We start from the raw sequence: 57,671 nt of genomic DNA on the forward strand, positions 1-57,671 counted from the left end.
GCGGCCGTCTCGGTGGCGACTGCCGCCTTACGGGTGCGGCGGGGCTTGGCCTCGGTGGCCTCGGCCGTGTCGACGGCCGCTTCGGCGGCGACTGCCGTCTTGCGGGTACGACGCGGCTTGACGGCCTCCGTCTCCGTCTCGGCGGCCGTTTCCGGAGCCGCGGCCGCAGTCTTGCGGGTGCGGCGCGGCTTGGCCTCGGCGGACTCGGCCGTGTCCACCGCCGTCTCGGCGGCGGCGGCGGTCTTGCGGGTGCGGCGCGGCTTGGCCTCGGCCTCGGCGGACTCGGCCGTGTCCACCGCCGTCTCGGCGGCAGCGGCGGTCTTGCGGGTGCGGCGCGGCTTCGGCTCCTCGGCGTCGACGACGACCTCGGGCTCCGGCGTGGTCACAACCGCCTCGACCGGCTCGGCGGTCTTGCGGGTGCGGCGGCGAACCGGTGTCACCGGAGCCTCGGCGGCCTCCTGCGGAGCCTCCGTGACCTCGGCGGCCTCGGCCGGCGTCACCGCGGCCTCGGCGGACTTGCGGGTCCGGCGGCGACGCGGCTTCTCCGGAGCGACCGGCTCCGCCAGGGCCTCGACGGCCTCGACGGTCTCGATGACCGCCTCCGGTGTCACGATCTCCGGGGTGGCGGCCGCGGCTGCCACCGGCTCAGGCGATGCCCCGCCGCGCGTACGGCGTCGACGGCGCGGGGTGCGGGTGCCCGCGGGCTCCGACGCCGTGACGGACTCGGCGGCGGGGGCGGGGGACACGGACTCGGCGGTCGGCGCCGTGGACGTCGTACCGGACGCCGTATCCGTCGCCGTACCGCCGCGGGTGCGACGGCGGCGGCGCGGGGTGCGGGCCTGGCGCTCGCGCTCCTCGGAGCGGGCCCCGGCCCCGCCACGGTCACCGCGGTCACCGCGGTCGCCCCGGCCACCGCGACCGCGTCCACCGCGGCCGCCGGTCTCGCCCAGGTCCTCCAGCTCCTCCGCGTCGAGCCCGGCGCGGGTGCGCTCCGAACGCGGCAGGACACCCTTGGTGCCGACCGGGATCTTGAGCTCCTCGAAGAAGTGCGGTGAGGTCGAGTAGGTCTCCACCGGCTCGGGGAAGCCCAGCTCCAGCGCCTTGTTGATGAGCTGCCAGCGCGGGATGTCGTCCCAGTCGACGAAGGTGATCGCCGTACCCTTCGCGCCCGCGCGGCCCGTACGGCCGATGCGGTGCAGGTACGTCTTCTCGTCCTCGGGGGACTGGTAGTTGATGACGTGGGTGACGCCCTCGACGTCGATGCCGCGCGCGGCGACGTCGGTGCAGACGAGGACGTCCACCTTGCCGTTGCGGAAGGCGCGCAGCGCCTGCTCGCGGGCGCCCTGACCGAGGTCGCCGTGGACCGCACCGGAGGCGAACCCGCGGTGCTGGAGCTGCTCGGCGATGTCGGCGGCCGTGCGCTTGGTCCGGCAGAAGATCATCGCCAGTCCGCGGCCGTCGGCCTGCAGTATGCGGGCGATCATCTCCGGCTTGTCCATGGAGTGCGCGCGGTAGACGAACTGCTTGGTGTTCGCGACGGTCGCGCCCGTGTCGTCCGGGGCGGTGGCGCGGATGTGGGTGGGCTGGCTCATGTACCGGCGCGCGAGGCCGATGACCGCGCCCGGCATGGTCGCCGAGAACAGCATGGTCTGGCGCTTGGCCGGAAGCATGTTGATGATCTTCTCGACGTCGGGCAGGAAGCCCAGGTCGAGCATCTCGTCGGCCTCGTCGAGGACGAGCGACTTGATGTGCTTCAGGTTCAGCTTCTTCTGGCCCGCGAGGTCCAGGAGCCGGCCCGGGGTGCCGACGACCACGTCGACGCCCTTCTTCAGGGCCTCGACCTGCGGTTCGTAGGCCCGGCCGCCGTAGATCGCCAGGACGCGCACGTTACGTACCTTGCCGGCCGTCAGCAGGTCGTTGGTGACCTGGGTGCACAGCTCGCGCGTGGGAACGACGACGAGCGCCTGCGGGGCGTCGGTGAGGGCCTCGGGGGCGGCGCGGCCGGCCTCCACGTCGGCGGGGACGGTCACGCGCTCCAGGAGCGGCAGACCGAAGCCGAGGGTCTTGCCGGTGCCGGTCTTGGCCTGGCCGATGACGTCGGTGCCGGACAGGGCGACCGGGAGTGTCATCTCCTGGATGGGGAAGGGGTTGATGATGCCGACGGCTTCCAGGGCCTCGGCGGTCTCGGGAAGGATCCCGAGTTCTCGAAACGTCGTAGTCAGGGTGCTGCCTCTTCTGTGTGTCGCGGTCCGAGGCGAGCGCGGGGGTCTTTGACGGACCGTGCCGGGGGACGTCGGCTGCCTTACGGGCGGGCCGTTGGGCACGCCGTATGACACGGGACCTCTGCCGACGCTCTAGCGCTCGTACCGCTGAGGTGTCCCTCCGGTCGTCGTACGCGATGTGCCGTACGCGCCGGGAGGGCTGTCGGGTCGGAGCCGATCGGGCCACCGACCGGGCATCCTCATACGTGCGGCCTGTCGAGGCACGTCCGAATACGACGGCGTACCAGCAGGCGCATTACCACCATACCCCGGAATCGTGCACATGCGATGGCCGATTTGGTCACGTCGTGGTAGTCACAGTGGTTGACCAGGGGCTTCCCGAAGACTTCTCCGGGTCTTCTCGGGGCTTCTCGGGGCTTCCCCGGGGGGTTCCCTGGGGCTTCCCCGAGGCGGCGAGCGGGCTATTGTGCGCTTCATGACGAGCTCTGACAAGCCTGAGACCGCCTCCGCCGAACCGACCGGTGTCGCCGCCCAGGACTGGGCGCGGGCAGCCGCCGACCCGCAGTACCGCGCCGCGGTAGTCGACCTGCTCGGCGCGCTCGCGTACGGCGAGCTGGCGGCGTTCGAGCGTCTCGCGGAGGACGCCAAGCTGGCGCCGTCGCTGGTGGACAAGGCCGAGCTGGCGAAGATGGCGTCGGCCGAGTTCCACCACTTCGAGCGGCTGCGGAACCGGTTGACGGAGATCGGCGAGGACGCGACGAAGGCGATGGAGCCATTCGTCGCGGCCCTCGACGGTTTCCATCGGCAGACGGCGCCGTCAGACTGGCTGGAGGGCCTGGTCAAGGCGTACGTCGGCGACTCGATCGCCAGTGACTTCTACCGGGAGGTCGCGGCACGGCTGGACGCCGACACGCGCGAGCTGGTCCTGGCCGTACTCGCCGACACGGGGCATGCCGGGTTCGCCGTGGACAGGGTGCGGGCGGCCATCGACGCCGATCCTCGTATGGGGGGCCGGCTGGCGCTGTGGGCTCGGCGGCTCATGGGGGAGGCGCTGTCGCAGTCCCAGCGGGTGGTGGCCGACCGGGACGCCCTGTCGACCATGCTGGTGGGCGGGGTGGCCGACGGGTTCGATCTGGCCGAGGTGGGGCGGATGTTCTCGCGGATCACCGAGGCGCACACGAAGCGGATGGCGGCCCTGGGGCTGGCCGCTTAACGCCCTGGGCGGGGCTGTTCGCCCGCGGGCGCGCCGGGCTACGCCGGGATCGATCGTCGGCGCAGATGGCGGCCCGCCGGGCGGAGCAGCAGCGAGAGGGAGGCCGCCGAGACGATCGCGGCGCCCAGCAGGCTCACGAGGACCGTACCCGGGCCCAGCGCGCTGTGGGTGACGAAGTCGCCGAAGAGGGCTCCCGCGACGCCCGTGGAGAACACCAGGGGGCGGGCCGGAAGACGATGGGAGAGACGGCTGGCAGCGGCCCATGACAGGGCCAGGCCGAGCAGTGCGGATCCAAGGGCTTCCAGCAGCATCACGAGGGGTCCCTCCCACGCCTGGCGGGTGCTTCGCGGTCGTAGGCCGTCATACCCGTGACCTGCGGAATGCAATCCTCCTCTGTGGGTGACTTGTGGACCGGATATGGAGAGCGGACACGACGGAGGGGCCCGGCGGACGGGTGTCCGCCAGGCCCCTCCGTGCTGCTGTGGCTAGACCGCGGTGAAGCCCACTTTGCGCACCGTCGGCTCGCCGAGCTCGATGTACGCGAGGCGGTCCGTCGGGACCAGCACCTTGCGGCCGCGCTCGTCCTCCAGGGACAGCACCTGCGACTTACCGGCCAGCGCGTCGGCGACGAGGCGCTCGACCTCCTCGGCGTTGAGACCGCTCTCCAGCACGATCTCGCGGGGCGCGTGCTGCACGCCGATCTTGACCTCCACGGCTATGTCCCTCCGACGGTCAGTGAAGTGCGCGACCTTCCGCGCCGTACGCAGCACACATTAGCCCGGTGAGGGGACGTACACGCTGCGGGCGTGCACGCCAGGAGCGAACACCGAACGGGAATGCGGTGCCGGCGCGTCCTGACCCCCTCAGTGTGGGTCGGTGCCGTGCAGCGGGAAGCCGGCGATGCCCCGCCAGGCCAGCGAGGCCAGCAGCTGCACCGCCTGGTCGCGCGGGACGCTGCGGTCGCTGTGCAGCCAGGAGCGCGCCACCACCTGGGCGAGGCCGCCGAGGCCGGAGGCCAGCAGCATCGACTCGGCGCGCGAGAGACCGGTGTCCTCGGCGATCACGTCGCAGATCGCCTCGGCGCACTCGTTGGTGACCTTGTCGACGCGCTCGCGCACCGCGGGCTCGTTCGTCAGGTCGGACTCGAAGACCAGACGAAAGGCGCCGCCGTCGTCCTCGACGTACGCGAAGTACGCGTCCATGGTGGCCCGGACGCGCTGCTTGTTGTCCGTCGTCGCCGCGAGCGCGCCCCGTACCGCCTGGATGAGGGCGTCACAGTGCTGGTCCAGCAGAGCCAGATAGAGGTCGAGCTTGCCCGGGAAGTGCTGGTAGAGCACCGGCTTGCTGACGCCGGCGCGTTCGGCGATGTCGTCCATCGCGGCCGCGTGGTACCCCTGCGCGACGAAAACTTCCTGGGCGGCGCCCAGCAACTGGTTCCGACGGGCACGGCGCGGCAGGCGAGTGCCCCGCGGGCGCGCCGCCTCTGTCTGCTCGATGGCTGTCACGCCGCCTCCCAAAATCGTCCACATGCGGATTGCGCCGCCCGGCCATCGTACTTTTCGGTAACCGTGCTGTGCGCGGTGCGAGCGCAGAATTTCACGTACCGGACGGCGGCGAAAGCCGCACCGGGAAATGCGGACAGGCCAGGTGGACCCGTCGAGCCCCCCGTGGTCAGCGGTAGTCGTCCTCGTCGAGGGAGACCACGCGCGCCTGTTCGATGAGATCGGCCTCGTTCGCGCGGTCCTTGTCCACATCGGTGAGCGGGTCGTCCTGGGACGGTGCGATGTCCGTGTGCTGCTCGGCTGCGTCGGCTTCCGGGGCCTCGACGTCGATCTCCGGGGCGTCCTCCGCCTCCGGCTCCAGATCGTCGAGCACGTCGGGGTGGGTGGGGTCATAGGCCATGGTGGGCTCCCTTCCTTCGAATGTCCCTGGCAGAAGCAGGGGGTCATAAACGGGTGCCCTCTTTATGAGCGTAGGAGACACCGGATGCGGACGCTATGTCATCGACGGCCGTTCACCCGGGATGCCGCCGACGGCCGCCCACTCGGTCTCGTCGACTGCTCGTCGGCGGCCGATCGGCCGATCGGCGGTCCGGCCGCCGCTCAGCCGGGTGGCTCTGTGACGGCGAACACACGAATCACTGTGTGATCGTCTCGTAACATTGGCCCATGTCTTCGACCGAGCTGCCCTCAGTGCCGCCCACCAGCGTGCTGCCGAAGGCGGCGGCCGTCAGAGTCGCGGAGGGCGAGCGGCTGCGGTCGGTAGGGCTGCCCGGTGTCACTCTTTCGATCCGGTCCAGGCCCCCCACGCGCGCGGGCCTGCCGTCCGCGTTGTACGTCCACGGGCTCGGCGGCTCCTCGCAGAACTGGTCGGACCTGATGCAGCGGCTCGAAGATGTCGTGGACGGCGAGGCGGTCGACCTGCCGGGCTTCGGCGACTCACCGCCGCCGGACGACGGCGACTACTCGGTCACCGGGCACGCGCGCGCGATCATCCGCTATCTCGACGCGGTGGGCCGCGGTCCGGTCCACCTCTTCGGCAACTCGCTCGGCGGCGCGGTCAGCACGCGCGTCGCCGCCGTCCGTCCCGACCTCGTCCGCACGCTCACGCTCGTCTCGCCGGCCCTGCCCGAACTGCGCGTGCAGCGCACGGCCATGCCGACGGTGCTGCTCGGTCTGCCCGGCGTCGCCGGACTGCTCACCCGCACGACCGGCAGGTGGACCGCCGAACAACGCGTACGGGGTGTACTGGCCCTCTGCTACGGCGATCCCGGCCAGGTCACCCCCGAGGCGTTCGAGTACGCGGTGGAGGAGCTCGAACGGCGGCTGCGGCTGCCGTACTTCTGGGACGCGATGGCGCGGTCCGCGCGCGGGATCGTCAACGCGTACACGTTGGGCGGGCAGCACGGGCTCTGGCGCCAGGCGGAGCGCGTCCTGGCCCCGACCCTGCTGATCTACGGCGGCCGCGACCAGCTCGTCGGCTACCGCATGGCACAGAGGGCCGCGCGCACCTTCCGCCACTCCCGGCTGCTGTCCATGCCCGACGCCGGGCATGTGGCGATGATGGAGTACCCGGAGGCGGTGGCCGGGGCGTTCCGTGAACTCCTCGCGGACGCCGAGGGGTTGGGCGGCGGTACGGTCGCGCCGGGCGTGGGGAGCTGAGGGGCGGGTGGGACGCCACAGTCGCCGCGGCCAGGCCCCCAAAGCCGACGCCGGGGATATATCGGGCATAGGTGCGGGTCGGAAGAGAGACCCCAAGGGCGAGCGCGGGGGCGCCGGATCGATACCGCGCCCGGCCAACGGCACGCCTGCGGGCGGCGCGCCGCGTCTGCCCGACGGTACGGGTGCGGGTGCGGTGCCGCGTCGGCAGGGTGGTGCGCCGGGGGGTGGGGTGCCGCGTCTGCAGGACGGCACGCCAGTGGGTGGGGTGCCGCGGTTCGCGGGCGGTACGGCTGCCCGTGGTGTCCCGCGCCCCGCGGACGGCACGCCGGCTCAAGGGGTCCCGCGTCTTCCGGACGGTACGCCCGTGCGTGGGGTGACTCGCTTTCCGGACGGTACGCCCGCGCAGGGGGCGCCTCATTTCCCGGACGGTACGCCCGCGCGCGAGGTGCCTCGCCTCCCCGACGGTACGCCCGCGCAAGGGGCGCCTCGTTTCCCGGACGGTACCCCCGCCCACGGCGTGCCCCGGTTCCCTGACGGTACTCCCGCGCAGGGGGCACCTCGGTTCCCGGACGGTACGCCCGCTCATGGCGTGCCCCGGTTGCCTGACGGTACGCCCGCCCACGGCGTGCCCCGGTTCCCTGACGGCACTCCGGCTCACGGTGTTCCCCGCTTCCCGGACGGGACCCCCGCCCACGGCGTCCCGCGGGCCCGTGGTGGTCATCCCCAGCAGCGGGAGGCGGGCGGTGGCTGGGGTGAGGTGGGCGGGCAGGCGGGTGCCGCCGCCTCGGGGGCGGCCGGGCCGTCGATACCGCGGCAGCGGCGGAGCGGGCCCGGTGGGCCCCGGCAGGACTACCTCGACGCTTTCGGCGAGGACGCCGACGTCTTCACGCCTCGCCCTGGCGTCGGCATCGGCGCCCAGCGCGCGGAAACGTATCCGCCCGGCTCCGACCCGCACACGTCCCCGCTCGCCCCCGGTCGGTCCACATCCCCGCTCGCCTCCGAGCCGTACGGCGACGGCGACGATGGCGATGACGACGCGCCGCCCACCGGTGAACCCGCGCAGCCCAAGGGTGGCAAGGGTCGGGCCCTCGCCGGCGTTGCGGCCGCCGCTGTCACCACCGTGCTCGCGGTAATCGTCGCCGGCCAGGTCGCCGACGGCGGTGACAGCGCTGTACGGTCCCAGTCGGCCGCCGGCGACGCACGGGCCACCGACGGTCCCGCCTCGCGCGGCAACGGCCGTACGACACCGTCCGCCTCCGTCACCGCCCCGCCGAGCGTGGCGACGCTCTCGTACGAGCAGGCGATGGACAAGAAGTACCCGCTCGGCGCCAAACTGGCCGGGTCCGGGAAGTTCGACGCCGTGCCCGGGATCGCCAAGGGGTCCGGCAAGGGGCAGAAGTACACCTACCGCGTCGACGTGGAGCAGGGACTCGGGCTGGATGGCGAGCTGTTCGCCGCGGCCGTGCAGAAGACGCTCAACGACGACCGCAGTTGGGCCCACAACGGCGCGCGCACCTTCGAGCGCATCTACTCCGGCAAGCCGGACTTCGTGATCACGCTCGCCAGCCCCGGAACCACCGCCAAGTGGTGCGCCAAGTCCGGTCTCGACACGACCGAGGACAACGTGTCGTGCGACTCGGCCGCCACCGAACGCGTGATGATCAACGCGTACAGGTGGGCGCAGGGCAGCAAGACATACGGAGACAAGATCCACGCCTACCGACAGATGCTGATCAACCACGAGGTCGGCCACCGGCTCGGCTACGGCCACGTGACCTGCGACAAGGACGGCGAGCTGGCGCCGGTCATGCAGCAGCAGACCAAGTTCCTCGACCACGACGGCATCCACTGTCTGCCCAACCCTTGGCCGTTTCCCAGGAGTTGACAGGTGGCGCATACATCACATTGACATGGGCAGAAAGTTCATACATATTTCTGGGCATGTCGACCCTTCACGTCTCCGCGCGCGCCGCCATCGAGCTGGCGCTCATCGGCGTGACCGCGCTCTGCGTGGCCGACATTCACTGTCGCTGACGCTCGCCCCTGGGCGTTCGCGTCGCGATCTCTCTCCGTCGCCGTGACTCGGTCACGGCTCTTTCGACGACCTGACGCCCGGGCAGACGTCTGTTCACTTTCGTCTCACTCCTCGTCAACCTGTCTCACTAGCCGAGACATGCCTTCCGAGAGGTCGTCATTCCGATGCGTCAACCGTCCGCCATAGCGCGCCGTATGGCCGTGGCATCCGTCAGCCTGGTCGTGGCAGCGGGCGCCGCCGCCTGCGGGCCGAAGGACAACGATGCCAACGGCTCCGGTGGCGACTCCACGCCGCACAAGGGCGGCACGCTCACGGTCCTGAACTCCCAGCCCCAGTCGGACTTCGACCCCGCTCGCCTCTACACCTCCGGCGGCGGAAACGTGCCCTCCCTGGTCTTCCGTACGCTCACCACCCGCAACCGCGCGAACGGCGCCGCCGGCGCCAAGGTCGTCCCCGACCTGGCGACCGACACCGGGCGCCCCAGCGAGAACGCGACCGTGTGGACATACACCTTGAAGAAGGGCCTCAAGTACGAGGACGGGACCGCGATCACGTCCGCCGACATCAAGTACGGCATCGAGCGCTCCTTCGCTCCCGAACTCTCCGGCGGCGCGCCCTACCTGCGGGACTGGCTGGTGGGCGCGGCCGACTACCAGGGGCCGTACAAGGACAAGAAGGGGCTCTCGGCGATCGAGACGCCGGACAGCCGCACGATCGTCTTCCATCTGAACAAGCCCGAGGGCGAGTTCCCGTACCTGGCCACGCAGACGCAGTTCACGCCTGTCCCGAAGGCCAAGGACACGGGCACCAAGTACGAGGAGCACCCGATCTCGTCCGGCCCCTACAAGGTCGTGAAGAACGAGAACGACGGTGAGCACCTGGTGCTGGAGCGCAACACGTACTGGTCCTCGGCCGTCGACGACCAGCGCAAGGCCTACCCGGACACCGTCGACGTGCGTTCCGGGCTCGACTCCTCCGTGATCAACCAGCGGCTGTCGGCGTCCCAGGGCGCGGACGCTGCCGCCGCGACGACGGACACCAACCTGGGTCCGGCCGAACTCGCCAAGGTGACCGGCGACAAGGACCTGGCCGCGCGGGTCGGCACCGGCCACTTCGGCTACACGAACTACGTCGCGTTCAACCCGACGGTCAAGCCGTTCGACAACGCCAAGGTGCGACAGGCGATCTCGTACGCCATCGACCGGTCGTCCGTGATCAACGCGGCAGGCGGCAGCGCGCTCGCCGAGGCCGCGACCACCTTCCTGCCGAACCAGAAGTCCTTCGGCTACACGCCGTACGACCTGTTCCCGTCGGGCGAGACCGGCAACGCGGCCAAGGCCAAGGAGGTGCTGAAGGAGGCCGGTTACCCGAACGGGCTCACCGTGACCCTGACCCACTCCAACAGCAAGGACTTCGAGACCAGCCCTGAGATCGCGACCGCTGTCCAGGACGCGCTCAAGAAGGCCGGCATCACGGTCAAGCTTCAGGGCCTGGAGGAGAACGACTACAAGGACAAGATCCACAGCGTCAAGACGGAGCCGGGCTTCTTCCTCGCCCACTGGGGTGCCGACTGGCCGTCCGGCGGTCCCTTCCTCGCCCCGATCTTCGACGGCCGGCAGATCGTCAAGGATGGAGCGAACTTCAACACGGGTCTGCTCAACGATGCTTCGGTCAATGCCGAGATTGACGCGATCAACAAGTTGACCGATCTTGACGCGGCCGCCAAGCGGTGGGGCGCACTGGACAAGAAGATCGCCGGGCAGGCGCTGACCGTGCCGCTGTTCCACCCCGTCTACAAGCGACTGGTCGGCAAGGACATCAGGAACGTCGTGATCAGCGACTGGACCGGTGTCCTGGACATCTCCCAGGTCGCGGTGAAGTAGCGCCGTGAGCGAGGCACTTGTCGCCGCCGAGGTCCCTGAGGCGCTCGCCTCGGGGACCTCGGGGGCCCGTCAGTTCTGGCGGCGGCTGCGCACCCGGCGCGCCGCCCTCGTCGCGGCGGCCGTCGTCGCGCTGCTCGTCCTGGTCGCGCTCGCGGCGCCCCTGCTCACCGCGATCGAGGGTCAGGACCCGACCACCTACCACCCGTCCCTGGTCGACTCCGCGCGCGGAGGCGTGCCGGTCGGCTCCTTCGGAGGCATCGGCGCCGGCCACTGGCTGGGCGTGGAGCCGCAGACCGGGCGGGATCTCTTCGCCCGTCTGGTGTACGGCGCCCGGGTCTCCCTGGGTGTCGCGCTGGCGGCGACCGTGATCCAGGTCCTCCTCGGGCTCCTCGTCGGGATGGCGGCCGCGCTCGGCAGTGGATGGGTTGATCAACTGTTGAGCCGGTTCACCGACATCTTCGTCGCGATGCCCTTGATGGTCATGTCACTGGCGCTGCTCGCGATCGTCCCGCAGAGTTTCCCGCGGCCCGTCCTGGTCACCCTCGTCATCGGGTTCATCGCCTGGGGCAACATCGCGAAGATCGTGCGTGCCCAGACGCTCACCCTGAAGGGGCTCGACTACGTCGCCGCCGCGCGGCTCAGCGGTTGGGGCACCTGGCGCGTCGCCCGTCGTGAGCTCCTGCCCGGGCTGGCCGCGCCGGTCATCACGTACGCATCCATCTTGATCCCGGTCAACATCAGTACCGAGGCGGCCCTGTCGTTCCTCGGTGTCGGCGTGAAGCCGCCGACGCCGTCCTGGGGGCAGATGCTCAGCGCCGCCGACGTCTGGTACCAGGCGGCCCCGCAGTACCTGCTGCTCCCGGCCGGCGCGCTCTTCGTGACCGTCCTCGCGCTGACCGTCCTCGGCGACGGCGTCCGCATCGCCCTCGACCCGCGCGCCGCGTCCCGGCTGAGCATCGGCACGGGGCGCAAGCGGGAGGCCAGGGCCACCGGGTCCGCCGGGTCCGTGACGCCCACCGCGTCCACCGTGTCCGCCGCGTCCACCGTGTCCGCCGGGGCCGTGACGCCCACCGGGTCCGTCGGCTCCGGCACGTCCACCGGGTCCGCTGGGGCCGCGACGTCCGCCGGGCCCGCCGGCTCCGGCACGTCTACCGCGGCCGTCGGCTCCGGCACGTCCGCCGGGTCCGGCGGCTCCGCCGTGTCCACCGGGTCCGCTGGGGCCGTGACGTCCGCCGGGTCCGCCGGCTCCGCCGTGTCCACCGGGTCCGCTGGGGCCGTGACGTCCGCCGGGCCCGCCGACTCCGGCACGTCCACCGCGTCCGCCGACTCCGGCACGTCCACCGCGTCCGCCGACTCCGGCACGTCCACCGGGTCCGTCGAGGAGGGGTCCGCATGAGCGGCTTCGGTGGGTTCCTGGTCCGCCGCGCCATCGGCATCGTCGTGACCCTGCTGGCCATCTCGGTCATCGTCTACGTCGTCTTCTACGCCACCCCCGGCAACGTCGCCCAGATCACCTGCGGCCCGCGCTGCTCCCCGGAGCAGGTGCACCAGGTGGCCCAGCAACTACGGCTCGACGATCCCCTGTACGTGCGCTACTGGCACTTCCTGGAGGGCCTGCTCGTCGGCCAGGACTACTCGACCGGCACCTCCGTGGAGCACTGCTCGGCGCCCTGCCTCGGGCTCTCCTACCAGACCGACCAGCAGGTGCTGAGCATCATCCTCACCAAGCTCCCGGTCAGCCTCTCGCTCGTCCTCGGCGCGATGGTGCTCTGGCTCGTCCTGGGCGTCGGCACCGGCGTGCTCTCCGCCTGGCGGCGCGGCCGGTTCACCGAACGCGTCCTGACCACCCTCACGCTGGCCGGCTGGGCCACCCCGGTCTTCGTCATCGGCCTCGTGCTGATGATCGTCGTCTGCGGCGAACTGCAACTGCTGCCCTTCCCGCAGTACGTCGACTTCACCGACGATCCCGAACAATGGGCGTGGAACCTGCTGCTGCCGTGGCTGTCCCTGGCTCTCGTCGAGGCCGCCTCCTTCGCCCGGCTGACCCGGTCGTCGATGCTGGAGACGCTGGCCGAGGACCACATCCGCACCTTCCGCGCGTACGGCGTCGGGGAGCGGGCGATCGTCGGCCGGCACGCCCTGCGTGGGGCGTTCGCGCCGGTCATCGCGCTGAACGCCAACAACGTCGGCTCGGCCGTCGGCGGCGCGGTGCTCACCGAGACGCTGTTCGGACTGCCCGGCATCGGCCAGGAGCTCGTCCACGCCGTCAACGTGGTCGACCTGCCCGTCGTCGTCGGAATGGTCCTGGTCATCGGCTTCTTTGTGGTCATCGCCAACGCCGTCGCGGACGTGCTCTACGCGGTGGCCGACCGACGGGTGGTACTGACGTGAGTCTCGTCCAAGTCACGGATCTGACCGTGGAGTTCGGCGACCTGCGGGCCGTGGACGGGCTCTCCTTCGGCCTGGCGGCGGGCGCCGCCCTGGCGCTGGTCGGCGAGTCCGGTTCCGGCAAGTCCACCGTCGCCTCGGCCCTGCTCGGGCTGCATCGCGGCACGGGCGCACGGGTCGGCGGCACGATCGAGGTCGCCGGCACCGACGTACAGGCGGCTTCCGACGAGGAACTGCGGCGGCTGCGCGGCGCGAAGGCGGCGATGGTCTTCCAGGACCCGCTGTCGTCCCTCGACCCGTACTACGCGGTCGGCGACCAGATCGCCGAGGTGTACCGCGTGCACACGCGCGTGTCGCGACGTGCCGCACGCGCGCGTGCCGTGGAGGTTCTGGACCGGGTGGGCATCCCTGACGCCCCGCGCCGTTCCCGGTCCCGCCCGCACGAGTTCAGCGGGGGCATGCGGCAGCGCGCGCTGATCGCCATGGCGCTCGCCCGCGAGCCCGACCTGCTGATCGCCGACGAGCCCACCACGGCCCTCGACGTGACCGTCCAGGCCCAGATCCTGGACCTGCTGCACACCCTGCGCGCGGAGACCGGCATGGGGCTGCTGCTTGTCACCCACGACGTGGGCGTCGCCGCCGAGAGCGTCGACCGGGTGCTCGTCATGCGGCACGGGCGCGTGGTCGAGCAGGGCCCGGTCGCCGGTGTGCTCGGGGCGCCCGCGCAGCCGTACACGCGCGAACTGCTCTGGGCCGTCCCGCGCGTGGACGCGGTGCGCGCGCCCTCACAGGCGTCGGAGGAGGTCGTGCTGGAGGCGTCAGGGCTGCGGCGCGAATTCGGCCGCGGCAGGAGGGCGTTCGCGGCCGTGGACGATGTCTCGCTGACCGTCCGTCGGGGCGAGACCCTCGGCATCGTCGGCGAGAGCGGCAGCGGCAAGACGACGCTCGGCCGGATGCTGGTCGGGCTGCTGGAGCCGACGGCGGGGGAGGTCCGTTACGAGGGGCACGCGCGCGTGGGCGTGCGGCCGGCCGTCCAGATGGTGTTCCAGGATCCGGTGTCGTCCCTCAACCCCCGGCGCACTGTGGGGGAATCGGTAGCCGATCCGCTCCGCGCGCGTGGAGAGCGTGACGGGAGGCGCATCCGGGGGCGCGTGATCGAACTTCTGGAGCGCGTGGGGCTCGAAGGGGCGCATTACGAGCGCTATCCGCACGAGTTCAGCGGTGGTCAGCGCCAGCGCGTGGGCATCGCGCGGGCGCTCGCGGCCGACCCGCGCGTGATCGTCTGCGACGAGCCGGTCTCCGCGCTGGACGTCACCACCCAGGCCCAGGTGGTCGCCCTGCTGGGCGAACTCCAGCGCGAACTCGACCTCGCGCTCGTCTTCGTCGCCCACGACCTCGCCGTGGTCCGCCAGGTCAGTGACCGGGTCGCGGTGATGCGGCGCGGCCGGATCGTCGAGACCGGGCCCGCCGACGAGGTCTACGACAACCCACAGGACCCGTACACCCGGCAGCTTCTGGCCGCCGTACCCGCCCTCGACCCGGAGGCCGCGGCCCGGCGACGGGCGGCCCGGCGGGAACTGGCGTCGGCGTGACGTTTCTCCTGGTCCTGGGGCTGTCCTGATGTGACGTTTCGCTGTCGACTGATCTCATAGCGCGACCGAACGCGACCCGCACGGGAAAGTTACGACCGTTCACCCCTTTTGGTGGCGCGATGGACAACCGTCCGTCGCGCCACCGCCTTGTCCGCATACGTTCGTCCCGCTGCGAGCCATCGAGGCAACGGTGGCTCCCCATACGGGAGATCGATCGGGGGTGCACACGTGCGCATCGGACTGCTTACGGAGGGTGGCTATCCGTATGTGAGCGGTGACGCCAGACTCTGGTGCGACCGGCTCGTGCGCGGGCTCGGGCAGCACGAGTTCGACCTCTACGCGCTCAGCCGCAGCAGGCGCCAGGAGGACGAGGGCTGGCTGCCACTGCCGCCACACGTCAGCCGGGTACGGACCGCACCCCTGTGGACCGCCGAGGAGGACGGGGTCGGGTACGGCCGGCGTGCACGCCGGCGCTTCGCCGAGTGCTATGGGGAACTGGCGGGGGTGCTGTGCGCCGGTCCGGGCATCGCCGGCTCCGCCGGTCCGGGCGGCCTGGACGGCTCAGGCGGTGCGGACGGCTCCGCTGCCGACCCCGGCCATCTGGCGGACCGTTTCGGCGGCGCGCTCTACGGACTCGCTGAACTCGCCCGTGACGAGGGCGGACTGGTCGGCGCGCTCCGCTCCGACACCGCCGTGCGCACACTGGAGCATGCCTGCCGCGCACCCGGCGCGCTCGGTACGGCGCGCGACGCGCGCGTGCCGGATCTCCTGGCCGTCGCCGCGCACCTCGAACGCACCCTGCGCCCCCTCTCACTCGACTGGTACGGCGACGACGGCCTCGGCGCAGCCGACCTCTGCCACGCCACCGCCGGCGGCCCGGCCGCCCTGCCGGGCCTGCTCGCCCGCCACTTCTCCGACGTGCCGCTGCTGGTCACCGAGTACGGCGTGCAACTGCGCTCGCACTACCTCGCCTCCGGCCCCGACGCGGCCACCCCGGCCGTGCGCGCCCTGCTCGCAGCCTTCCACGGCCGGCTCGCCGCCGAGGTCTACGCCCGCGCCGCGATCATCACCCCCGGCAACGCGCACGCCCGCCGCTGGCAGGAGCGCTGCGGCGCCGACCGCGCCCGCATCCGTACCGTCCACCCGGGCATGGAGGCCTCCCGCTTCGCCGAGGTCGGCGAGGCGCCGGACCGGGCCGACCCGGACACGCTCGTGTGGGTCGGCCGCATAGAGCCGTCCAAGGATCTGGTGTCGCTGCTGCACGCCTTCGCGGAGGTCCGCAAGGAGGAGCCCAAGGCGCGGCTACGGGTGGTGGGCGCACCGGCGGGAGCGGAGGGCGAGGCCTACCTGGGCCACTGCAAGGCACTCGCCGCCCAGCTCTTCCCGGACGAGGCCGAGGGGGTGCACGCCGTCGGCGACAACCCGGTCGCCTTCGAGGAGATCGGCGGCCCGGAGGCACCGACCCTCACCGACGCCTACGCCTCCGGGGCCGTCGTCGTCCTCTCCAGCGTCGTCGAGGGTTTCCCGGTCGGCCTGGTCGAAGCGATGTTCTGCGCCCGCGCGACCGTCTCCACCGACGTCGGCGCCGTGGTGGAGGTCATCGGCGGCACCGGTCTCGTCGTACCCCCGCGCAATCCGCGGGCGCTCGCGGAGGCGTGCGTGGCGCTGCTGCGCGACCCCGAGCGCCGTGAGCGCCTCGGAGCTGCCGCGCGCGCCCGGGCGCTCGAACTGTTCACCGTCGAGCAGAACATCGCGGCATTTCACGGCATTTACCTGGAGATCGTCTCGCACTGTCCGGTGCGTCGGGTCGTCCTCGACGAGGCCGGCGAGCCCCTGCCGTTCGCCGCTCCGGCCGAGGCCCATGTCCCCGGCCGCTGGACCGGCCCCACGGCCCGCGTCGTGGACCGGGACGGCCCCGGCTGGGCCCTGGGCGCCCCACTGCGGCCGACCCCGGTACGGGCCATCCCGCTCGCGGCCACGGAGGGCGTCCTGTGAACCGCGACGAGGACGGCACCGTGAACGGCGGTCTGGGCGAGCTGGACCGGCCCGGGCGCCCCGGCGGCGCCGACGCCTGGGACACGCGGTCGGAGGAATGGCTCCCGGGCGTGGCCGGGGGCGGCTCGGAGGAAGCACTGTCCGGGAGCGGGTCGCCGAGGCCGGTTGCGATGTCCGGCGGGGGCTTCACGGGCGGCATGGCGACCGCCAAGGACACCGCGGGCAGCCGCAGATCCACCCCACGTCGGGGCGGCGCCGACCCCGTGAAAGCGCTGATGCACCGCCACCGCGCGCTCTGCGAGCGTGCCGTCGACCCGCTGGAGATCGCGGCCGGCCTGGAAGCACACGGCGTCACCGACCGGACCGCCGCCCGCTTCCGGCACCGTGACGTCTTCTCACTCGCCGAGGAGCTCTACGCGCGCGTGCCCCGCGACGGCGACCGGCGCCCGCGCCCGGAACCGGCGCCCGCGTCCCGCGTGCGCGCCGACTGGGCGCTGCTCACGCTGCTGCCGGGCGCGGTCGGCGTGGGGGTGGTGACCGGCGTACGGCTCACCGAGGGCCGCCCGCGTCTCCTGGTGGCGGCCGCCGGCGTGCTCGCCCTCGCCCTGGCCGCAGGTCTGACCCTGCGCCGTGGCCCCCTGGCCGTGCCCGCGCGCACCCTCGCCCGGCACACCATGACCGGCACGCGCGTGTGGACCTGCTGGCTCCTCGCCTACGCCCTCCTCGGCAACGGCCTCCTGCGTGCCGTCCTGGACGGCGGCCCCGACGGCCTCCCGACCGGCGCCGCGCACGGCCCCTGGCCGGTGACCACCGCGCCCGTACTCGCCCTCGCCGTGTCCTGCGCCCCGGCGGCCTGGAGCGCCCACCTCTTCACGGCGGGCGCCCGCCGCAGACTCACGGGCAGCCGTGGCCTGGAGGAGTTCACCGGGGCCGTACAGCCGCTGCTGCTCGGCACGTTCGCCCTCTACCTGGGTGTCCTGACCGCCCTGCTCGCCCTGTGCGGCGCGGCCCTGGGCGAACCCGCCGGCTACCCGGAGGCCATCACCCTCGGCGCCCTCCTCCTGCTCGCCCGCCTCCTCGCCGTCCACAACATCCCGCAGGGCCCCGCCCTCGCCCTCGCCGCCGCCACCGAAGCGGCCGCCGTGGGCCTGGTCCTCGCCGGCCGGCTGCCCGGCTGCGCCTTCCTGGCGGCCCCCGTCGACGCCCTGGCCGACGCGTGGGGCGCGGGCGGCGTCCCCGCGCTCGTCTGCGGCGCCGCCGCCCTGGCGCTGCTGCTCCAGGCGACCCGCACCCTCACCCGGGCCTCGGCCCACGCGCCGACGGGAGACCCGGAGTGAGCAGAGCCGCCGTTCTCTTCGTCTGCCTCGCCGTGCCGTCCCGGCGGCAGGCATCCGGCACCCCGCCGGAGGCAACCGCATCACCCCTTGAAGGAGACCACCAGATGACCACCTCCCGACCCGGACCCGGAGCGTCCGGAACCACCGGAGTCGCCGGAGCGCACACCCCGGGAGCCAAGCGATGAGGGTTCTGCTGATCGGAGCCAACGGATACCTCGGCCGCTTCGTCGCCGACCGGCTGCTCGCCGACCCGGCCGTCCAGCTCACCGCGCTCGGCCGCGGTGACGACGCCGACGTCCGCTTCGACCTCGCCACCGGCAGCCCCGGCGCGCTCACCCGCTTCCTCGACGCGGTCCACCCGGGCGTCATCGTGAACTGCGCCGGCGCCACCCGCGGCGGTGCCAGGGAACTCACCCGGCACAACACCGTCGCCGTCGCCACCGTCTGCGAGGCCCTGCGCCGCAGCGGCTGCGGCGCCCGCCTGGTGCAGATCGGCTGCAGCTCCGAGTACGGCCCGAGCCAGCCCGGCTCCTCCACGGCCGAGGACGCCGTACCGCGCCCCGGCGGCCCGTACGGCGTCAGCAAGCTCGCCGCCACCGAACTGGTCCTCGGGTCGGGCCTGGACGCGGTCGTCCTGCGCGTCTTCTCGCCCGCCGGGCCCGGCACCCCGGCCGGTTCCCCGCTCGGCCGCCTCGCCGAAGCCATGCGCCGCGCCATGCAGTCCGGCGACGGCGAACTCAAACTCGGCGGCCTCGGCGCCCAACGCGACTTCATCGACGTACGCGATGTCGCCCGCGCCGTCCACGCGGCCTCGCTCTCCGCCGCCCAGGGCGTCATCAACATCGGCTCCGGCCGCGCCATCCGTCTGCGCGACGCCGCCGGAGTCCTCGCCCGGGTCGCCGGATACGGCGGCGCCCTGCACGAACTCGACGGCCCGCCCGGCCCGCTGCGCGGCCCCATCGGCCACCCCCGCCTGGACCCCGACCACGCGGCCCCGGTCGCGTACCCGTACCCGGACGGCTGCGGCAGCTGGCAGCAGGCCGACGTGCGCTGCGCCCGCGACCGCCTCGGCTGGCGACCCCGTATCAACCTCGAAGAGTCCCTCGCGGACATCTGGATGGAGGCGGCATGCCGCATCTGACCAGTACCAGGGCGGGCGCCGCGACCACCGGCGTCCGCACCGCCTTCGGCATCCCCGGCTACGCCCACCCCCTCCTCGCCCCGGCGCAGTGGGCCGAACTCACCCGCCCGGGCACCCCTCTGCACTGGGTCGTCCTCAATGTGGCGAACGGCCCCGGCAGCCGCCCCGACCCGCACTGCCTGGAGTCGGCCGGCCGGCTCCGCAACGCGGGCGTCCGTGTCCTCGGCCACCTGGACACCACCTACGGCGCCCGCCCCCAGGGCGACCTGATCTCCGATGCCCACCGCTACTGCGACTGGTATCGCGTCGACGGCTTCGTGCTGAACCGCTGTCCCAGCGAGCGCAGCGCGCTCCCCGGGATCCGCCGCGCCGTCGCCGCGCTCCGCACCATCGGCGACGACCCCCACATCGTCCTCGGCCACGGCACCCACCCCCACCCGGGCTACGCCGAGAACGCCGACCAACTGGTGACCTTCGCCGGCCCATGGAGCGACTACCGCTGGTCCCATGTCGCCGAGTGGACCGCGGACTACCCGCCGGACCGCTTCTGCCACTTCGTGCACAGCGTGCCCCGCGGCCACCTCGACGAGGCACTGCGCATAGCCCGCTGGCAGGGCGCCGCCACCATCTACTTCACCGACCGCACAGATCACGGCGGCCGCGTGGACCCCTGGGAGAACATGCCCGGCTACTGGGACGAGATCGTCTCGCGGGTCGGGACGGGTGTCTCGGAATGATGACGGCCGTGGCAGTGTTACAGGGAGAACAACTGTAGTGATTGACCGATCAACGGAGTCCCCGTGTCGCTGCCACCCCTGGTCGAGCCAGCCTCTGAGCTCACCGTAGACGAGGTCCGCAGGTACTCCCGCCACCTGATCATCCCCGACGTCGGGATGGACGGGCAGAAGCGGCTGAAGAACGCCAAGGTGCTCTGTGTGGGCGCCGGCGGCCTGGGTTCGCCGGCGCTGATGTACCTCGCCGCGGCCGGTGTCGGCACCCTCGGCATCGTGGAGTTCGACGAGGTCGACGAGTCGAACCTGCAGCGCCAGATCATCCACAGCCAGGCCGACATCGGCCGCTCCAAGGCCGAGTCCGCCCGTGACACCGTCAAGGGCATCAACCCGTACGTGAACGTGATCCTTCACGAAGAGCGGCTCGAGGCCGAGAACGTGATGGACATCTTCAGCCAGTACGACCTGATCGTCGACGGCACGGACAACTTCGCGACCCGCTACCTGGTGAACGACGCCTGCGTGCTGCTCAACAAGCCGTACGTCTGGGGCTCGATCTACCGCTTCGACGGCCAGGCCTCGGTCTTCTGGTCCGAGTACGGCCCCTGCTACCGCTGCCTCTACCCGGAGCCCCCGCCGCCGGGCATGGTCCCCTCCTGCGCCGAGGGCGGCGTGCTGGGCGTGCTGTGCGCGTCCATCGGCTCCATCCAGGTCACCGAGGCCATCAAGGTCCTCACCGGCACCGGTGAGCCGCTCGTCGGCCGCCTGATGATCTACGACGCCCTGGAGATGCAGTACCGCCAGGTCAAGGTCCGCAAGGACCCGAACTGCGCGGTCTGCGGCGAGAACCCGACCGTCACCGAGCTCATCGACTACGAGGCCTTCTGTGGCGTCGTCTCCGAGGAGGCCCAGCAGGCGGCCGCCGGCTCGACGATCACTCCCAAGCAGCTCAAGGAGTGGATCGACGACGGCGAGAACATCGAGATCATCGACGTCCGGGAGCCGAACGAGTACGAGATCGTCTCCATCCCGGGCGCCAAGCTGATCCCGAAGAACGAGTTCCTTCTCGGTACCGCCCTGGAGGGCCTGCCCCAGGACAAGAAGATCGTCCTGCACTGCAAGACGGGTGTCCGCAGTGCGGAAGTCCTCGCGGTCCTGAAGTCCGCGGGCTTCGCGGACGCCGTCCACGTCGGCGGCGGCGTGATCGGCTGGGTCAACCAGATCGAGCCGGAGAAGCCGGTCTACTGAGGTCGGTCTCCGCGGTGGGCGGGGGCTTCGGGTGCGGCAGGCGCCCGGAGCCCCCGCCTCTGTCATGAGCAGACCTTGCCGTCCTTCGGGACCGAGCCGTTCAGCAGATAGGCGTTCACCGTCGAGTCCACGCAGTCGCTCCCGCTGCCGTAGGCGACGTGGCCCTCGCCCTTCCAGGTCAGCTCGATGCCGACACCCTTGCCCAGCTCGTCCGCCATCTTCCGGGCGCCCTCGTACGGGGTCGCCGGGTCGCCGGTGTTGCCGACCAGCAGGATCGGTGCCGCGCCCGGGGCGCTCACCTCGGGGGTGTCGTACTCCCCGGCCACCGGCCAGTCGTGGCACCAGCCGGCCGTGTCCCAGCCCAGGAAGTCGCCGAAGACGGGCGAGATCTTCTCGAACTCGGGCAGCAGTTCCTTCGTCCGGGCGGGCGTGGGCCGCTGCTTTTCGTCCAGGCACGATATGACCCGCTGGGAGTGGGTGGTCGTGCCGTAGTGCCCGGAGGGGTCACGTTCGTTGTACTGGTCCGCGAGCGACAGCAGCTCCGAGCCGTCGCCGTCCTCGGCCGCCTGGAGCGCGCTGGTCAGCGTGGGCCAGCTGTCCTTGCTGTACAGCGGCAGGACGATACCGGTGACCGCGAGGGTCTGGGTCAGCTTCCGCCCGGAGGACGTCGGGAGCGGCTTTGCGTCGAGCTTCTTCAGCAGGTCCACGATCTTCTGCGAACCCTGCTCCGGGTCCTGCCCGGTGGACTTGAGGTAGTCGTCCAGAGCCCGTTGGAAGCCCTGGGCCTGGTTCTTCGCGTGTCCGACCGAGTCCGCGGTAGGGTCGACCACCGCGTCCAGGATCAGCCGTCCCACCTTCTTCGGGAACAAGTGGGCGTACACGCCGCCCAGTTCGGTGCCGTACGAGATTCCGAAATAGTGCATCTTCGTATCACCGAGAACCTGGCGCATCAGGTCCATGTCCCGGGCCGTGTCGGTCGTCGAGACATGCGCGATCAGCTCGCCGACCGCCGTCTCGCAGCCCTTGCCGACGGCGGCGGCGTCTTGGAAGTACGCCTGCTCCTCCGCCGTCGTGTCCGGCGTGGCGTCGATCGACTCGGCGGACTGGATGTCCTTGTCGCCGCGACACCGGATCCCCTCACTGGCGCCCACCCCGCGCGGATCCCAGCTCACCAGGTCGTACCGCTCGCGCAGCGTGGAGACGGTGGTGGCATAGTACGGCATCATCGAGACGCCCGAAGCGCCCGGGCCGCCGAAGTTGAACAACAGCGAACCGATCCGCTTGCCCGAACCCCGGCTCGCCTTCGCCCGGATCAGCGCCAGCGCTATGGTCTTCCCGTCCGGCTTCGCCCAGTCCAGCGGCACCTTGAGCGTCGCGCACCGCCACTCCCCACCGGGCGCGACGGAGTCCGAAGTGGCTTGGCAGCGGCCCCAGTCGAGCTTCTGGGAGGTGAGGGAGGAGGGCAGAGCGGCAGAGGCGGCCGAGGCGGCAGAAGAAGGTGCCGGCTGCTCGGACCGTGTCTTCCCTTCGTCCCCGCCCCCGCCGGACGACCCACCGCCGCACCCGGCCACGAGCAACCCGGCGGCAACAGCGGCCGCCCACCGTACAAAACGCAACATGCGCCCACACCCCCCTCACAGGCTCTCCGCAGGTTCGTCGCGGAAAGCGGTCAGGTCATAGTAGGCGGATCGAGCACAGGCCGTTGCGGCCTGTGGATAACCCTTTGACCTGCGGTTTCTTGACGCTCCGGAGGCCGGCGCGACTCTTCCGCCCCCGCTCTCACGAACAGACCGCGCCGGCCTTCGGTACCTTCCCGTCCAGCAAGTAGCCGTTCACGGCAGACTGCACGCACTTGTTCTTGCTGTCGTAGGCCCCATGCCCCTGCCCCTTGTACGTCAGCTCCACCCCGACGCCCTGCCCCAGCGACTCCACCATCTTCTTCGCACCCTCGTACGGTGTGGCCGGGTCACCCGTGTTGCCCACGACCAGGATCGGCGCCGACCCCGGCGCGCTGACGTCGGGATGGTCGGCGGCGCCGGGCACCGCCCAGTTCGTGCAGCTGACCATGCCCCACGCGAGGTAGTCGCCGAACAGCGGGGAGGCGGCGCGGAATTCGGGCAGTCTCTGCTGGACGTAGTCGGCGGTGTACCGCGGCTTCTCGTCGGCGCAGTTGATGGCGATGTTCGCCGCCGTGATGTTGCTGTACTCGCCGTTCGGGCTGCGGCCGTTCATCGAGTCGGACAGCAGCATCAGGATCTTCCCGTCGCCGTCGTACGCCTCTTCGAGTCCCTCGGTGAGGTACTCCCAGAAGTCCTTGGAGTACAGGGACTGGGCGATGCCGTTGGTGGCGGCGGTCTGGGTCAGCCGGCGGGGGAGGATGCCGGGGATCGGCTTCTTGTCGAGGTCCGCGAGGAGCTTGGCGATACGGTCCTTCACGTCCTGCGGGGTGTCGCCGATCGGGCACTCGGTCTTCTTGGACGTGCAGTCCTCGGCGAAGTTGTCGAGCGCGAGCTGGAACCCCTTGGCCTGCCCCAACGAGCTCTGCTCGGGGTTCTGGGTGGGGTCGACGACGGCGTCGAAGACGGCCCGGCCCACGTTCTTCGGGAACAAGTGGGCGTAGACACCGCCGAGTTGGGTGCCGTAGGAGATGCCGAAGTAGTGCAGCTGTTTGTCACCGAGGACCTGGCGCATGAGGTCCATGTCCCGGGCCGCGTCGGTGGTGGGTACGTGCGGCAGGATCGTCTTGGAGTTCTTCTCGCAGGCGGCGTTGAACTGTTCGGTGCGGTTGATCAGCTGGGTGCGCTCGGCGCTGGTGTCGGGCGTTGCGTCCTGCTGGAAGTAGTTGTCGAGCTGGGAGTCGTTCTCGCACTCGACGGGGTCGCTGCGGCCGACTCCGCGCGGATCGAAGCTGACGAGGTCGTAGCGGGTGCGCAGGGCCGCGTAGTCGTCCGCGAACGCGGGGAGCGTGGTGACGCCGCTGCCGCCGGGCCCGCCGAAGTTGAAGACGAGGGAACCGATCCGTTTGCTCGCGTCGCCGCTGGCCCTGGCACGGATCAGCGCGAGACCGATGGTGTCGCCCTTCGGCTTCGACCAGTCCAGGGGTGCCTTCATGGTGGCGCACTGCCAGGCGCCGCCGCCGGGCAGCGGCGAGGGGGCGTCGCCACCGCCCTCGGCCTCGTCGGGGGCCGGGCAGTCCTTCCAGTTCAGCTTCTGTGCCGCCAGATCCCCGTCCTTGGAGCCGTCGCCGCACCCGGTCAGCAGGGAGGACAGCACCAGGGCGGAGGTCAGGGCGGCGACACGGATCCGGAAGGGGTTCGGCATGCTCCCATCCTGAGGTCGCGCGCGGCCACGCGCGCGGGGCGCGAGCCGTACGAGGTACGACCCCGGTACGGCCGTGACGCCTCGCGCCCTCGTGCCTAGAGCGCGTCCTTGCGGGACAGGTGGTTGAAGACCAGCCACCCGGGCAGGACCGGCAGCCACAGGGTCAGCAGCCGGTACAGCAGGACGGCGGGGGCCGCGACCTCCTTGGGGAGGCCGACGGCGATCAGGCCGACGGTCAGGGTCGCCTCGACCGCTCCGACACCGCCCGGGGTCGGCGCCGCCGAGCCGAGCGCGTTCCCGGCGAGGAAGACGACGGCGACGCTGGCGATGCTGAGCGAGGTCGACTGGTCGCCGAACGCGCGGATGGAGGCGTCCAGGCACATCACGAAGCAGGCGGTCAGCAGCAGCATGCCGCCGATGCCGGTGATGAGCTTCTGCGGCCGCTGGAGCACGTCCAGCATGCGGGGCACGACCCCCGCGAAAAGCGACCGCACGCGCGTGGCGACGAATTTCCGCAGGAACGGCACCGAGGTCACCACGAGGACGAGTACGGCGACGGTCAGCAGGCCCGCGATGACGGTGCGGGACGGCGACAGCGACGGGGTCTTCTCGGTGCCCGTCAGATAGCCGAAGGACAGCAGCATCAGGATGTGACAGCCGAGCCCGAACAGCTGCGAGGCGCCGACGCTCGCGACCGCGAGCCCGGGGCGCACGCCCGCGCGCTGCAGGAACCGTGTGTTGAGGGCGACACCGCCGACCGCCGCGGGCGCCACGATCTTCACGAACGACCCGGCGACCTGCGCCGCCACGGTCCGCACGAACGGCACCCGCTCGGGCACGAACCCGAGCAGTGCCATCGCGGCGGCGACGTAACTGACCGCCGAGAACAGCACCGCGGCGATCACCCAGCCCCACTGGGCGTTCGCGACCAGGGGGCCGAACTCGATGTGGGTGAGCTGGGTCAGCAGGTAGTACGCGCCGATCGCGCCGGCGATGAGGCTGATCAGCGTGCGTGGCCGCACCCGCTCCAGGCGGGCCGGTTCGACGGGCGCCTGCGGCCTGATCCTCAGCACCTGGTGCCGGATCTGGGTGAGCAGATCCTCCTCGCGGGCCTCTTCCAGCGCGTCGTCCAGAGCCCGCTTCTCGGCCCGCTGCTCGGCGCGCACCGTCTTCTTGTCGGGCTTCTCGGCCTCCTCCGCGCGGGCCTGCTTGGCCTGCCGGGACGCCTCCAGGACCGCGTCGCGTTCGCGTTGGGCGCGCTCTCTGGCCAGTCTTCGCAGCGTCGCGCGCGTGGAGCGGGTGAGCGCGATCGGCTGGAGCATGGGCAGACAGTCGGCGACGGCGTCGGGACCGAGGACGCCGACCGCCGAGGCCACCGCCCGCTCGGCGCCGACCCGCAGACCCAGCGTGGTGACCAGCTGGGCGACGTCCATGCGCAGCAGCAGCTCGCCGGCCGCGATCTCGCCGCCGCGCAGGTCCGTGAGGATCACCTTGCCGGAACGATCCACCAGGATGGCGTCACCCGCGAGCCTGCGGTGCGCGATCCGGCGCGACTGCAACGCCTGTACCTGGTGCCAGGTGTTGCGCAGCAGTTCGTCGGTGATCTCCTCGTCGGCCAGCGAGTCGAGCGTGCGGCCGCCGGTGTGCTCGTAGATGAGCATCACGGCGTCGGGGCCCAGCTCGGAGGTGGCGATCAGCTTGGGCGCGTTGGCGCCGGCCGCGATCGCCGCGTACGCCAGCAGCGCCTCCTGCTCCAGGGCCTGGCGCAGCGACTGGAGGCTGGAGCGGGTGGCGAAGCCGCGCAGGGTCAGGTTGCGCCAGGCGCGGTAGAAGAAGCCCTGCGCCTGCTGTTCCCGGTCGACGACCGTGACGTCCAGCGGCGGGCCGTCCTCCAGGGTGACGAAGTAGCGCCGGCCCCGGTCGCCGTTCTCGGTGTCCAGGGCCTCCTCGCGGGCCGCGCCGACCGGGTGGAAGCCGACGTGCCGCAGGCCGGCCAGCAGGGTCCGGCCGGTGGGGCGGACGTTGGGGGAGCCGACCGCGTAGAGCGTGCCGTAGGCGACGGTCCAGCCGATCAGTACGGTGAGGATGATCGAGAACGGTGTCGTGTAGCCGGTGACGAGCATGGAGAAGGCGTCGAGCAGCAGCACGATCCACAGGACCGCGCGCCATCTCGGCCGCCGGGACATGCCGACGGCCGTCATGTAGGCGATGACGGGCGCGAGGTAGCCGTGCACCGGGTCGGTGAGGGCGTGGATGTCACCGGGGGAGGGCTGGGTGAGCGCCTCCTGGATGGACTCCGGGGCGGCGCGCGCGACCCACAGGTCGGTGGCGAGGGTCACACCGTGCGCGAGGACGGCCGCGAGCACGCCGTCGGCGATGCGCAGCCCGTCCCGCTTGATCAGCCGCTCGATCGCGAACGCGACCGGCACCAGCAGGATCGCGATGCTGGAGGCCAGTCCCGCGATCCTGATCAGCAGGTCGGGGGCCTGTCCGGTGCCCTTGTTGATGTCCTGTTCGAGTCCGGAGGTGGTGCCGTGCGCGAACGCGGCGATGCCGAGCAGCAGGGCGATGGCGAGCACGCCGGCCAGGAGGCGCATGAGGTCGGAGGGGCGGTGCACGCGCGCGGGGAGCAGCGGTTCGTCGCCCTCCACCTCGTCCGTGTGGGTCTCGTCCGGCACGTGTTCCGCCTCGGGGGCGTCGGGGTCGGCGACGGGGGCCGGGTGTCCGGCGTCCGGCTCCACGGCGTCCGGACGCGTGGATTCCGGACCTGCGGTGCCGGATTCCGCGGCGTCCGGGCGGGCGGCGGCGTCAGAGGTGCCCGCCGCTCCGTCGGGGTGCACGCCCTGCTGCTCGCTCGTCTCTTCTTGATCTCGTATCACCAGTCACCGCCCGCACGATGGTGGCATGCCCCACCGACACACGAGGGCATCAGGGTGCAGATGCGGGGGCGCACATTCTGCCCCAAGCGCCGCCCGAGGGCGAGGCGGAGGCCTGACGCGCGCCACAGGGGTTGTCGGTGGGATGCGGCAGGATGGGGCGAATGAGCGAGCAGAGCCTTCCCGAGGACACCCGAGAGGGGTACGCGGACGAGCTGCCCGAGTACGCCGAGCGGGTCCTGGAGGTCGCCGAGCGGATCCCGCCCGGTCGGGTGATGACGTACGGCGACGTCGCGGAGTGGCTGGAGGAGGGAGGGCCGCGCCAGGTGGGGCGGGTGATGTCCCTCTACGGCGGCTCCGTCCCCTGGTGGCGTGTGGTGCGCGCCGACGGGGTGCTGCTGCCGGGGCACGAGCTGGGCGCCCTGGACCACTACCGCGCCGAGGGCACTCCGCTGAAGGAGGCGGGCAGGGCCGCGGAGGGTCACCTGCCGCGGCTCGACATGAAGCGGGCGCGGTGGGACGGCGGCGCGGACGCGGGGGCTCACACCTGACAGCTTCCGCCATCCGAGGCCCTCGGGGGGAGCCAGTGGCCCGTTCGAGGGACACCCGGGACGTCCGTGGCATGACGTACGTTCGTGGGATGTGGGGCGCGCGTGCCACGAGTGCCGCCCGAGGCGGATGGGAAGAAGCGGAAGCTCTGCTTCGGTGCGGTTCGTCGGCGTAGCGTCGGCTGCACGTGTCCCCCTCACCCCGCGGTCACCACACTGCCCGCACGCCCGCGAGCCAACCAGCACACCCACCAGGACCGGCGAACCACGTGAGCTCCTCTTCCTCCACCAGGCGCCTGTCGCACCTCCCGGTGCGACAGGGGACCCGTGGCGCTTACCGACTGGTGCGTACGCCGCCGGCCGATGGGGATCCCCCTCCTCTGGACGCCGCACAGCGCGCCGTGGTTGACCACGGGCACGGCCCGCTGCTCGTCCTTGCAGGTCCCGGCACCGGGAAGACCACCACCCTGGTGGAGTCGGTGGCCGCGCGGATCGCCCGTGGCGGCGACCCCGAGCGGATCCTGGTGCTGACGTTCAGCCGCAAGGCCGCCGTCGAACTGCGCGACCGCATGGCCCTGCGCGTCGGCGCGGCCCGTGCGCCCCGGGCGACCACCTTTCACTCGTACTGCTACGCCCTGGTCCGCGCCCACCAGGACAGCGGCCTGTTCGTCGACCCGTTGCGGCTGCTGTCCGGTCCCGAGCAGGACGTCACCGTCCGCGAGCTGCTGGCCGGCCAGGCCGAGCTGGAGCGGCTCGGGCTCGACCCCGTGCGCTGGCCGGACGAACTGCGTGCCTGCCTGACCACCCGGGGTTTCGCCGACGAGGTCCGCGCGGTTCTCGCCCGCAGCCGCGAACTGGGCCTGGACCCCGCCGCCCTGGACGCCTTCGCGCGCCGTATCGGCCGCCCCGACTGGCGGGCCGCGGCCGCCTTCCTCGCCGAGTATCTCGACGTCCTCGACCTCCAGGGCGTCCTCGACTACGCCGAACTCGTGCACCGCGCGGTGCTGCTCGCCCAGCGCCCCGAGGTCGCCCTGGACCTGGCCGGCCGCTACGACGCCGTGTACGTCGACGAGTACCAGGACACCGACCCGGCGCAGGTGCGGCTGCTGCACGCCCTGGCAGGCGGCGGCCGCACCCTGGTCGCGTTCGGCGACCCGGACCAGTCGATCTACACGTTCCGGGGCGCCGACGTGAACGGCATCCTGGACTTCCCGTCGGCCTTCGCGCGCGGGGACGGCCGTTCCGCCCCGGTCCAGGTACTGCGTACCTCCCGCCGCTCCGGCGCCGGCCTGCTGGCCGCGACCCGCCTGCTGACCCAGCGGATGCCGCTGACCCGGCTGCCCGCCGACAAGGTGCGCGCCCACCGCGACCTGACAGCCGCGCGGGACGGCGGCAGCGTCGAGGTCTACACGTACCCGACGTCCGGCACCGAGCTGGACAACATCGCCGACATCCTCCGGCGCGCGCACCTGGAGGACGGCGTCCGCTGGAGCGACATGGCCGTCCTGGTGCGCGCCGGGTCCGGCACCATCCCGACGGTCCGCCGCGCCCTCACCACGGCCGGCGTGCCCCTGGACATCGACGGCGACGACGTTGCGCTGCGCCACGAACCGGCGGTCGCACCCCTGCTGACGGCGCTCCGGGCGGTGGCGGAGGCGGAAGCGGCACGCCCTGGTCCGGACGAGGGCACGGCAGCGGCCCCCTGCTGGCTCGGCACCGAGACCGCGCTCACCCTGCTCACCTCCCCTCTCGCCGGCATGGACCCGGCCGACCTGCGCCGCCTCGGCCGGGCCCTGCGCGACGAGGAGCGGGCGGCCGGCAACGCGCTGCCGCCGCCCTCGGACGACCTGCTCGCGCGGGCGCTCGCCGAACCCGAGCGCCTGGCCGTCCACGACCCCGGATACGCGCGCGGGGCGCAGCGGCTCGGCGCACTGCTCAGGAAGGCCCGGGAGCGCCTGGCGGGCGGCGGTACGGCCGAGGAGGCGCTGTGGGACCTGTGGAACGGCACCCCGTGGCCCTCGCGACTGGAGCGCACCGCCCGGCGCGGCGGCGCGGCCGGCCGCAACGCCGACCGTGACCTGGACGCCGTGTGCGCGCTGTTCGTCACCGCCGCCCGCGCGGAGGAGCGCAGCGGCGGCCGGGGCGCGCTGAACTTCCTGGCCGAGATCGAGGCCGAGGACATCGCCGCCGACACTCTCGCCGGGCGTGCGGTACGCCCCGACGCCGTCCGCCTGCTGACCGCGCACCGCTCCAAGGGTCTGGAGTGGCGCCTGGTCGTCGTCGCCGGCGTCCAGGAGGGCCTGTGGCCCGATCTGCGCCGCCGCGGCTCGCTCCTGGAGGCGGACCGCATCGGCCGCGACGGACTCGCCGAACCACTCACCCCGGGCGCACTCCTCGCCGAGGAGCGCCGTCTGTTCTACGTCGCCGCCACGCGCGCGCGGGAACGCCTCGTCGTCACCGCCGTGAAGGCCCCCGCGGACGACGGCGACCAGCCCTCCCGGTTCCTCACCGAGCTGGGCGCCGAACCCCAGGACGTCACCGGCCGGCCCCGCCGCCCGCTCTCCGTGGCAGCCCTGGTCGCCGAGCTGCGCGCGACCACGGTCGACCCGCGCGCCTCCGACGCGCTGCGGGAGGCAGCCGCCCGGCGTCTGGCCCGGCTGGCCGCGCTCGCCGACGAGGACGGCCGCCCCCTGGTGCCCTCCGCCCACCCCTACCGTTGGTGGGGCATGTTCGAGCCGACCGAGAGCAAGGTGCCGCTACGCGACCGCGACCAGCCCGTAGTGCTCTCCGGCAGTGCTCTCGACCAGCTCGCCAACACCTGCAGCCTGCAGTGGTTCCTGGGCCGCGAGGTGAAGGCCGACGCGCCCGCCACCACCGCCCAGGGCTTCGGCAACGTCGTGCACGTCCTGGCCGACGAGGTCGCCTCCGGACGCACCCCCGCCGACCTCGCCGTCCTCATGGAGCGCCTGGAGTCGGTGTGGAACGCGCTCGCCTTCGACGCCCCCTGGAAGTCGGCCCAGGAGAAGGACAACGCGCGCGTGGCGCTCGAACGCTTCCTGAAGTGGCACGTCCTGGACCGCACCGCACGCACTCCCGTGGCCAGCGAGCAGGACTTCGATGTCAGCCTCGAAGCGGGCGACTACGAGGTGCGTATCCGCGGCCAGATGGACCGTGTGGAGACGGACGGCGAGGGCCGCGCGTACGTCGTCGACTTCAAGACCGGCAAGCAGGCCCCGAGCGCGGCAGAGGTGGCCCGGCATCCGCAGCTCGCCGTCTACCAGCTCGCGGTCCGCGAGGGCGCCGTGGACGAGGCCTTCGACGGCGTACGCCCCGAGCCCGGCGGTGCCGAGCTGGTCCACCTCCGGCAGGGCGCCGCCCAGCGCGACGGCGGTGAGACCCTGCCCAAGGTGCAGGCCCAGGAGCCGCTGGAGGGCGAGTGGGTCGGCGACCTGCTGGCCACCGCCGCCGGAAAGGTCCTCGACGAACGCTTCACGCCGACCACCGGCCAGCACTGCACGCACTGCGCCTTCCGGGCGTCGTGCAGTGCGCGGCCCGAGGGACGTCACGTGGTCGAGTGACGTACGACGCCTGTCCCACCGTTGTCAGTGGTCACCGTTAGCCTCGACGCCATGCCCGCCCGTATTACCGACCCCGAGCAGCTCAAAGAGCTCCTCGGCATCCCGTTCACCCCGGAGCAGACGGCCGCCGTCATCGCGCCGCCCGCCCCGCAGGTGATCGTGGCCGGAGCCGGGTCGGGCAAGACGACGGTGATGGCGGCCCGCGTCGTCTGGCTGGTCGGCACCGGACAGGTGGCCCCGGAGCAGGTCCTCGGTCTGACCTTCACCAACAAGGCGGCCGGCGAACTCGCCGAACGCGTCCGCAAGGCGCTCGTCAAGGCTGGCGTCACCGACCCCGACGCCCTCCCGTCGCCCGACCACCACCCCTCAACGACAGCGCTTCGCGCCGGCCCCTTCCGGCCGGACCCGGACAACCCGCCCGGCGAGCCGGCCATCTCGACGTACCACGCCTTCGCGGGCCGTCTGCTGACCGACCACGGCCTGCGCATCGGCCTGGAGCCGGCCTCCCGGCTGCTCGCCGACGCCACCCGCTACCAGCTCGCCGCGCGCGTGCTGCGCGAGGCACCCGGCCCCTACCCGGCCCTCACCCGCTCCTTCGCCGACCTGGTCAGCGACCTGCTCACCCTCGACTCCGAACTCGCCGAACACCTCGTACGCCCCGAGGACCTGCGGACCTGGGACGCCGGCCTGCTGAACACCCTGGCAGGCGTCAAGCTCGGCAACGCCGACCTGCGCAAGGTCCCCGAGACGGCCGCCGCCCGCCGTGAACTGGCCGAGCTCGTCCTGCGCTACCGGACCGCCAAACGCGAGCGGGACCTGCTCGACTTCGGCGACCAGATCGCGCTGTCCGCCGCGCTGGCCGACATCCCCGAGGTGGGCCGGCTGCTGCGCGACGAGTTCCGTGTCGTACTCCTCGACGAGTACCAGGACACCTCGGTGGCCCAACGGGTGCTCCTGGCAGGCCTGTTCGGCGGCGGCACCGGCCATCCCGTGACCGCCGTCGGCGACCCCTGCCAGGCCATCTACGGCTGGCGTGGCGCCTCCGTCGCCAACCTGGACGACTTCCCCGAGCACTTCGCGCACGCCGACGGGAGCCCCGCCACCCGTCAGGCGCTCAGCGAGAACCGCCGTAGCGGCGGCCGCCTCCTCGACCTCGCCAACGGCCTCGCCGAGCCGCTGCGCGTCATGCACGCGGGCGTGGCGGCCCTCCGCCCGGCCCCGGGCGCGGAACTCGACGGCATGGTCCGCTGCGCCCTGCTGCGCACCCACGCCGACGAGATGGACTGGATCGCCGACTCCGTCGCCCACCTCGTCCGCACCGGCACGGCACCCGGCGAGATCGCGGTCCTGTGCCGTACGGCGACCGACTTCGCGGAGATCCAGGGTGCCCTCGTCGCGCGCGACATCCCCGTCGAGGTGGTCGGCCTCTCCGGGCTGCTGCACCTGCCCGAGGTGGCCGATCTCGTCGCCGTCTGCGAGGTGCTCCAGGACCCCGGAGCCAACGCCTCCCTGGTCCGGCTGCTGACCGGCCCGCGCTGGCGCATCGGCCCCCGCGACCTCGCCCTCCTCGGCCGCCGCGCCCGGCTGCTGGTGTCCCACGCGCGCGTGGGCGACGCCGACGACCCGGACCGCAGGCTCGCCGAGGCCGTCGAGGGGGTCGACCCGGCCGAGGTGATATCGCTCGCGGACGCCCTGGACACGTTCCTGGAGCTGCCGATGGACACCGAGCAGCGGGACGACGGCCTGCCGTTCTCGCCGGACGCGCGCGTGCGCTTCGCCCGTCTGGCCACCGAACTGCGCGAGCTGCGCCGCTCCCTGTCCGATCCGCTGATGGACGTCCTGCACCGCGTCCTCGCGGTCACCGGCCTGGAGGTGGAACTGTCCGCGTCCCCGCACGCGCTGGCCGCCCGCCGCCGCGAGACGCTCTCCAACTTCCTGGATGTCGCCGCCTCCTTCGCGGCCGGCGACCAGGAGGCGACCCTGCTCGCCTTCCTCGGCTTCCTGCGCACCGCCGCCCAGTACGAGAAGGGCCTCGACAACGCCCTGCCAGGCGGCGAGAACACCGTCAAGGTGCTCACCGCGCACAGGTCCAAGGGCCTGGAGTGGGACGTCGTCGTCGTCCCCGGGCTGGTCAAGGGCGCCTTCCCGAGCAGCCAGGGCCGCGAGAAGTGGACCGCCCAGGCCAAGGTCCTCCCGCACGCCCTGCGCGGCGACACCGACACCCTGCCCGATGTCGAGGCCTGGGACTCGCGGGGCATGAAAGCCTTCCACGAGGCCATGAAGGACCACCAGCACACCGAGGAACTCCGCCTCGGCTACGTCACCTTCACCCGCCCCCGCTCCCTGCTCCTCGGCTCCGGCCACTGGTGGGGCCCCAGCCAGAAGAAACCGCGCGGCCCCTCCGACTTCCTCAAGGCCCTGTACGACCACTGCGCCACCGGGCAGGGCGAGATCGAGGCCTGGGCCGACGAACCGGAGGAGGACGAGGAGAACCCGGCCCTGCACACCGCCAGTGCCGACCAGGTGTGGCCGCTGCCCCTCGACGAGGCAGCCCTGGCCCGTCGCCGCGCGGCCGCCGAGACCGTCCTCGCCCACCTGGACGCGCTCACGACAGGGGAGGACGGCCTCTCCGCGGCCGGTCATGACCCCGCCACCCACGAGGACCCGGAGTGGCCCCCGCCGCCCGACGACGAGGAGCCCGACCCGTACGAGGACGACCTCCCGGACGAGGACTCCGCCGACTGGGAGGCCTGGAGCGCCGACCGCCCCACGGTCCCGCACCAGGCCACGCCCGCCGAGCGCACGCCGGAGCACGAAGGCGCCCAAGACCAGGAACACGAACGCGTCCCGGAACCTGGGCACCCGCGTGTGCCGGATACCGAGCGCACCCTCCTCACCGCAGAGGAGGCCCGCGCCATCGCCTCCTGGGACCGCGACCTCGACGCCCTCACCGGCGAGCTGCTGCGCGCCCGCCGGAGCGTCACCGACGTACCCCTGCCGGCCACTCTCTCCGCCACCCAGCTGATGCGGCTGGCCGAGGACCCGGACGGGCTCGCCCAGGATCTCGCGCGCCCCATGCCGCGCCCTCCGCAACCGGCCGCACGCCGGGGCACCCGCTTCCACGCCTGGGTCGAGGCGCGCTTCGAAGAGCTCACCCTGCCCATGCTGGAGCCCGACGAGCTGCCCGGAAGCGACGCAGAGATCGCCGACGACCGCGACCTCGAAGCCCTCAAGGAGGCCTTCGAACGCACCGAGTACGCCCATCGCACGCCCTACCGCGTCGAGGCACCCTTCCAGCTCGCTCTCGCCGGCCGGGTCGTACGGGGCCGCATCGACGCCGTATACAAGAGCGGGCACGGGGACGAGTCGACGTACGAGATCGTCGACTGGAAGACCAGCCGCACCCGGTCCGCCGACCCGCTCCAGCTCGCGATCTACCGGATCGGCTGGGCCGAGCAGCAGGGCGTGCCGCCCGAATCGGTCACGGTCGCGTTCGTGCACGTCCGCACCGGTGAGGTGGAACGGCCGGACGGGCTGCCGGACCGTGCCGCCCTCGAAAGGCTGATCGTCGGACAAGCTGAGTGTGACGAACCGCCCGCCGAGGATGTCGGTGCGGGCCGATAGGCTCATGACCATGAGCCAGACCCCGGACAGCGCCGTCCGTACGTACATCGAGCAGCACCGTGCCGCCTTCCTCGACGACCTCGCCGAGTGGCTGCGCATCCCGTCCGTGTCGGCCCAGCCCGACCACGCTCCCGATGTCCGTCGCAGCGCCGACTGGCTCGCCGCAAAACTCAAGGAGACCGGCTTCCCGACCGCCGAGGTCTGGGAGACGCCGGGCGCCCCGGCCGTCTTCGCCGAATGGCCCGCGGACGACCCCGAGGCGCCCACGGTCCTCGTCTACGGCCACCACGACGTACAGCCCGCCGCCCGTGAGGACGGCTGGGACAGCGACCCCTTCGAGCCGGTCGTCCGGGAGAACCGCCTCTACGCGCGCGGGGCCGCCGACGACAAGGGCCAGGTGTTCTTCCACACACTCGGCGTCCGCGCCCACCTCGCCGCCACCGGCCGCATCGCACCCGCGGTCAACCTGAAACTGCTGATCGAGGGCGAGGAGGAGTCCGGCTCCCCGCACTTCCGCGCCCTCGTCGAGGAACGCGCGGACCGGCTCGCCGCCGACGCAGTGATCGTCTCCGACACCGGCATGTGGTCCGAGGACACCCCCACCGTGTGCACCGGCATGCGCGGTCTCGTCGAGTGCGGGATCGTCCTGCACGGCCCCGACCAGGACATCCACTCCGGTGCCTTCGGCGGCGCCGTCCCCAACCCGGCCACCGTCGCGGCCCGCCTGGTCGCCGCGCTGCACGACGAGCACGCGCGCGTGGCGATCCCAGGCTTCTACGACGGCATCGTGGAACTCAGCGACCGCGAGCGTCAGCTGTGGGCCGAGCTGCCGTTCGACGAGGAGAGCTGGCTGCGCGAAGCGCATTCGTACGCCACCGAGGGCGAGGCCGGGCACACCACCCTGGAGCGCATCTGGGCCCGCCCCACCGCCGAGGTCAACGGCATCGGCGGCGGCTACCAGGGCCCCGGCAGCAAGACGATCATCCCGTCCTCGGCCATGATCAAGCTGTCCTTCCGGCTGGTCGCCGGGCAGGAGCCCGACCACATCGAGAAGGCCGTCCGCGCCTGGGCCACCGAGCGGATACCCGCCGGGATCCGCGCCGAGATCACCTTCCTGCCGGCCACGCGCCCCTGTCTGACCCCGCTCGACCACCCAAGCCTCCAGTCGCTGGCCCGCGCCATGGGCCGCGCCTTCGAGGGACCGGTCCGGTTCACCCGTTCGGGTGGCTCAGGGCCCGCTGCGGACCTCCAGGACGTCCTCGGCGCACCCGTCCTCTTCCTGGGCATCTCCGTCCCCTCCGACGGCTGGCACGCCCCGAACGAGAAGGTCGAGCTGGACCTCCTCCTCAAGGGCGTCGAGACCAGCGCCTACCTGTGGGGTGACCTGGCCGAGAACTGGCGCCATGCCCCCTGACCCGTCGGCGCCGTCCGGAGCGGCATCACGCGCGGGGCACACTGGAAGGGCCGCCCCGCCCCGCCCCCGACCGACCCGGTCTCCTCCCGCCCTTCGTCCCGCTGAACCGCCCGCTGAAACATCCGTTGCACTGGGGGAGTTGGAAGCACCCGTGACCACCTGGACCGACCACACCGCCGACCGACCCATCTCGCTCACCGCCCCGAGCGGCATCGACCGCGCTGCCCACCACCGGCTCGACGAGGCCTGGCTCGCGGCGGCGTGGAGCCACCCCGACACCCGCTGCTTCGTGGTCTCCGGCGGCCAGGTCCTCATCGACGAGACGCCCGACGGCCGGACCGAACTCGTCATGACCCCCTCCTTCGAGGCCCCCCTCACCGAAGCGCACCGCTACTTCCTGGGCACCGACGAGGACGGCGTCAGCTACTTCGCGCTCCAGAAGGATGCCCTGCCCGGCCGTATCGACCAGTCCGCCCGCCCGGCCGGCCTGCGCGAGGCAGGGCTGCTGCTGTCACCACGCGACACGGGCCTGATGGTGCACGCGGTCGGTTTGGAGAACTGGCAGCGCACCCACCGCTTCTGCTCCCGCTGCGGCGAGCGCACGGTCATCGCCGCCGCCGGCCACATCCGCCGCTGCCCCGCCTGCGGCGCCGAGCACTACCCGCGCACCGACCCCGCCGTGATCATGGCCGTCACCGACGAGGACGACCGCATCCTGCTCGGCCGCCAGGTCCACTGGCCCGAGGGCCGCTTCTCCACGCTCGCCGGCTTCGTCGAGCCCGGCGAGTCCACCGAGCAGGCGGTGCGCCGGGAGGTCTTCGAGGAGGCCGGGATCACCGTCGGCCCCGTCGAGTACGTCGCCAGCCAGCCCTGGCCGTTCCCGTCCAGCCTCATGCTCGGCTTCATGGCCCGAGCCACCTCGACCGAGATCAACGTCGATGGCGACGAGATCCACGAGGCCCGCTGGTTCTCCCGCGACGAACTGGGCGCCGCCTTCGACTCCGGCGACGTCCTCCCGCCGTACGGGATCTCCATCGCGGCCCGCCTGATCGAGATGTGGTACGGCAAGCCGCTGCCGACCAGGAGCTTCGTCTGAGACGGCGCCCCGGCTGATGACCGACACCTACGACACCTACTGGAACCACAACGTCCACTACCACCCGGTGGTCCTGGACGCCGTGCCGCACGGCTGCCGTGCCGCCCTGGACGTCGGCTGCGGTGACGGCCTGCTGGCCGCCAAGCTCGCGGCCAGGGCGGAGTCGGTGACCGGCGTGGACCGGTCACCGGAGATGATCCGGCTGGCGCACAAACGGGACGCGGGAAACGTCACCTTCCTGGAAGGTGACTATCTCGACGCCGGACTCCTCGACGAGGGAGGCTACGACTTCGTCAGCGCGGTCGCCGTCATCCACCACGCCCCTTTCGACGACGTGATCGAACGGCTGGCGGGGCTGCTCGCGCCGGGCGGCCGGCTGGTCATCGTCGGCATGGCGCACAACCGCACCCTCCTGGACCGCGTGATCAGCGGTTGTGGAGTCCCCGTGAACCTGCTGCTGCGCGCGCGCAGACGCGGCGGCGAGCGGGGTCCGTCCGGCATGCCCGTCGAGGACCCCATCATGAACTGGCGAGAGGTCCGGCGGGCCACCGCAGACCTGCTCCCCGGACGCAGGTACCGGCGCCGGCTGCTGTGGCGTTACACCCTGGTGTGGGACAAGCCGGGTGACATACGCGAAGGCGGCCCCTGAACCGAATGAGGGACCGCCTTGCGCGAAGAGTGCGAAGAAAACACGAAGGAGATTACGCGCCGATCTTCTGCTTGACCTGAGCCAGCGAGGGGTTCGTCAGCGTCGAGCCGTCGGCGAAAAGCACGGTGGGGACTGTCTGGTTCCCGCCGTTCGCCTTCTCCACGAACGTGGCCGACTCCGGGTCCTGCTCGATGTTGATCTCGGTGTACGCGATGCCCTCGCGGTCCATCTGGCTCTTCAGCCGGCGGCAGTAGCCGCACCACGTGGTGCTGTACATCGTCACAGTGCCCTGCATCTCGCTCGCGCTCCTTCTGGCAGCTCGGGGAAGGTCGTCCAGGAGAGGAACACATGCGGTCCGTCCGCCATTCCCGCAGCACGAGCCCTGTACGGCGTCTGCCGCATTAGTACGACTGTGAGGGGCTGCCTGTGGACAACCGGCACAGCAGTCTCCGGCGACCTGGCAGCATGGCCGTGTGACAGCAGCAACGCATTCCTCCCTTTTCCCGCGGGTACCGGACTCTGCCGACGCGGTGCTCGAAGGGCTCGACCCCGAGCAGCGTGAGGTGGCGACCGCCCTGCACGGTCCGGTGTGCGTGCTGGCCGGAGCCGGTACCGGCAAGACCCGGGCGATCACCCATCGGATCGCCTACGGTGTGCGGGCCGGCATTCTCCAGCCGTCCAGCGTGCTCGCCGTCACCTTCACCAACCGTGCCGCCGGGGAGATGCGCGGCCGGCTGCGCCAGCTCGGCGCCCAGGGGGTGCAGGCCCGTACCTTCCACTCGGCCGCGCTGCGCCAGCTCCAGTTCTTCTGGCCGAAAGCGATCGGTGGCTCGCTGCCCCGGCTCGTCGACCGCAAGATCCAGCTTGTCGCCGACGCGGCCGCCGCCTGCCGCATCCGCCTCGACCGGGGAGAGCTGAGGGACGTCACCGCCGAGATCGAGTGGTCCAAGGTCACCCAGACCGTCCCCGCCGACTATCAGCCCGCCGCTGTGAAGGCCGGCCGCGAAGCTCCCCGGAACCCTGCCGAGATCGCCCAGATCTACTCGGTCTACGAGGACCTCAAGCGTGACCGCGGGGTCATCGACTTCGAGGACGTCCTGCTGCTCACCGTCGCCGTCCTGCAGGACCGGCACGACATCGCCGAGCAGGTCCGCGCCCAGTACCAGCACTTCGTCGTCGACGAGTACCAGGACGTCAGCCCCCTCCAGCAGCGCCTGCTGGAACTGTGGCTCGGCGACCGCGACAGCCTGTGCGTCGTCGGCGACGCCAGCCAGACCATCTACTCGTTCACAGGAGCAACCCCCGACCATCTGCTCGACTTCCGCACCCGCCACCCCGGGGCCACCGTCGTCAAGCTGGTCCGCGACTACCGCTCCACACCGCAGGTCGTCCACCTCGCCAACGGACTGCTGGCCCAGGCCCACGGCCGCGCCGCCGACCACCGCCTGGAACTGATCTCCCAGCGCCCCGCGGGACCCGAGCCCGTCTACACCGAGTACACGGACGAGCCCGCCGAGGCCGAGGGCGCCGCCCGCCGTATCCGCGAGCTGGTCGACGCAGGGGTCCCGGCCGCCGAGATCGCTGTGCTGTTCCGCACCAACTCCCAGTCCGAGACCTATGAGCAGGCCCTCGCCGACGCCGGGGTGCCCTACCAACTGCGCGGTGCCGAGCGGTTCTTCGACCGGCCCGAGGTGCGCAAGGCGGGCGTAGCCCTGCGTGCCGCGGCCCGCTTCGGCGGCAACGACGCGCTGCTCGACGACACCGTGGACCTGCCCTCCCAGGTGCGCGCTGTCCTGTCGGGGGAGGGCTGGACCACCGAGCCGCCGGCCGGCTCCGGCGCGGTCCGGGAGCGCTGGGAGTCACTGGCCGCCCTGGTCAACCTGGCACACGACGTCGCCGCCGCCCGGCCCGCCGCCACCCTCGCCGACTTCGTCACGGAACTCGACGAGCGTGCGGGCGCCCAGCACGCCCCGACCGTCCAGGGCGTCACCCTCGCCTCCCTGCACTCGGCGAAGGGCCTGGAGTGGGACGTCGTCTTCCTGGTCGGTGTCGCCGAGGGCATGATGCCGATCACCTATGCGAAGACCGACGAGCAGATCGAGGAGGAGCGCCGTCTCCTCTATGTCGGTGTGACCCGTGCCAGAGAACGGCTCCATGTCTCCTGGTCCCTCTCCCGCACCCCCGGCGGCCGCCCGAGCCGCAGGCCCAGCCACTTCCTGGACGGCCTGCGCCCCGGCTCCACCGGCGCCGTTGGGCGCGGCTCCGGCGCCGGCCCCGGCGGAGTCGAACGCGGTTTCACCGGCGGCCGCGTGGCCGCACCCCGGCGCACTCAGCGCACTCCCGCCCGCTGCCGGGTCTGCGGACGCACACTCACCGACGCCGGCGAGATGAAACTGATGCGCTGCGACAACTGCCCCTCCGACATGGACGAGGGCCTCTACGAGCGGCTGCGGGAGTGGCGCGCGGACCAGGCCCGGCTCAGCGGCCAGCCCGCCTTCTGCGTCTTCACCGACAGGACGCTGATGGCCATCGCCGAGAGTGCGCCCGACGACGACCGGGAGCTGGCCCGCATCCCCGGCGTCGGCATTCGCAAGCTCAACCGTTACGGCGCCGATGTTCTGGCCATCTGCGCAGGCCAGCAGCCCGGGGGAGCAGCCGAGGTGGACTGATGCGAACTCGTCGAAAAAATAGTTTGCGCATGCCCCGGCAATCCCCATAGGTTCTAGGCACGGAAGCGGCGGCCTTCTCGAAGGCCCAGTTCCGTGTTGTACCTGCATATCCGAGCGGACTGGCTCATCCCAGTCCCCCAGGCGCCGAGAGGAGGCGAGTCCAGTGATCAGCATCAAGACCAACATCAGCGCGGCCAAAATGACCGATCTCTCGGCCGTCTCCGTGTGCATGCTCGGCGTCTCGAACCTGGGCACCGGTCTGTCCGGCATTCCTGCCGTGCGTCCGGCGTCCTCCTCCGTTTCTCTCGCGGGCCTTCCCGTTCGTGAGCGCAATGAGCGACCGACCAAGGCACTGGAAGCAGTAGGGGCACAGGCCAAGGCCTATGCCTTTATGGCAGCCGGTGCCGGAAGCCGGAAGCAGACGACGCAGCACCACCTGATGTGGGCCTTCCGTGGGCCAGAACCCTGGAGTGATCCAGCCTGATCGATCAGGCCGGCGCCTTCAGGGCCGCGGAACCCCATCCGGGATCCGCGGCCCTTCTGTTTGTCCCCACCACAGGGACAGACGGGCGAAGGGGCCTCGGGGCAAGAGCAGAACCCGGTACCAGCCGCCAACCGGTCCAACCGGACCGGAACGACCAGACGAGGAAGAACAGCCGTGCAACTCGAAGCGCACGCCCCGTCCGTACCGCCTTCCGAAACGATCCCCCCGCCCGGCCTCACGGAGGACTCCACCTTGACTCCGCTCACCGCGCTCACCGCGCTCGACGACGCCATCGAGAACCTCGGCGTGCCCGTCCCCTGCCGTTCCTACGACCCGGAGGTCTTCTTCGCCGAGTCGCCGGCGGACGTCGAGTACGCCAAGTCCCTCTGCCGCACCTGCCCGCTGATCGAGGCCTGCCTCGCCGGTGCCAAGGAGCGGCGTGAGCCCTGGGGTGTCTGGGGTGGCGAGCTGTTCGTCCAGGGTGTCGTCGTCGCCCGGAAGCGGCCGCGTGGCCGCCCGCGCAAGAACCCGGTCACGGCATGAACATCCAAGGAACGATCGACCGCCCCCTCACGCACGACCCCAAGAAGCAGGCCCCGATGAAGCCGTCCACCAGCGAGCCCACAGGCTCCGCGATCCCAGACTTCACCACCGCCGGTACTACCACCGGCTCGCGTCAGAACAGGACCCGCGAGATGCAACTCATCCCAGAAGCCCTGGCTCGTGCGCATATGCACGAGCGACTGCACGAGGCCGAGCGGGAACGCCGGGCCGTGCGCCTGGCGGCCGCTCGCCGGATGCAGCGCCGGGCCGAGCGCGCCTCGATGCGCGCCCGCCGTGCGCTCGCCATGGCCGTCATGCAGTGATCCCGAACACCTGAAGCGGTGGCCTCCCGGCTGAGGGAGACGAAAGCTTCACGCGGGGGCCGGTCCGGCCGAACGGACCGGCCCCCGCGGTGCGTTGCGCCCGCGGATCCGTGCACCGCGGCGTTATCGTCGCCGGGTGACGAGTCTTCCCGGAGGCAGTGATCACGGTTGCTCCGCCACGGAGCCCCACCCTCCTGTGTGCGCCCGCTGCGGCATCCCGGCCGACGGCCTCCAGCCCACCACCTGGACCTGCTCCGTGGAGAACGGCATCCGCCAGTTCTTCTGCGACGCCTGCTCCAGGGAGAACCTCAGAGCGATCGAGGGCCGCCTCGACTCGTCCGGGTGGTGATCACCGTCACCGCGCCTACTGCGCTTCTACGGCCACCTCCGCCTCCTCGGCTGCCACGACTTCGTCGGTCTCTTCGGGCGCGAAACCGGGCAGCCACGCCTCCAGTTCCTCCCGCAGCCGCACCGTCGCGCCCAGCTGACACAGCACGCCGATGGTGCTCAGGGTCACCCGGTGTATCAGCAGGTAGGCAGGCGGCAGATTGAGCTGTTTGCCCAGCTGGTGGGCGGGGTTGCGGGGGTCGGCGATGCGGGCCGCCTGGCTGCGCATCCAGTTGCGGGTGAAGGTGAACTCGTCGACCCGTGCCGGTTCGATGATCGGCAGCAGGTAGTCCAGGACGGCGTCGGGGTCCAGCTCTATGGATTCCTTGACGAATCCCTCGGCGCACAGCAGCTCGTAGACCGCCTCGGCATCACCGTCCAGCGTCATCCGCAGGGAGTCGCCGATCGGGCTGGGCAGGCCGCCCGCGAGGCGGTCGACCGTGCCGAAGTCCAGCACGCCCAGGAGCCACTCCTCCTCGTCCTCCGGCCCACCGGGCAGCAGACGGAAGTTGCCCGGGTGCGGGTCGGCGTGCAGCAGGCCGGTACGGGCCGGGCCCGAGAACAGGAACCGGGCCAGGAGTTGACCGGCGCGGTCACGCTGCTCCTGCGTACCCTCCGAGATGATCTCGGAGAGCGGTATTCCGTCGATCCACTCCGTGACCAGGACCTGCTCGCACTGGTACACCACCGCGGGAACCACCACATCGGGGTCGTCCGCGAACTCCTCCGCGTGCGCCGTCTGGGCCTGCGCCTCCAGGGCGTAGTCCAGCTCCTCGGAGACCCGGTCGCGCAGCTCGGCGATCAGTGGCTTGATGTCCATGCCCGGGATCAGCGGACCCAACAGACGCGCGAAACGACTCAGTTGCCCAAGATCGGACAGCAGGGCCTCGCCGGCTCCCGGATACTGCACCTTGACCGCGACCGCACGGCCGTCGTGCCATACCGCCCGGTGCACCTGGCCGATCGAGGCCGCCGCCGCGGGTTTCTCCTCGAACTCCAGGAACAGCTCCCGCCAGTCCTCGCCGAGGCGCTCGACGAGCACCGCGTTCATGGTGCGGGTGGGCATCGGCGGCGCGGCGTCCTGGAGTCTGGTGAGGGCCGCCCGGTAGGGGCCGGCGATCTCCTCGGGGAGGGCGGACTCGAAGACGGACAGGGCCTGCCCGAACTTCATGGCCCCGCCTTTCAACTCTCCCAGAACTTTGAAGAGTTGCTCCGCCGTGCGCTGTTGCAGCTCACGCCCGACGATCTCCGCGGACTCACCCACGATGCGCTTGCCCAGACCCCAGGTCGCCCGGCCTGCGAAGCCGAGCGGGAGCGCGGCGAGTTTGGCGGTCCGGGTGACCGCCTTCCGGGGAAGATCAGACATGCGCCCTCCAAGTCCCAGTCGGCCGTGCGGCGTCCGTGTGCTCTTGTCGCTCCGCCGACGGCCGTTGCACCACCATTGTCTCGTGCCGAGCCTCATTGGTTGAGGAGTGTTCCCCCTTAGCTTTCTCCGCCGCTCCGCACGGGCATGCGGAATGCGGCCAGACCGGACGCGCATGCCAGTGCAGAGCCGGCACGGAAGCCTCCCAGCGCACTCCCGTACCGGACGGCGACTCCCCGTCGAGGAAGGCCAGGGCATGCGCGGCGGCCAGCCCGGCCACGGCCGTCGCCAGCGTCAGATCGCAGGCCTCCACTCGGCGGGCCTGCCCGGACCGCCACTGGGCGATCAAGCGTGGCCACGCCGGATCCCGGTCGGAGCGATGCTCGTGCAGACAGCGGGCGCAGCCCGTCCCGCCCGGCAGGACGAGCGGACCGACGACGCCGGTGCCCTCCACGACCCCCGTGTAGAGGTGAGGCGTCCCGGAGGCCATGAGCGGCTCGGCGGCGCGCGCGTCCGGGGCGTACACCAGGACGTCGTCGCGCGGGGCGATGATCACCAGGGAGAGGCCGGGCTCTTCCGCGGCCGGATCCGGGCGGCGCGGCGTGCGGTCCGGAGCGGCCCGGCGGACGACCCTGCGCGCGGCCTCGTCCCGCCGCTCGCCCACCGCCTCCGCGGGCAGCCCGCCCGGCGCCACGTCCCACGGCTGGACGCGGCCCACGTCACGCACGTCGACCTCGCCGACGCCCGCGCCCGACAGCAGCGCGGCCAGCGTGACACCGACCCGGCCCGCGCCCCGCACCTGCACCCGCAGCGCACGCCGGGCCGCCAGCCGGCCGATCGCGCCGCCCGGCTCCGGAGTGATCAGGGACAGCGACGCGAGATCGGGACCGAGCCGGTCCATGACCTCCTGCTTGGCGCGCAGTGCCTCCACCGCCGGCCCGCCGCCGCACGCGTCGTCGACAAGCCCGGCCCGCGACAGCCGCTCCACCAGCGCGTCGACATGCCCGTCCGGCAGGTCCATGCGCCGCCCTTCCGCACGCAGCAGCGCGAGCCCCCGGGTGCCGTTGAGCAGGTCCAGAAAGCTGCCCGTCGCCGTGTCCATCGGCCCGACTGTCATCGCGTGTGCCGGGGTCATCCCGAACTGCACGGTGTTGAGATCACGCCAGCCGCGCCGGAGCGCGGGCTTCACCAACGGATGCATGACAGGCCCCCGTAGCTGTCGAAAGGTCATGGAACGTTCCCGTCTGCCGGTGGAGCCGGTCACGCTCCGCCGACGACTGCCAGCATGCCCGGCCCGCTCGACGGACTTCGAAAGTTGTCCACAGGCGGTGGGTATTCGTCGTACAAATCAGACGCATGGTGGGGGCTTGGCATCGAACCGCCCCGGACCCGGGACTTCCCCCGTGTGCAGCGGGTAACGTCGGGGCGTGCCCGCCGACCCACTGCACCGCGCCGGAAAGCCACAGCGCAGCATGACGAGCCAGCCGCCCAGCGGCTTGGGGGTGAGCGCGATCGAGGTTCGCAGGAGCGCCCGGCGCCGCCGGACGGTCTCCGCGTACCGCGAGGGCGATCGCACCGTCGTGCTGATCCCCGCCCGGATGTCCGAGGCGGAGGAGAAACGCTGGGTGACCGTCATGCTCAACAAACTCGCCGCCCAGGAGAGCAAGCGAGTGCTGGGCGACGCCGAACTGGCGGAGCGCGCCGAGCGGCTGTCGGCCCAGTACTTCGACGGCCGGGCCCGCCCCGCCTCGGTGCGCTGGGTCACCAACCAGAACACCCGCTGGGGTTCCTGCACCCCCGCCGAGGGCAGCATCCGCCTCTCGCACCGGCTCCAGGGCATGCCCGAGTACGTCGTCGACTATGTGCTCTGCCATGAACTGGCGCATCTGCTGGTGCCCGGGCACGGTCCCGACTTCTGGCGGCTCCTGGAGGCGTATCCGCGGACCGAGCGCGCTCGGGGCTACCTCGAAGGGGTGGTCGCCGCCGAGCGGCTGCCCCATGCGCCAGGTGCGCGCGATGAGTGACACGCCCTGCGGGCACTCCCTTCGGGTCTGCTGAGCGCGGTTGTGTACCGGGTCTGTACCGACTGCCTCCGATGTCCGAGTTAGCCGTTAGCCTGGCGCGACGCAGTCACATTCGGGATGGGGGACGGTCGTAGCGCATGGCCAGGGAATTCCAACGCGGCCACAAGGCCAGGATCAGTGACCTGACGGCGGGCACGGATCTGTACGTAGGTGTGCAGATCGCCGGGCCCGGACTGACCTTCGACATCAGCTGCTTCGGCCTGGACGCCGACGAACGGCTGTCGGACGACCGGTACTTCGTCTTCTTCAACCAGCCGAAGTCTCCAGAGGAGTCCATCCAGCTGCTGGGTGCGCAGGCGGGCGACACGGAGTCCTTCCGGGTCACGCTGGACCGGATTCCGCCGCGGATCCAGAAGCTGGCGTTCACGGCGACCATCGACGGCGCCGGGCAGATGTCGCAGGTCGCGCCCGGTTACATCCGGATCGTCGCGGGCGGCGAGGAGGTGGCCCGGTACTCCTTCAACGGCTCGGAGTTCTCCACCGAACGCGCCGTGATGCTGGGCGACTTCTACCTGAAGGACGTGTGGCGCTTCGCCGCCGTCGGCCAGGGCTTCGACGGTGGTCTGGATGCGCTGCTGAAGAACTTCGGCGGCGAGGTGATGGAGGAGGAGGCGCCCGCCGCGCCCGAGCCGCAGCAGTCGCAGACCGGCCCTGCGCCCGGATTCGCGCCGCCCGCGTTCGCCGCCCCGGCCCCGGCCGCCCCGGCACCCGTGCCCCCGGCCGCCCCGGCGCCCGCGCCCCAGGGCTTCACCCCGCCCCCGGCGCCCGGCCCCGCGCCGGTTCCGAATGTGCACGGCGCGCCCACCGTCATCGCCTCGCTGGCCCCGCCCGCCCCCGGCACCGTGCCGCCGCCGTCACCGGCACCCGCGCCCTACGGCCGGCCGACCCCGAGCGCGCCCATGCCGCCCGGTTACGGTCAGCCCCCGGCGGCCCCGCAGGCCCCGGCCCCTCCGCCCGGACACCCCCAGGCACCCCAGCCCCCGACCCCGCCTCCGGGCTACGGCCAGCAGCCGCCGTTCGGGCAGGCCCCAGGCCGGCAGACCTACGGGGTCCCCCAAGGAACTCCCCAGGGCGGTGCCGGAGTCGGTGCGGCGCTCCAGCAGTTCAAGGAGACGCCCACCGGCCAGCGCTGGACGCAGCAGAACAGCAAGCTCGTCCGGGTCGACCTCGGCATGGGCGGCCAGCCGGTGCTGGCCCGGCAGGGCAGCATGGTGCTCTACCAGGGCAAGGTCGACTTCAGCTACAAGGGCGCCGGGTTCATGGGCCGGGTCGTGGGCAACGCGACCGGCCAGGAGCTGCAGCTGATGCGCTGCACCGGCCACGGCCAGGTGTTCCTCGCCGAGAACTCCGCCCATCTGCACCCCGTCGAGCTCCAGGGCGACGCGATCTGTGTCTCCGCGGAGAGCGTCCTCGCCTTCGACGAGAGCCTCCAGTACGAGGTCCGCCGGATCGAGGGCCACGGCATCCCCGGCGGCGCGCTGTTCACGATGCAGTTCCAGGGCACCGGCACGATCGTCGTCAAGACGCACGGCACGCCCGTAGTGCTGCCCGTCACGCCGACGACGTTCGCCGACTGCAACGCGGTGGTCGCCTGGTCGGCGGCCTCCCAGGTGATCGTCTCCAGCCAGGTCCGGATGCGCCGCAACGCCTACCCGGGCGACACCGGCGAGAGCGTCAACCTGCAGTTCCGGGGCGCCCCCGGCAACTTCATCGTCGTCCAGCCGTACGAGGTCTGAGGGAGCCCGTCATGAACCAGCCGCTCGCGGGCTACGCCCCCGCACCCGTCACCGCTCGCATGGAGAACCACGGCAACCACATGCTGAAGGTCGCCATGCAGACCGGGAACGACCTCCTCGCGCGTGTGGGGTCGATGGTCGCCTATGAGGGCTTCGTGCAGTACGAGCCCAACCCGCCGGCCGTGCGCCAGATCGCCCGTGACTGGATGACCGGCGAGGGCGCGCCCCTGATGAAGTGCTCCGGCGACGGACTGCTCTACCTCGCCGACTACGGCGCCGATGTCGTCGTCATCAACCTCAACGGCGACGGCATCTCCGTCAACGCCACCAACCTGCTCGCCTTCGACGCGCACCTGACCTGGGGCGTGGAGCGGGTCAAGGGGCTGGCGAAGTTCGCCGGGCAGGGTCTGTGGAACACCAAGATCTCCGGGCAGGGCTGGGTCGCGCTGACCTCCCGGGGCAAGCCGATCGTCGTCGACTGCGGTGGCGGCGAGGACGAGACGTATGTCGACCCGGACGCGCTGGTCGCCTGGTCGCCGAACCTCAAGGTGAAGGGCAAGCGCAGCTTCAAGGCGCAGTCCCTGATCGGCCGGGGCAGCGGCGAGGCCTACCAGATGGCCTTCTCCGGGCAGGGCATCGTCGTCGTCCAGCCCAGCGAGGACAGCACCGACCGCCTTCGTTTCCGGGGCTGAGGGGGAGTCAGAGAATCATGCAGAGCCCGCTTTTCGCGCACAACGACTCCCAGGCCCAGGACCGCTACAGCCTGCAGAACAAGGAGATGCTGCGGATCGTCCTGGAGGGCCACGACGACATCCTCGCCCGCAAGGGCACGATGGTCGCCTACCAGGGGCTCGTCGAGTTCGACGCCGAGTACACGAGCAACCAGCAGTCACGCGCGCGTGCGTACACCGGCGAGGGCCTGGACCTGATGCGCTGCCACGGGCAGGGCACGGTCTACTTCGCCAACCTCGCCCAGCACGTCCACGTCCTGGACGTCGAACAGGACGGCCTGACCGTGGACAGCGGCTACGTCCTCGCCATGGACTCCTCGCTGCACTACGAGGTGGTCGCCGTCGACAGCCTCTACGGCATCTCCGGGTCCGGGAAGTACCAGCTCAACATCACCGGCCGCGGCAAGGTCGCCCTGATGACCTCGGGCGCGCCGCTGCTGATGCAGGTCACGCCCGACAAGTACGTCAACTGCGATGCCGACGCGATCGTCGCCTGGTCCACCGGGCTGCGCGTCCAGATGCAGGCCCAGACGCATTCCTCGGGCGTGTGGCGGCGTCGCGGCAACACCGGAGAGGGCTGGGAGCTCAGCTTCATGGGAAGTGGCTTCGCGTTGGTCCAGCCGAGTGAACTGCTCCCGCCGCAGAACGCCCAGATCGGCCAGGGCCTCGCCGCGCAGTTCGGGATGGGCCAGCAGGGCGCGCGCGGGACGAACCAGGGGAACGTCTGGAGCTGACGGGCCGGGAAGACCCGCAAAGTAAGGGGTGCACGCAGTGGCGGGCGCCCCTTACGTGCACGTGGGGATCACAGCCGGGCGCGGGTCGCTTCCAGCAGTCGTACGACCGAGTCGTCGGCGACCTCCGCGACCCCCTCGTAGGCGAACCAGCGCAGGTCCAGGGACTCGTCGCTGATCGCATGGGCGGCGCCCCGCGGGGCCACGGCCGCGTACTGGATGTCGAAGTGCCAGTGGCACGGCGCCGGGATCGGGTGCCGGTCCAGTCGGACCGGGCCGCCCGGCAGCAGCGTCAGCCCGGGGATCCCGGACTCCTCGGTCGCCTCCCGCAGGGCCGCCGCGGCCGGCGTGGCGTCGCCCGGCTCGCAGTGGCCGCCCATCTGCAGCCACATCCGCAGCTTCCGGTGCAGTGTCAGCAGCACCCGACCGTGCTCGGCGTCGACGACCAGCGCGCTCGCCGTGACATGCCCCGCGTGACACGCCTTCCACATGCCGTCGGGGTGCGCCGCGAGATGGTCCAGGTAGGCCTGGCGCAGCTCTTCCTGGCCCTCGTACCCCTTGAGGACGAGGACCGTGTCGTCGTACAGGCTCACTCGGTGTCGTCGCCCTTTTCCTGGTCGTCCTTCTTGCGCAGGTCGGGCTTCTGGGCCGCCTCGCCGAGCATCTTGTCCAGCTCGGAGAAGTCCAGCTGCTCGCGGTGGACGAAGCCGTCCGGGTCGTCCAGGTCGCTCGCCGTCGGCAGCATGTCCGGGTGTGCCCACAGGGCGTCCCGGCCGTCGGCACCGCGCGCGTCGGTGAGCGAGGCCCACAGACGGGAGGCGTCGCGCAGTCGGCGCGGGCGCAGCTCCAGGCCGATCAGCGTGGCGAACGTCTGCTCCGCGGGGCCGCCCGTGGCGCGGCGGCGGCGCAGGGTCTCGCGCAGCGCGTCGGCGGACGACAGGCGCGGCTTCGCCGCCGCGTGGACCACCGCGTCGACCCAGCCCTCGACGAGGGCCAGCGCGGTCTCCAGACGGGCCAGGGCCGCCTTCTGCTCCGGTGTGTCCTCGGGCTGGAACATGCCCTGCTGGAGGGCGTCCTGAAGCTGCTCGGGGTTCTGCGGGTCGAACTGGCCGACCACGTCCTCCAGCTTGGCCGTGTCGACCTTGATCCCGCGCGCGTACCCGTCGACCGCGCCGAACAGGTGCGAGCGCAGCCACGGCACATGCGCGAACAGGCGCTGGTGGGCCGCCTCGCGCAGCGCCAGATACAGCCGCACCTCCTCCTTCGGCACACCGAGGTCCTTGCCGAACGCCTCGATGTTCACCGGCAGCAGCGCGGCCCGGCCGACCGGGCCGAGCGGCAGACCGATGTCGGTCGAGCCGACGACCTCGCCCGCGAGCACACCGACGGCCTGTCCGATCTGCGTGCCGAACATGGCGCCGCCCATCGAGCGCATCATGCCGATCAGCGGGCCCGCCATGGCCTGCATCTCCTCCGGCAGGACATCGCCCATCGCGGCGCCGACCCGCTCGGCGACCGGGTCGACCAGCTCCTGCCAGGCGGGCAGCGTCGCCTCGACCCACTCCGCGCGCGACCACGCCACGGCCGAGCCGGAACCGGACGGCAGCGACGTCGCGTCGTCCAGCCACAGGTCGGCCAGGCGCACCGCCTCCTCGACCGCCGTGCGGTCGGAGGGGCCCACGCTCGCGTCCTTGACGCCGTCCGAGGTGCCCTGGGAGACCGTCTGGCGGGCGATCTGCTTGGCCATGTCCCAGTTCACCGGGCCGCCCTCGTACGAGAGCATCTGACCCAGCTGCTGGAAGGCCGCGCCCAGGTCGGTGGGGTTCAGCGAACCGAACATGGCAGCGAACGGATTGTCGGCGCCGGGGCCGCCGAACCCGGGCGTGCCGAAACCGAACGGGTTGGCCGGTCCCTGCCCACCACCGCTCTGCTGGTCCTTCTCCTTGCCCTCGTCGCCGTCTTCCGGCTCCTCCGGCGGAAGGCCGAAACCGAATGGGGTGTCACTCACGGGAATCCTCGGCTGGTAAGGCCACCGGTTCTCTCCGGCGGCGCGGCTGCCCGACAACACCACCCAGCGTAGACACCCCGACCCGATCGGGCCTCGGTGCTTCGCCGACAGTCGGCCTGCGGCAGGATGGATGCCACCTGGTACGTACGCGTCACTCACGCTCGTACTGAAGACAACCGCTGGAGACGCCCGGTGAGTTCCCCAGATCCGCAGGTTCGCGCAGCGCGAAACCCGTCAACCCCTGCCGCCGTGCGCGGGCCCGTCGTCGCCGTCACCGGCGCCGCGACCGGGGTCGGCGCGCTGCTCACCGAGCGGCTGGCCGCGTCCGAGGAGATCAAGCAGGTCATCGCCATCGACGAGCGGCGCGGGGAGTGCGCGGACGCCCAGTGGCACATCCTCGACGTACGGGATCCGGCCATCGCGGACAAGCTCCGCGGGGCCGACGTGGTGGTGCATCTCGCGCTCGACCTGGATCTGGAGACCGATCCGGTCGCCCGTACGGCCTACAACGTGCGCGGGACGCAGACCGTGCTGACCGCGGCGGCCGCGGCCGGGGTGCACCGCGTGGTGCTGTGCACCTCCGCGATGGTCTACGGCGCGCTTCCGGAGAACGAGCTGCCGTTGTCCGAGGACGCGGAGTTGCGCGCCACGGCGGAGGCCACGGGCGTGGGGGACCTGCTGGAGATCGAGCGGCTCGCGCGCCGGGCGCCCCGCGCGCACCCCGGGCTCAATGTCACCGTCGTGCGCCCCGCGGTGCTCGTCGGAGGCACCGACACCGCGCTGACCAGGTATTTCGAGTCGCCCCGTCTGCTTGTCGTCGCCGGGTCGCGGCCCGCCTGGCAGTTCTGCCATGTCGAGGACCTGTGCAGCGCGCTGGAGTACGCCGTGCTGGAGCACGTCGACGGGGAACTCGCCGTCGGGTGCGACGGATGGCTGGAGCAGGAGGAGGTCGAGGAGCTCAGCGGGATCCGGCGGATGGAGCTGCCGTCGGCGGTGGCGCTCGGCGCCGCGGCCCGGCTGCACCGGATCGGGCTGACGCCGTCACCTGCCGGGGATCTCGCCTACACCATGTATCCGTGGGTGGTGAGCGGGAGCCGGCTGCACGACGCCGGGTGGCGGCCGGGGTGGACGAACGAGGAGGTCCTCGCCGAGCTGCTGGAGGAGGTGTCCGGGCGGCACACCGTGGTCGGACGGCGGCTCGGCCGTAGGGACGCGACGGCCGCGGGTGCGGCGGGTGCGACGGTCGCGCTGCTGGGCGCGGCGGCGGTGGTACGGCGGGCACGGAAGGCCCGGCGGCGGATCTGACCACGGACCGGAGGCAGCGGCCCCGGGCCGGGACCGGCGATCGCGAGCCGGGAGTAGGAGGAGTCTCCAAACGCGCACGCGCGCGTGCCGGGTGTTGGGCGTATTCCCTCTGGTCCCGGGCGTGCGGCACGATGGAGGTATGGCTGCTGTGAACGATCATCCCGGTGAGCTGGGTGCCGAGGATCCCGTCAAGCTGATCGGGATCCGGGAGAGTGCGCTCTCCGTCGACGAGGTCTTCGCGGCCGTGGGGGACGACGCGGCCGGTGGGATCGCGCTGTTCGTGGGGACCGTGCGGAACCACGACGAGGGCGCCGACGTGGACGCGCTCGGCTATTCGTGCCATCCCAGTGCCGAGAGCGAGATGCGGCGGATCGCGGAGAAGGTCGTCGCCGAGTACCCGGTGCGGGCGCTGGCCGCGGTGCACCGGGTGGGGGACCTGCGGGTGGGTGATCTCGCCGTGGTCGTCGGCGTGTCGTGTGCGCATCGCGGGGACGCCTTTGAAGCCTGTCGGAAGCTGATCGACGATCTCAAGCACGAGGTGCCCATCTGGAAGCACCAGAAGTTCTCGGATGGGACGGAGGAATGGGTCGGGGCCTGCTGAAGGCCCCTGTCCGGTTTCCGGTTGCGTAACCGAACCCCCCGCGTGAGCGTTGTCAGTGCGGATGATTAATCTGCTGATCAGTCAGTCGCGGACGCTCATGGGGTTGGGAGGTCGGCATGGGGGCGCTTGTCTGGTTGCTGATTCCGCTCGTGGCCGCGGTCGCTGCCGGTCTGTGGGGCAGCTGGGCCAATCGGACCAGGAGAGCCCGGAGCGACGGGCCCGAACTCGACGGGTACGCGCGCTTCCGCGAGGCCATGGAGAAGCCCCACTCCGGCAGCTGAGACCCCTGTGACGGGTGGCCCTGACGGTGCGCTGACAGACACGTCCCGTACTGTCTTTGCATGCCACGCCGCACCGCGACGATGCTCGCCTCCACCCTGATGCTGATCGCGCTCCTGTGCGCCGGAGTGCTCATCAACGTGCCGTACTCGGAGATGTCCCCGGGCCCGACCGTCAACACGCTCGGGGACCACGGCGGCGAGCCGGTGCTGCAGATCTCCGGTCACAAGACCTACGCGACCTCCGGACACCTGAACATGACGACCGTCCGGGTCACCAGCGCCGACTACAGGATGAACCTCGTCGAGGCCGTCTACGGATGGCTTTCGCACGACAACAGGGTCGTGCCGCACGACACGCTCTACCCGGACGGCAAGACCGAGCAGCAGTCCACCCAGGAGAACGCCGAGGAGTTCAGCCAGTCCCAGGAGAGCGCGAAGGTCGCCGCGCTGAAGGAGCTGGGCGTCCCGGTGAAGTCCTGGATCATCGTCTCCACGGTTCTCAAGGGCTCGCCGTCCGAGGGCAAGCTGCACGCCGGTGACGTGATCAAGGCCGTCGACGGTACGGCGGTCAAGCAGCCGGCCGACGTCGCCACGCTGGTGACCAAGCACAAGCCCGGCGAGGACGTCGTCTTCACGGTCGTGCCCGCCAAGGAGCAGGCCGCCGCCGAGAAGGCGAACAAGACGGCCACCAAGACCGAGAAGGTCACCGTCACCACGACCAGCTCCGACGACGGCGGTACGAAGCGCGCCATCGTCGGGATCTCCGCCGGGACCGATCACACGTTCCCGTTCTCCATCGACATCAAGCTCGCCGACGTCGGCGGACCGAGCGCGGGGCTCATGTTCGCGCTCGGCATCTACGACAAGCTCACCCCGGGCAGCCTCACCGGCGGCAAGTTCGTCGCCGGCACCGGCACGATCGAGGACGACGGCACGGTCGGCCCGATCGGCGGCATCTCGATGAAGACCATCGGCGCGCGCAGCAAGGGCGCCCAGTACTTCCTGACCCCGGCCGACAACTGCGCCGAAGCGGCCAAGGACACCCCGAGCGGGCTCACCCTGGTCAAGGTCAAGACGATCGACGACGCCCTCGGCGCCCTCAAGGACATCCGCGACGGAGACACCGGCGCCCTGCCGAAGTGCAGCACCAAGAGCTGACGACCCGTAGAGAACCTGAGAGGCCCCGTAGCGGACCCAAAAGACCGGGGGCGCCCTTCCTGACGAGGGGCGCCCCGGTGCCGTGTGCGAGCCGTGTGCGCGTGTCTCAGTCCGCGAACGTCGCCTTCAGGGCCTCCGCCAGCCCCGGGACCAGGTCGGGACCGGTGAGGACCTCCGTAGGCGAGTCCTTCTCGCGCAGCCGCACCGCCGAGTCGCGGCTGCCGTCCCGCAGCACGCCGACCGTCATCCGGACCTCCTGGCGGTCGGGGTGCTGTGCCACCCACTTGGCCAGGTTGGCCTCGCTCAGCCCCTCCGGGACCTGGGACTCGGCGGACGGCGGCAGCATCAGCCGCTCCACCGTGAGCGCGCAGCCGACCACGGCGTCCGGCCAGGCGATGGTGCCGAGGAACTCATCCAGCGCTTTGTCCGTTGGCACTTCGTCCTGCTCGATCGGGGTGAGACCGGTGGTCACGGACTCCTCCTGCAGACCGAGCTGGGCGGCGAGAGCCGGTTCCTGGGTGCGCAGCCGTGCGGTGTCGACAAGGGCGAAGAGGCGAGCGGGCTGGTCCCAGCCGAGGCCGGAGGCGTACTCGTCGATCTCGAGGACGGCCCGGGTGAGCGGGTTGGCTGCCATGGGAGTGTTGGACATGGTCACAATCCTGCCTCGTTCATGGCCGGAATCGGGAACCGAGTAAACCGTGAGTAAGTTGCATAGGTGGGGCCCCACGATCACGGGGGGCCACGAAAGGCCCCCGATCACGAGGGTCTGACGGATTCAGAAGCGGATCAACAGCGAACTTCGAGGTGCGCACCTTGGCTTTCCAGATGCCGGACCGCGGCGGAGGCCCGACGGGGCCGAGGATCAGAGCGGGCCGCCCGTCGCGGCGTGTCCGGACCCTGCTCATGACACTGGGCGTGCTCGCCGTACTCGGCATGGCGTTCACCATGTTCGCGGGCTTCTGGACGGACTGGCTCTGGTACCGGTCGGTGCACTACTCCTCGGTGTTCACCACCACCCTGTGGACGAAGATCGGGCTGTTCTTCGTCTTCGGCCTGCTGATGGCGGCCGCGGTGGGCTTCAACATCTGGCTCGCGCACCGGTTGCGCCCGCCGCTGAGCGCCATGTCCATGGAGCAACAGAGCCTGGACCGCTACCGGATGGGCATCGCGCCGTACAAGAAGTGGCTGCTGCTCGCGGTCACCGCGCTGGTCGGGCTGATCGCCGGTGCCTCCGCGGCCGGCCAGTGGCGGACCTGGCTGATGTGGGTCAACGGCGTGCCCTTCCACCAGAAGGACCCGCAGTTCCACCTCGACATCTCCTTCTACACCTTCGACCTGCCCTGGTACCGGTTCCTGTTGGGCTTCGGCTTCGCCACCGCGATCCTCTCCCTGATCGCCGCCGCGCTCACCCACTACCTGTACGGCGGGCTGCGGGTCACCAGCCCCGGCGCGCGTGCCACGGGTGCGGCTACCGGGCACCTCTCGGTGCTGCTCGGCTTCTTCGTCGCCCTCAAGGCGGTCGCCTACTGGCTCGACCGCTACGGACTGGCCGTCAAGTCCAGCGACTTCAAGGCCACCGGCAACTGGACGGGCCTCAGGTACGTCGACGCGAACGCGTATCTGCCGGCGAAGACGATCCTGTTCTGCATCGCCGTCATCTGCGCGCTGCTGTTCTTCGCCACCCTGTGGCGGCGCACCTGGCAGCTGCCCGTCATCGGCTTCGGCCTGATGGTCCTGTCGGCGATCCTCATCGGCGGTCTGTATCCGGCGATCGTCCAGAAGTTCCAGGTCCAGCCCAACGAGCAGGCCAAGGAAGCCCCGTACGTCCAGAAGAACCTCAAGGCGACCCGCGAGGCGTACGGCATCGACGACACCAAGGTCACCGAGTACACGGGCAAGAGCACCACCCCGGACAAGACCAAGCTCCGCGACGACGTCGACGCCACGGCGAGCATCCGGATCATGGACCCGAACATCGTCTCGCCCACGTTCCAGCAGCTCCAGCAGATGCGTAACTACTACGCGTTCCCGACCAATCTGGACGTGGACCGCTACACCAAGGACGGCAAGATCCAGGACACCGTCATCGGACTGCGTGAGCTGAACCTCGCCGGCATCCCGAAGAACAACTGGATCAACGACCACTTCCGCTACACCCACGGCTACGGCGTGGTCGCCGCCAAGGGCACCGAGGCCGACAACCAGGGGCAGCCGGTCTTCACCGAGTCCGACCTGCCGTCCACGGGTGACCTGGGGACGTACCAGCAGCGGGTCTACTACGGCGAGAAGACCAACACCTACTCGATCGTCGGCGGTCCCCAGAAGGAGATCGACTACTCCGACGACAACGGTGAGAAGACCACCAGCTACGAGGGCAAGAGCGGGGTCAGCCTCTCCAGCCCGATCAACCGGGCCGCGTATGCGGTCGCGTTCAACGAACCGCAGATCCTCTACTCCGGTGCGATCGGCAAGGGCTCGCGGATCCTGTACAACCGCACACCCAAGGAGCGCGTCGAGGCGGTCGCCCCCTGGCTGACCATCGACGGCGACGCCTATCCGGCGGTCGTCCAGGGCCGTATCCAGTGGATCGTAGACGCGTACACGACGACCAACGGCTATCCGTACGCCTCCCGTACGACCCTCGGTGACACGACGGCCGACTCGCTGACCGCGACCAACAACTCGCGTGCGGTGGTGGCCCAGCAGGACCAGGTCAACTACATCCGCAACTCGGTGAAGGCGACCGTCGACGCGTACACCGGCGAGGTCAAGCTCTATCAGTGGGACACCGGGGACCCGGTGCTGAAGACCTGGATGAAGGCCTTCCCCGGTACGGTGCAGCCGAAGTCGGCCATCTCGTCGGACCTGATGGGCCATCTCCGTTATCCCCAGGACCTGTTCAAGGTCCAGCGCGAGCTGCTCACCCGCTACCACGTGACGGACGCCCAGACGTTCCTGACCGGCAGCGAGGTGTGGCAGGTGCCCGACGACCCGAGCAACAAGTCGGGCAACGCGGTGCCGCCGTACTACCTGAGCATGAAGATGCCCGACCAGAGTCAGCAGGCGTTCTCGCTGTCGACGACGTTCACGCCCAACGGCCGGGACAACCTCAGCGCGTTCATGTCGGTCGACTCCGAGGCCGGTTCGAAGGACTACGGCAAGATCAGAATCCTGAAACTGCCGACCAGTACGACCGTCGACGGCCCCAAGCAGGT

The 57,671-nt window shown here is 71.4% G+C and carries 46 protein-coding genes and 1 pseudogene (2 of these 47 cut by a window edge); 33 read left to right on the plus strand and 14 right to left on the minus strand.

From position 1 onward, the window contains the following. On the minus strand, positions 1-2,129 hold the 5' portion of the coding sequence (locus tag ABTY98_RS06700) for a DEAD/DEAH box helicase (protein WP_352219775.1). It extends 358 nt beyond the left edge of the window; 2,129 of the gene's 2,487 nt are visible here — the first part of the coding sequence; its start codon is at positions 2,127-2,129; the stop codon falls past the left edge of the window. A gap of 559 nt (positions 2,130-2,688) precedes the next feature. On the opposite strand from ABTY98_RS06700, the gene ABTY98_RS06705 reads away from it, so the two are divergent. After that, the gene (locus ABTY98_RS06705) at positions 2,689-3,435 is read left to right on the plus strand and encodes a ferritin-like fold-containing protein (RefSeq protein ID WP_352219776.1); all 747 of its coding nucleotides are present in this window, start codon (positions 2,689-2,691) and stop codon (positions 3,433-3,435) included. Positions 3,436-3,473: 38 nt separating this feature from the next. Here ABTY98_RS06705 and ABTY98_RS06710 read toward each other — a convergent pair whose 3' ends face one another. The 4 genes from ABTY98_RS06710 to ABTY98_RS06725 all read right to left on the minus strand — a co-directional run bounded on the left by ABTY98_RS06710 (position 3,474) and on the right by ABTY98_RS06725 (position 5,337). Further along, positions 3,474-3,746 carry a hypothetical protein gene (locus ABTY98_RS06710; protein ID WP_352219777.1) on the minus strand — a complete coding sequence of 91 codons (273 nt, stop codon included), beginning with the start codon at positions 3,744-3,746 and terminating at the stop codon, positions 3,474-3,476. A gap of 174 nt (positions 3,747-3,920) precedes the next feature. Next, positions 3,921-4,148 (minus strand): DUF3107 domain-containing protein, encoded by a 228-nt coding sequence (locus ABTY98_RS06715; protein WP_352219778.1) that lies wholly within the window; start codon positions 4,146-4,148, stop codon positions 3,921-3,923. A gap of 150 nt (positions 4,149-4,298) precedes the next feature. Then, the gene (locus ABTY98_RS06720) at positions 4,299-4,940 is read right to left on the minus strand and encodes a TetR/AcrR family transcriptional regulator (RefSeq protein WP_352219779.1); all 642 of its coding nucleotides are present in this window, start codon (positions 4,938-4,940) and stop codon (positions 4,299-4,301) included. A 166-nt stretch (positions 4,941-5,106) separates the two neighbouring features. Further along, positions 5,107-5,337, minus strand: coding sequence for an Rv3202a family protein (locus ABTY98_RS06725; RefSeq protein WP_352219780.1), 231 nt, complete (start codon positions 5,335-5,337; stop codon positions 5,107-5,109). 266 nt (positions 5,338-5,603) lie between these two features. Here ABTY98_RS06725 and ABTY98_RS06730 point away from each other — a divergent pair, with 266 nt between their 5' ends. The 12 genes and pseudogenes from ABTY98_RS06730 (at position 5,604) to moeZ (ending at position 20,946) form a co-directional block, all read left to right on the plus strand. Further along, the gene (locus tag ABTY98_RS06730) at positions 5,604-6,596 is read left to right on the plus strand and encodes an alpha/beta fold hydrolase (protein WP_352219781.1); all 993 of its coding nucleotides are present in this window, start codon (positions 5,604-5,606) and stop codon (positions 6,594-6,596) included. Positions 6,597-7,041: 445 nt separating this feature from the next. Beyond that, positions 7,042-8,481, plus strand: a complete 1,440-nt coding sequence (locus ABTY98_RS06735) for a DUF3152 domain-containing protein (protein WP_502994162.1) — start codon at positions 7,042-7,044, stop codon at positions 8,479-8,481. A gap of 56 nt (positions 8,482-8,537) precedes the next feature. Beyond that, positions 8,538-8,630, plus strand: coding sequence for an Ms4533A family Cys-rich leader peptide (locus ABTY98_RS06740; protein ID WP_352219783.1), 93 nt, complete (start codon positions 8,538-8,540; stop codon positions 8,628-8,630). Positions 8,631-8,795: 165 nt separating this feature from the next. Next, positions 8,796-10,514, plus strand: coding sequence for an ABC transporter substrate-binding protein (locus tag ABTY98_RS06745; RefSeq protein WP_352219784.1), 1,719 nt, complete (start codon positions 8,796-8,798; stop codon positions 10,512-10,514). Positions 10,515-10,518: 4 nt separating this feature from the next. After that, positions 10,519-11,506, plus strand: a pseudogene (locus ABTY98_RS06750) (ABC transporter permease); the annotation flags it as partial. A 400-nt stretch (positions 11,507-11,906) separates the two neighbouring features. Next, entirely contained in the window at positions 11,907-12,905 is a 999-nt protein-coding gene (locus tag ABTY98_RS06755) for an ABC transporter permease (protein WP_352219785.1), read from the plus strand. Continuing rightward, a complete protein-coding gene (locus ABTY98_RS06760) occupies positions 12,902-14,494 on the plus strand; it encodes a dipeptide ABC transporter ATP-binding protein (protein ID WP_352219786.1) in 1,593 nt (530 codons plus the stop codon). The genes ABTY98_RS06755 and ABTY98_RS06760 overlap by 4 nt, the downstream gene beginning before the upstream one ends. 228 nt (positions 14,495-14,722) lie before the next feature. Continuing rightward, a complete protein-coding gene (locus ABTY98_RS06765) occupies positions 14,723-16,489 on the plus strand; it encodes a DUF3492 domain-containing protein (RefSeq protein WP_352219787.1) in 1,767 nt (588 codons plus the stop codon). Between the two features lie 263 nt (positions 16,490-16,752). Continuing rightward, complete coding sequence (locus tag ABTY98_RS06770; protein WP_502994165.1) at positions 16,753-17,826, plus strand: hypothetical protein; 1,074 nt, start codon at positions 16,753-16,755, stop codon at positions 17,824-17,826. Between the two features lie 181 nt (positions 17,827-18,007). Beyond that, entirely contained in the window at positions 18,008-18,967 is a 960-nt protein-coding gene (locus tag ABTY98_RS06775; protein WP_352219789.1) for an NAD-dependent epimerase/dehydratase family protein, read from the plus strand. Beyond that, positions 18,955-19,704 (plus strand): spherulation-specific family 4 protein, encoded by a 750-nt coding sequence (locus ABTY98_RS06780; RefSeq protein ID WP_352219790.1) that lies wholly within the window; start codon positions 18,955-18,957, stop codon positions 19,702-19,704. The genes ABTY98_RS06775 and ABTY98_RS06780 overlap by 13 nt, the downstream gene beginning before the upstream one ends. A 63-nt stretch (positions 19,705-19,767) precedes the next feature. Next, complete coding sequence (gene moeZ / locus ABTY98_RS06785) at positions 19,768-20,946, plus strand: adenylyltransferase/sulfurtransferase MoeZ (protein ID WP_352219791.1); 1,179 nt, start codon at positions 19,768-19,770, stop codon at positions 20,944-20,946. Positions 20,947-21,008: 62 nt separating this feature from the next. Here moeZ and ABTY98_RS06790 read toward each other — a convergent pair whose 3' ends face one another. From ABTY98_RS06790 to ABTY98_RS06800, 3 genes are all read right to left on the minus strand, one after another. Beyond that, entirely contained in the window at positions 21,009-22,565 is a 1,557-nt protein-coding gene (locus ABTY98_RS06790) for an alpha/beta hydrolase (RefSeq protein ID WP_352219792.1), read from the minus strand. Between the two features lie 160 nt (positions 22,566-22,725). Then, the gene (locus tag ABTY98_RS06795; RefSeq protein WP_352219793.1) at positions 22,726-24,267 is read right to left on the minus strand and encodes an alpha/beta hydrolase; all 1,542 of its coding nucleotides are present in this window, start codon (positions 24,265-24,267) and stop codon (positions 22,726-22,728) included. A gap of 95 nt (positions 24,268-24,362) precedes the next feature. After that, positions 24,363-27,146, minus strand: coding sequence for a lysylphosphatidylglycerol synthase domain-containing protein (locus ABTY98_RS06800; RefSeq protein ID WP_352219794.1), 2,784 nt, complete (start codon positions 27,144-27,146; stop codon positions 24,363-24,365). A gap of 161 nt (positions 27,147-27,307) precedes the next feature. Here ABTY98_RS06800 and ABTY98_RS06805 point away from each other — a divergent pair, with 161 nt between their 5' ends. The 6 genes from ABTY98_RS06805 (at position 27,308) to ABTY98_RS06830 (ending at position 38,052) form a co-directional block, all read left to right on the plus strand. Next, positions 27,308-27,694: an MGMT family protein gene (locus ABTY98_RS06805; RefSeq protein ID WP_352219795.1), complete on the plus strand. Its 387-nt coding sequence runs from the start codon at positions 27,308-27,310 to the stop codon at positions 27,692-27,694. Positions 27,695-27,960: 266 nt separating this feature from the next. Then, positions 27,961-31,269 carry an ATP-dependent helicase gene (locus ABTY98_RS06810; protein ID WP_352219796.1) on the plus strand — a complete coding sequence of 1,103 codons (3,309 nt, stop codon included), beginning with the start codon at positions 27,961-27,963 and terminating at the stop codon, positions 31,267-31,269. A gap of 51 nt (positions 31,270-31,320) precedes the next feature. Continuing rightward, positions 31,321-34,893 (plus strand): ATP-dependent helicase, encoded by a 3,573-nt coding sequence (locus ABTY98_RS06815; RefSeq protein WP_352219797.1) that lies wholly within the window; start codon positions 31,321-31,323, stop codon positions 34,891-34,893. 10 nt (positions 34,894-34,903) lie between these two features. Then, entirely contained in the window at positions 34,904-36,307 is a 1,404-nt protein-coding gene (locus tag ABTY98_RS06820; protein WP_352219798.1) for a dipeptidase, read from the plus strand. A 151-nt stretch (positions 36,308-36,458) separates the two neighbouring features. Beyond that, positions 36,459-37,403 (plus strand): NAD(+) diphosphatase, encoded by a 945-nt coding sequence (gene nudC / locus ABTY98_RS06825; protein ID WP_352219799.1) that lies wholly within the window; start codon positions 36,459-36,461, stop codon positions 37,401-37,403. A 16-nt stretch (positions 37,404-37,419) separates the two neighbouring features. Further along, positions 37,420-38,052, plus strand: a complete 633-nt coding sequence (locus tag ABTY98_RS06830; protein WP_352219800.1) for a class I SAM-dependent methyltransferase — start codon at positions 37,420-37,422, stop codon at positions 38,050-38,052. Positions 38,053-38,104: 52 nt separating this feature from the next. On the opposite strand, the gene ABTY98_RS06835 is transcribed toward ABTY98_RS06830, so the two are convergent. Then, entirely contained in the window at positions 38,105-38,347 is a 243-nt protein-coding gene (locus tag ABTY98_RS06835; protein WP_352219801.1) for a mycoredoxin, read from the minus strand. 178 nt (positions 38,348-38,525) lie between these two features. Between ABTY98_RS06835 and ABTY98_RS06840 the strand changes: the two genes are divergently transcribed. The 5 genes from ABTY98_RS06840 (at position 38,526) to ABTY98_RS06860 (ending at position 42,420) form a co-directional block, all read left to right on the plus strand. Beyond that, positions 38,526-40,721: an ATP-dependent DNA helicase UvrD2 gene (locus ABTY98_RS06840; RefSeq protein ID WP_352219802.1), complete on the plus strand. Its 2,196-nt coding sequence runs from the start codon at positions 38,526-38,528 to the stop codon at positions 40,719-40,721. Between the two features lie 199 nt (positions 40,722-40,920). Then, a complete protein-coding gene (locus ABTY98_RS06845; protein ID WP_502994166.1) occupies positions 40,921-41,205 on the plus strand; it encodes a hypothetical protein in 285 nt (94 codons plus the stop codon). A 174-nt stretch (positions 41,206-41,379) separates the two neighbouring features. Next, positions 41,380-41,748, plus strand: a complete 369-nt coding sequence (locus ABTY98_RS06850; RefSeq protein WP_019072119.1) for a WhiB family transcriptional regulator — start codon at positions 41,380-41,382, stop codon at positions 41,746-41,748. After that, positions 41,745-42,071 carry a putative WhiB-interacting protein gene (locus ABTY98_RS06855; protein ID WP_352219804.1) on the plus strand — a complete coding sequence of 109 codons (327 nt, stop codon included), beginning with the start codon at positions 41,745-41,747 and terminating at the stop codon, positions 42,069-42,071. Before ABTY98_RS06850 ends, ABTY98_RS06855 begins: the two co-directional genes overlap by 4 nt. Positions 42,072-42,207: 136 nt before the next feature. Next, a complete protein-coding gene (locus tag ABTY98_RS06860; RefSeq protein ID WP_352219805.1) occupies positions 42,208-42,420 on the plus strand; it encodes a hypothetical protein in 213 nt (70 codons plus the stop codon). A 15-nt stretch (positions 42,421-42,435) separates the two neighbouring features. On the opposite strand, the gene ABTY98_RS06865 is transcribed toward ABTY98_RS06860, so the two are convergent. Both ABTY98_RS06865 and ABTY98_RS06870 read right to left on the minus strand, forming a co-directional pair. Further along, the gene (locus tag ABTY98_RS06865; RefSeq protein WP_352219806.1) at positions 42,436-43,824 is read right to left on the minus strand and encodes an ABC1 kinase family protein; all 1,389 of its coding nucleotides are present in this window, start codon (positions 43,822-43,824) and stop codon (positions 42,436-42,438) included. Continuing rightward, positions 43,817-45,022, minus strand: coding sequence for a TOMM precursor leader peptide-binding protein (locus tag ABTY98_RS06870; RefSeq protein WP_352219807.1), 1,206 nt, complete (start codon positions 45,020-45,022; stop codon positions 43,817-43,819). The genes ABTY98_RS06865 and ABTY98_RS06870 overlap by 8 nt, the downstream gene beginning before the upstream one ends. A 226-nt stretch (positions 45,023-45,248) precedes the next feature. Between ABTY98_RS06870 and ABTY98_RS06875 the strand changes: the two genes are divergently transcribed. From ABTY98_RS06875 to ABTY98_RS06890, 4 genes are all read left to right on the plus strand, one after another. Further along, the gene (locus ABTY98_RS06875) at positions 45,249-45,845 is read left to right on the plus strand and encodes a M48 metallopeptidase family protein (RefSeq protein ID WP_352219808.1); all 597 of its coding nucleotides are present in this window, start codon (positions 45,249-45,251) and stop codon (positions 45,843-45,845) included. A 137-nt stretch (positions 45,846-45,982) separates the two neighbouring features. After that, positions 45,983-47,641 carry a TerD family protein gene (locus ABTY98_RS06880; RefSeq protein WP_352219809.1) on the plus strand — a complete coding sequence of 553 codons (1,659 nt, stop codon included), beginning with the start codon at positions 45,983-45,985 and terminating at the stop codon, positions 47,639-47,641. Between the two features lie 11 nt (positions 47,642-47,652). Beyond that, a complete protein-coding gene (locus tag ABTY98_RS06885) occupies positions 47,653-48,333 on the plus strand; it encodes an AIM24 family protein (protein WP_352219810.1) in 681 nt (226 codons plus the stop codon). Between the two features lie 17 nt (positions 48,334-48,350). Further along, on the plus strand, positions 48,351-49,106 hold the full coding sequence (locus ABTY98_RS06890) for an AIM24 family protein (protein ID WP_352219811.1): 756 nt from the start codon (positions 48,351-48,353) through the stop codon (positions 49,104-49,106). A 68-nt stretch (positions 49,107-49,174) separates the two neighbouring features. Here the strand turns inward: ABTY98_RS06890 and ABTY98_RS06895 are convergent, their stop codons facing one another. Both ABTY98_RS06895 and ABTY98_RS06900 read right to left on the minus strand, forming a co-directional pair. Continuing rightward, positions 49,175-49,696 carry an NUDIX hydrolase gene (locus tag ABTY98_RS06895; protein WP_352219812.1) on the minus strand — a complete coding sequence of 174 codons (522 nt, stop codon included), beginning with the start codon at positions 49,694-49,696 and terminating at the stop codon, positions 49,175-49,177. Then, a complete protein-coding gene (locus ABTY98_RS06900; protein ID WP_352219813.1) occupies positions 49,693-51,111 on the minus strand; it encodes a zinc-dependent metalloprotease in 1,419 nt (472 codons plus the stop codon). The genes ABTY98_RS06895 and ABTY98_RS06900 overlap by 4 nt, the downstream gene beginning before the upstream one ends. A 192-nt stretch (positions 51,112-51,303) precedes the next feature. Between ABTY98_RS06900 and ABTY98_RS06905 the strand changes: the two genes are divergently transcribed. The 4 genes from ABTY98_RS06905 (at position 51,304) to ABTY98_RS06920 (ending at position 54,456) form a co-directional block, all read left to right on the plus strand. Next, positions 51,304-52,416, plus strand: coding sequence for an SDR family oxidoreductase (locus ABTY98_RS06905; RefSeq protein WP_352219814.1), 1,113 nt, complete (start codon positions 51,304-51,306; stop codon positions 52,414-52,416). A 139-nt stretch (positions 52,417-52,555) separates the two neighbouring features. After that, positions 52,556-53,017, plus strand: coding sequence for a molybdenum cofactor biosynthesis protein MoaE (locus tag ABTY98_RS06910; RefSeq protein ID WP_352219815.1), 462 nt, complete (start codon positions 52,556-52,558; stop codon positions 53,015-53,017). A gap of 116 nt (positions 53,018-53,133) precedes the next feature. After that, positions 53,134-53,298 carry a hypothetical protein gene (locus ABTY98_RS06915; RefSeq protein ID WP_352219816.1) on the plus strand — a complete coding sequence of 55 codons (165 nt, stop codon included), beginning with the start codon at positions 53,134-53,136 and terminating at the stop codon, positions 53,296-53,298. A 60-nt stretch (positions 53,299-53,358) separates the two neighbouring features. Continuing rightward, complete coding sequence (locus tag ABTY98_RS06920; protein WP_352219817.1) at positions 53,359-54,456, plus strand: YlbL family protein; 1,098 nt, start codon at positions 53,359-53,361, stop codon at positions 54,454-54,456. 106 nt (positions 54,457-54,562) lie between these two features. Here ABTY98_RS06920 and ABTY98_RS06925 read toward each other — a convergent pair whose 3' ends face one another. Next, positions 54,563-55,105 (minus strand): PPA1309 family protein, encoded by a 543-nt coding sequence (locus ABTY98_RS06925; protein WP_352219818.1) that lies wholly within the window; start codon positions 55,103-55,105, stop codon positions 54,563-54,565. Between the two features lie 176 nt (positions 55,106-55,281). Here ABTY98_RS06925 and ABTY98_RS06930 point away from each other — a divergent pair, with 176 nt between their 5' ends. Continuing rightward, a protein-coding gene (locus tag ABTY98_RS06930) for a UPF0182 family membrane protein (protein WP_352219894.1) crosses the window boundary here: on the plus strand, positions 55,282-57,671 show its 5' portion. Its footprint extends 571 nt past the window's final position; the window shows 2,390 of its 2,961 coding nt (coding positions 1-2,390); it begins with the start codon at positions 55,282-55,284; its stop codon lies beyond the right edge, outside the window.

Source organism: Streptomyces sp. NPDC096040 (assembly GCF_040303265.1).
Lineage (GTDB): Bacteria > Actinomycetota > Actinomycetes > Streptomycetales > Streptomycetaceae > Streptomyces.

What these genes read in the sequence shown, in the direction of transcription:
- ABTY98_RS06915 (WP_352219816.1), top strand. Translation starts at nt 53,134, where the DNA reads ATGGGGGCGCTTGTCTGGTTGCTGATTCCGCTCGTGGCCGCGGTCGCT.
- ABTY98_RS06815 (WP_352219797.1), top strand. Translation starts at nt 31,321, where the DNA reads ATGCCCGCCCGTATTACCGACCCCGAGCAGCTCAAAGAGCTCCTCGGC.
- ABTY98_RS06830 (WP_352219800.1), top strand. Translation starts at nt 37,420, where the DNA reads ATGACCGACACCTACGACACCTACTGGAACCACAACGTCCACTACCAC.
- ABTY98_RS06880 (WP_352219809.1), top strand. Translation starts at nt 45,983, where the DNA reads ATGGCCAGGGAATTCCAACGCGGCCACAAGGCCAGGATCAGTGACCTG.
- ABTY98_RS06790 (WP_352219792.1), bottom strand. Translation starts at nt 22,565, where the DNA reads ATGTTGCGTTTTGTACGGTGGGCGGCCGCTGTTGCCGCCGGGTTGCTC.
- ABTY98_RS06740 (WP_352219783.1), top strand. Translation starts at nt 8,538, where the DNA reads ATGTCGACCCTTCACGTCTCCGCGCGCGCCGCCATCGAGCTGGCGCTC.
- ABTY98_RS06725 (WP_352219780.1), bottom strand. Translation starts at nt 5,337, where the DNA reads ATGGCCTATGACCCCACCCACCCCGACGTGCTCGACGATCTGGAGCCG.
- ABTY98_RS06865 (WP_352219806.1), bottom strand. Translation starts at nt 43,824, where the DNA reads ATGTCTGATCTTCCCCGGAAGGCGGTCACCCGGACCGCCAAACTCGCC.
- ABTY98_RS06780 (WP_352219790.1), top strand. Translation starts at nt 18,955, where the DNA reads ATGCCGCATCTGACCAGTACCAGGGCGGGCGCCGCGACCACCGGCGTC.
- ABTY98_RS06925 (WP_352219818.1), bottom strand. Translation starts at nt 55,105, where the DNA reads ATGTCCAACACTCCCATGGCAGCCAACCCGCTCACCCGGGCCGTCCTC.
- ABTY98_RS06710 (WP_352219777.1), bottom strand. Translation starts at nt 3,746, where the DNA reads ATGCTGCTGGAAGCCCTTGGATCCGCACTGCTCGGCCTGGCCCTGTCA.
- ABTY98_RS06920 (WP_352219817.1), top strand. Translation starts at nt 53,359, where the DNA reads ATGCCACGCCGCACCGCGACGATGCTCGCCTCCACCCTGATGCTGATC.
- ABTY98_RS06820 (WP_352219798.1), top strand. Translation starts at nt 34,904, where the DNA reads ATGAGCCAGACCCCGGACAGCGCCGTCCGTACGTACATCGAGCAGCAC.
- ABTY98_RS06795 (WP_352219793.1), bottom strand. Translation starts at nt 24,267, where the DNA reads ATGCCGAACCCCTTCCGGATCCGTGTCGCCGCCCTGACCTCCGCCCTG.
- ABTY98_RS06910 (WP_352219815.1), top strand. Translation starts at nt 52,556, where the DNA reads ATGGCTGCTGTGAACGATCATCCCGGTGAGCTGGGTGCCGAGGATCCC.
- ABTY98_RS06755 (WP_352219785.1), top strand. Translation starts at nt 11,907, where the DNA reads ATGAGCGGCTTCGGTGGGTTCCTGGTCCGCCGCGCCATCGGCATCGTC.
- ABTY98_RS06890 (WP_352219811.1), top strand. Translation starts at nt 48,351, where the DNA reads ATGCAGAGCCCGCTTTTCGCGCACAACGACTCCCAGGCCCAGGACCGC.
- ABTY98_RS06855 (WP_352219804.1), top strand. Translation starts at nt 41,745, where the DNA reads ATGAACATCCAAGGAACGATCGACCGCCCCCTCACGCACGACCCCAAG.
- ABTY98_RS06745 (WP_352219784.1), top strand. Translation starts at nt 8,796, where the DNA reads ATGCGTCAACCGTCCGCCATAGCGCGCCGTATGGCCGTGGCATCCGTC.
- ABTY98_RS06835 (WP_352219801.1), bottom strand. Translation starts at nt 38,347, where the DNA reads ATGCAGGGCACTGTGACGATGTACAGCACCACGTGGTGCGGCTACTGC.
- ABTY98_RS06870 (WP_352219807.1), bottom strand. Translation starts at nt 45,022, where the DNA reads ATGCATCCGTTGGTGAAGCCCGCGCTCCGGCGCGGCTGGCGTGATCTC.
- ABTY98_RS06730 (WP_352219781.1), top strand. Translation starts at nt 5,604, where the DNA reads ATGTCTTCGACCGAGCTGCCCTCAGTGCCGCCCACCAGCGTGCTGCCG.
- ABTY98_RS06885 (WP_352219810.1), top strand. Translation starts at nt 47,653, where the DNA reads ATGAACCAGCCGCTCGCGGGCTACGCCCCCGCACCCGTCACCGCTCGC.
- ABTY98_RS06845 (WP_502994166.1), top strand. Translation starts at nt 40,921, where the DNA reads ATGACCGATCTCTCGGCCGTCTCCGTGTGCATGCTCGGCGTCTCGAAC.
- ABTY98_RS06805 (WP_352219795.1), top strand. Translation starts at nt 27,308, where the DNA reads ATGAGCGAGCAGAGCCTTCCCGAGGACACCCGAGAGGGGTACGCGGAC.
- ABTY98_RS06775 (WP_352219789.1), top strand. Translation starts at nt 18,008, where the DNA reads ATGAGGGTTCTGCTGATCGGAGCCAACGGATACCTCGGCCGCTTCGTC.